At 49.4% G+C, this 57,671-nt stretch carries 43 protein-coding genes and 2 pseudogenes (2 of these 45 cut by a window edge); 16 read left to right on the forward strand and 29 right to left on the reverse strand.

Features of this window, described 5'->3' with window-relative positions; translation table 11 throughout:
- Together AC27IB_RS08465 and AC27IB_RS08470 are read left to right on the forward strand one after the other, a co-directional pair.
- Positions 1–403: the 3' portion of an aldo/keto reductase gene (locus AC27IB_RS08465; RefSeq protein WP_487120261.1), read on the forward strand. 593 nt of this gene lie to the left of the window's left edge; the window shows 403 of its 996 coding nt (coding positions 594–996); its start codon lies off the left edge, out of view; its stop codon occupies positions 401–403.
- A 164-nt stretch (positions 404–567) separates the two neighbouring features.
- Positions 568–3,036 (forward strand): glycoside hydrolase family 9 protein, encoded by a 2,469-nt coding sequence (locus AC27IB_RS08470; protein ID WP_487120263.1) that lies wholly within the window; start codon positions 568–570, stop codon positions 3,034–3,036.
- Positions 3,037–3,083: 47 nt separating this feature from the next.
- Here the strand turns inward: AC27IB_RS08470 and AC27IB_RS08475 are convergent, their stop codons facing one another.
- The 4 genes from AC27IB_RS08475 to AC27IB_RS08490 form a co-directional block, all read right to left on the reverse strand.
- Positions 3,084–4,076 carry an aldo/keto reductase gene (locus tag AC27IB_RS08475; protein WP_487120265.1) on the reverse strand — a complete coding sequence of 331 codons (993 nt, stop codon included), beginning with the start codon at positions 4,074–4,076 and terminating at the stop codon, positions 3,084–3,086.
- A gap of 38 nt (positions 4,077–4,114) precedes the next feature.
- Positions 4,115–5,059, reverse strand: coding sequence for a Gfo/Idh/MocA family oxidoreductase (locus AC27IB_RS08480; protein ID WP_487120267.1), 945 nt, complete (start codon positions 5,057–5,059; stop codon positions 4,115–4,117).
- A 50-nt stretch (positions 5,060–5,109) separates the two neighbouring features.
- The gene (locus AC27IB_RS08485; RefSeq protein ID WP_296049508.1) at positions 5,110–6,003 is read right to left on the reverse strand and encodes an amidohydrolase family protein; all 894 of its coding nucleotides are present in this window, start codon (positions 6,001–6,003) and stop codon (positions 5,110–5,112) included.
- 361 nt (positions 6,004–6,364) lie between these two features.
- Positions 6,365–7,252: a helix-turn-helix domain-containing protein gene (locus AC27IB_RS08490; protein WP_296049506.1), complete on the reverse strand. Its 888-nt coding sequence runs from the start codon at positions 7,250–7,252 to the stop codon at positions 6,365–6,367.
- Between the two features lie 161 nt (positions 7,253–7,413).
- On the opposite strand from AC27IB_RS08490, the gene pobA reads away from it, so the two are divergent.
- Both pobA and AC27IB_RS08500 read left to right on the forward strand, forming a co-directional pair.
- The gene (gene pobA, locus AC27IB_RS08495) at positions 7,414–8,622 is read left to right on the forward strand and encodes a 4-hydroxybenzoate 3-monooxygenase (RefSeq protein ID WP_487120269.1); all 1,209 of its coding nucleotides are present in this window, start codon (positions 7,414–7,416) and stop codon (positions 8,620–8,622) included.
- A gap of 137 nt (positions 8,623–8,759) precedes the next feature.
- A complete protein-coding gene (locus AC27IB_RS08500; protein ID WP_487120271.1) occupies positions 8,760–12,113 on the forward strand; it encodes a glycosyl hydrolase in 3,354 nt (1,117 codons plus the stop codon).
- Positions 12,114–12,164: 51 nt separating this feature from the next.
- Here AC27IB_RS08500 and AC27IB_RS08505 read toward each other — a convergent pair whose 3' ends face one another.
- The 7 genes from AC27IB_RS08505 to AC27IB_RS08535 all read right to left on the reverse strand — a co-directional run bounded on the left by AC27IB_RS08505 (position 12,165) and on the right by AC27IB_RS08535 (position 22,988).
- Complete coding sequence (locus AC27IB_RS08505; RefSeq protein WP_296051034.1) at positions 12,165–12,707, reverse strand: DUF1285 domain-containing protein; 543 nt, start codon at positions 12,705–12,707, stop codon at positions 12,165–12,167.
- A gap of 16 nt (positions 12,708–12,723) precedes the next feature.
- A complete protein-coding gene (locus AC27IB_RS08510; RefSeq protein WP_296051039.1) occupies positions 12,724–13,773 on the reverse strand; it encodes an AraC family transcriptional regulator in 1,050 nt (349 codons plus the stop codon).
- 99 nt (positions 13,774–13,872) lie between these two features.
- Entirely contained in the window at positions 13,873–16,308 is a 2,436-nt protein-coding gene (locus AC27IB_RS08515) for an alpha-L-rhamnosidase-related protein (RefSeq protein ID WP_487120274.1), read from the reverse strand.
- A gap of 20 nt (positions 16,309–16,328) precedes the next feature.
- Positions 16,329–17,972 carry a carboxylesterase/lipase family protein gene (locus AC27IB_RS08520; protein WP_487120276.1) on the reverse strand — a complete coding sequence of 548 codons (1,644 nt, stop codon included), beginning with the start codon at positions 17,970–17,972 and terminating at the stop codon, positions 16,329–16,331.
- A 91-nt stretch (positions 17,973–18,063) separates the two neighbouring features.
- On the reverse strand, positions 18,064–19,635 hold the full coding sequence (locus tag AC27IB_RS08525) for a tannase/feruloyl esterase family alpha/beta hydrolase (RefSeq protein WP_487120278.1): 1,572 nt from the start codon (positions 19,633–19,635) through the stop codon (positions 18,064–18,066).
- Between the two features lie 100 nt (positions 19,636–19,735).
- The gene (locus tag AC27IB_RS08530; RefSeq protein ID WP_487120280.1) at positions 19,736–21,967 is read right to left on the reverse strand and encodes a TonB-dependent receptor; all 2,232 of its coding nucleotides are present in this window, start codon (positions 21,965–21,967) and stop codon (positions 19,736–19,738) included.
- A gap of 871 nt (positions 21,968–22,838) precedes the next feature.
- On the reverse strand, positions 22,839–22,988 hold the full coding sequence (locus tag AC27IB_RS08535) for a hypothetical protein (protein WP_487120282.1): 150 nt from the start codon (positions 22,986–22,988) through the stop codon (positions 22,839–22,841).
- 169 nt (positions 22,989–23,157) lie between these two features.
- Between AC27IB_RS08535 and AC27IB_RS08540 the strand changes: the two genes are divergently transcribed.
- Positions 23,158–25,878 (forward strand): TonB-dependent receptor, encoded by a 2,721-nt coding sequence (locus AC27IB_RS08540; RefSeq protein ID WP_487120284.1) that lies wholly within the window; start codon positions 23,158–23,160, stop codon positions 25,876–25,878.
- Positions 25,879–25,965: 87 nt separating this feature from the next.
- On the opposite strand, the gene AC27IB_RS08545 is transcribed toward AC27IB_RS08540, so the two are convergent.
- On the reverse strand, positions 25,966–26,862 hold the full coding sequence (locus AC27IB_RS08545) for an AraC family transcriptional regulator (RefSeq protein ID WP_487120286.1): 897 nt from the start codon (positions 26,860–26,862) through the stop codon (positions 25,966–25,968).
- Between the two features lie 148 nt (positions 26,863–27,010).
- Here AC27IB_RS08545 and AC27IB_RS08550 point away from each other — a divergent pair, with 148 nt between their 5' ends.
- The 8 genes from AC27IB_RS08550 (at position 27,011) to AC27IB_RS08585 (ending at position 38,936) form a co-directional block, all read left to right on the forward strand.
- A complete protein-coding gene (locus AC27IB_RS08550; RefSeq protein ID WP_487120288.1) occupies positions 27,011–27,790 on the forward strand; it encodes an SDR family oxidoreductase in 780 nt (259 codons plus the stop codon).
- A gap of 27 nt (positions 27,791–27,817) precedes the next feature.
- Positions 27,818–29,227 carry a sugar porter family MFS transporter gene (locus AC27IB_RS08555; protein ID WP_487120290.1) on the forward strand — a complete coding sequence of 470 codons (1,410 nt, stop codon included), beginning with the start codon at positions 27,818–27,820 and terminating at the stop codon, positions 29,225–29,227.
- A gap of 12 nt (positions 29,228–29,239) precedes the next feature.
- Positions 29,240–30,388, forward strand: a complete 1,149-nt coding sequence (gene dgoD / locus AC27IB_RS08560; protein ID WP_487120292.1) for a galactonate dehydratase — start codon at positions 29,240–29,242, stop codon at positions 30,386–30,388.
- A 25-nt stretch (positions 30,389–30,413) separates the two neighbouring features.
- Positions 30,414–31,298 carry an SMP-30/gluconolactonase/LRE family protein gene (locus AC27IB_RS08565; RefSeq protein WP_487120294.1) on the forward strand — a complete coding sequence of 295 codons (885 nt, stop codon included), beginning with the start codon at positions 30,414–30,416 and terminating at the stop codon, positions 31,296–31,298.
- On the forward strand, positions 31,291–32,226 hold the full coding sequence (locus tag AC27IB_RS08570) for a 2-dehydro-3-deoxygalactonokinase (RefSeq protein WP_487120296.1): 936 nt from the start codon (positions 31,291–31,293) through the stop codon (positions 32,224–32,226). Before AC27IB_RS08565 ends, AC27IB_RS08570 begins: the two co-directional genes overlap by 8 nt.
- Positions 32,214–32,834: a 2-dehydro-3-deoxy-6-phosphogalactonate aldolase gene (locus AC27IB_RS08575; RefSeq protein WP_487120298.1), complete on the forward strand. Its 621-nt coding sequence runs from the start codon at positions 32,214–32,216 to the stop codon at positions 32,832–32,834. The genes AC27IB_RS08570 and AC27IB_RS08575 overlap by 13 nt, the downstream gene beginning before the upstream one ends.
- 15 nt (positions 32,835–32,849) lie before the next feature.
- Entirely contained in the window at positions 32,850–35,669 is a 2,820-nt protein-coding gene (locus AC27IB_RS08580) for a sugar-binding domain-containing protein (protein WP_487120300.1), read from the forward strand.
- Between the two features lie 69 nt (positions 35,670–35,738).
- Positions 35,739–38,936 (forward strand): glycoside hydrolase family 2 TIM barrel-domain containing protein, encoded by a 3,198-nt coding sequence (locus tag AC27IB_RS08585; RefSeq protein ID WP_487120302.1) that lies wholly within the window; start codon positions 35,739–35,741, stop codon positions 38,934–38,936.
- Positions 38,937–38,984: 48 nt separating this feature from the next.
- Here AC27IB_RS08585 and AC27IB_RS08590 read toward each other — a convergent pair whose 3' ends face one another.
- The 5 genes from AC27IB_RS08590 to AC27IB_RS08610 form a co-directional block, all read right to left on the reverse strand.
- Complete coding sequence (locus AC27IB_RS08590; RefSeq protein WP_487120304.1) at positions 38,985–39,461, reverse strand: hypothetical protein; 477 nt, start codon at positions 39,459–39,461, stop codon at positions 38,985–38,987.
- A gap of 15 nt (positions 39,462–39,476) precedes the next feature.
- Entirely contained in the window at positions 39,477–39,716 is a 240-nt protein-coding gene (locus AC27IB_RS08595; RefSeq protein WP_487120306.1) for a hypothetical protein, read from the reverse strand.
- 345 nt (positions 39,717–40,061) lie between these two features.
- The gene (locus tag AC27IB_RS08600; protein ID WP_487120308.1) at positions 40,062–40,307 is read right to left on the reverse strand and encodes a hypothetical protein; all 246 of its coding nucleotides are present in this window, start codon (positions 40,305–40,307) and stop codon (positions 40,062–40,064) included.
- 92 nt (positions 40,308–40,399) lie between these two features.
- The gene (locus AC27IB_RS08605) at positions 40,400–41,380 is read right to left on the reverse strand and encodes an LLM class oxidoreductase (RefSeq protein ID WP_487120310.1); all 981 of its coding nucleotides are present in this window, start codon (positions 41,378–41,380) and stop codon (positions 40,400–40,402) included.
- Positions 41,373–41,828: a nuclear transport factor 2 family protein gene (locus AC27IB_RS08610; RefSeq protein ID WP_487120312.1), complete on the reverse strand. Its 456-nt coding sequence runs from the start codon at positions 41,826–41,828 to the stop codon at positions 41,373–41,375. The genes AC27IB_RS08605 and AC27IB_RS08610 overlap by 8 nt, the downstream gene beginning before the upstream one ends.
- Positions 41,829–42,000: 172 nt before the next feature.
- On the opposite strand from AC27IB_RS08610, the gene AC27IB_RS08615 reads away from it, so the two are divergent.
- Positions 42,001–42,924 (forward strand): LysR family transcriptional regulator, encoded by a 924-nt coding sequence (locus tag AC27IB_RS08615; protein WP_487120314.1) that lies wholly within the window; start codon positions 42,001–42,003, stop codon positions 42,922–42,924.
- Between the two features lie 4 nt (positions 42,925–42,928).
- Here AC27IB_RS08615 and AC27IB_RS08620 read toward each other — a convergent pair whose 3' ends face one another.
- The 3 genes from AC27IB_RS08620 to AC27IB_RS08630 form a co-directional block, all read right to left on the reverse strand.
- Complete coding sequence (locus AC27IB_RS08620) at positions 42,929–43,321, reverse strand: hypothetical protein (protein WP_487120316.1); 393 nt, start codon at positions 43,319–43,321, stop codon at positions 42,929–42,931.
- A 52-nt stretch (positions 43,322–43,373) separates the two neighbouring features.
- Positions 43,374–43,553 (reverse strand): hypothetical protein, encoded by a 180-nt coding sequence (locus tag AC27IB_RS08625; protein WP_487120318.1) that lies wholly within the window; start codon positions 43,551–43,553, stop codon positions 43,374–43,376.
- 146 nt (positions 43,554–43,699) lie between these two features.
- Positions 43,700–44,422: a CPBP family intramembrane glutamic endopeptidase gene (locus AC27IB_RS08630; RefSeq protein WP_487120320.1), complete on the reverse strand. Its 723-nt coding sequence runs from the start codon at positions 44,420–44,422 to the stop codon at positions 43,700–43,702.
- Positions 44,423–44,530: 108 nt separating this feature from the next.
- Between AC27IB_RS08630 and AC27IB_RS08635 the strand changes: the two genes are divergently transcribed.
- A complete protein-coding gene (locus tag AC27IB_RS08635) occupies positions 44,531–45,439 on the forward strand; it encodes a LysR family transcriptional regulator (RefSeq protein WP_487120322.1) in 909 nt (302 codons plus the stop codon).
- Between the two features lie 165 nt (positions 45,440–45,604).
- Here AC27IB_RS08635 and AC27IB_RS08640 read toward each other — a convergent pair whose 3' ends face one another.
- From AC27IB_RS08640 to AC27IB_RS08675, 8 genes and pseudogenes are all read right to left on the reverse strand, one after another.
- Positions 45,605–46,033: a DUF3010 family protein gene (locus tag AC27IB_RS08640; protein ID WP_296049289.1), complete on the reverse strand. Its 429-nt coding sequence runs from the start codon at positions 46,031–46,033 to the stop codon at positions 45,605–45,607.
- A 454-nt stretch (positions 46,034–46,487) separates the two neighbouring features.
- The gene (locus tag AC27IB_RS08645) at positions 46,488–46,829 is read right to left on the reverse strand and encodes a hypothetical protein (RefSeq protein ID WP_487120324.1); all 342 of its coding nucleotides are present in this window, start codon (positions 46,827–46,829) and stop codon (positions 46,488–46,490) included.
- A 14-nt stretch (positions 46,830–46,843) separates the two neighbouring features.
- Complete coding sequence (locus tag AC27IB_RS08650; protein ID WP_487120326.1) at positions 46,844–47,422, reverse strand: hypothetical protein; 579 nt, start codon at positions 47,420–47,422, stop codon at positions 46,844–46,846.
- A gap of 498 nt (positions 47,423–47,920) precedes the next feature.
- Positions 47,921–48,496, reverse strand: a complete 576-nt coding sequence (locus tag AC27IB_RS08655) for a hypothetical protein (protein WP_487120328.1) — start codon at positions 48,494–48,496, stop codon at positions 47,921–47,923.
- A 1-nt stretch (position 48,497) separates the two neighbouring features.
- Entirely contained in the window at positions 48,498–49,139 is a 642-nt protein-coding gene (locus tag AC27IB_RS08660) for a hypothetical protein (protein WP_487120330.1), read from the reverse strand.
- 342 nt (positions 49,140–49,481) lie between these two features.
- Positions 49,482–50,069 (reverse strand): annotated as a pseudogene (gene sbcD / locus AC27IB_RS08665) (exonuclease subunit SbcD); the annotation flags it as partial.
- Between the two features lie 47 nt (positions 50,070–50,116).
- Positions 50,117–50,684: pseudogene (locus AC27IB_RS08670) on the reverse strand (IS3 family transposase); the annotation flags it as partial.
- Positions 50,685–50,759: 75 nt separating this feature from the next.
- On the reverse strand, positions 50,760–51,221 hold the full coding sequence (locus AC27IB_RS08675; protein WP_487120332.1) for a very short patch repair endonuclease: 462 nt from the start codon (positions 51,219–51,221) through the stop codon (positions 50,760–50,762).
- A gap of 177 nt (positions 51,222–51,398) precedes the next feature.
- Between AC27IB_RS08675 and AC27IB_RS08680 the strand changes: the two genes are divergently transcribed.
- Positions 51,399–52,970 (forward strand): DNA cytosine methyltransferase, encoded by a 1,572-nt coding sequence (locus AC27IB_RS08680; protein ID WP_487120334.1) that lies wholly within the window; start codon positions 51,399–51,401, stop codon positions 52,968–52,970.
- An 82-nt stretch (positions 52,971–53,052) separates the two neighbouring features.
- Here the strand turns inward: AC27IB_RS08680 and AC27IB_RS08685 are convergent, their stop codons facing one another.
- Positions 53,053–57,671, reverse strand: the 3' portion of a protein-coding gene (locus AC27IB_RS08685; RefSeq protein ID WP_487120336.1) for an FtsK/SpoIIIE domain-containing protein. 499 nt of this gene lie beyond the right edge of the window; only the last 4,619 of its 5,118 coding nucleotides appear in the window; its start codon lies off the right edge, out of view; it ends in the stop codon at positions 53,053–53,055.

The raw sequence follows: 57,671 nt of genomic DNA on the forward strand, positions 1-57,671 counted from the left end.
GGTAGGCATTATCGTACGCTTACCGCTGGCCAGTGGCATGTTAACCGGTAAGTTTGATCAACAAACGCAATTTGCAAAAAGCGATCACCGTAACTTTAATAAAGACGGCGAGGCTTTCAGTGTGGGCGAAACCTTCAGCGGCATAGAGTTTAATAAAGGCCTGGCACTGGTTAAACAGTTGGAAGGCTTTAAACCTTCGCCATTAAACATGGCGCAATTTGCCATGCGCTGGATCCTCGATCACCCAGCCGTATCGACCATTATTCCCGGTGCCAGCTCTGCCAGCCAGGTATCGCAAAATGCCGCTATCGCCGGATTACCGTCGCTCGATAAAGATCTGCATAACGCCCTGTATGAGCTCTATGTAAAAGATATAGAGCCACTCATTCGCTGCGAGGTGTAACCCGCTTTTTTGCAGTCAGTGACATGCTCTCCCATTGCAGTCACTGACTCGCTTTTTCCCGCCCTCTCATATGATGAAATCACAATAGCAATAACCGATACCGTAATTTTAATTGCCCGCCAGATTGATAACCTTTTGTTTACAATTAAAAACGGAGAGACTGCGTGCTAAAACCACTTCTTGCTGTCGCCATTGCCGGTGCCTTTGCCACTGCATCAACAATCACCCTGGCGGCTACCCCTAAGCTTAACGATAAGCAGTATTTCAGCCAGCCGAGTCTGGATGTGGTTGTGTTCAGCAACTGGTACAACGGTTTATTTGGTGATTCAAAAATTAGTGGTGTCGAGCTCATTCATTTTGGTGAGCGCACCGCAACCAATGGGGATGTGCGGCTCAGTGCCACGCCTGAACAATGGGATCCCATTCCCACCTTTGTGGAGCGCAACGTCGATCAGGCATCGGGGACCATTAGCGCCACCCTGGCGTATCCGGAGTATGATTTTACCTACACCATTACCGCCAGGCCCATTGATAACGGCGTTGAAATTACCCTGTCGTCGCCCAATCCGTTACCACCGGCTCTGGAAGGAAAAGCCGGATTTAATATGGAATTCTTGCCGGCCACTTATATGGAAACCAGCTTTCTGGCCGATGGCAAACCCGGCAGCTTCCCGCTCTACCCCACTGGTGTAAAAGAAATTATTGGCGAACATGAGCCAGAGCCGCTGGCCTCAGGGCAACATCTTGTGCTGGCTCCTGAAGACGCTAAAAAGCGGGTAGCTATAGTGTCTGAGTCACTCCCTCTGGCACTTTATGACGGCCGTGCTAAGGCCCAGAACGGTTGGTATGTGGTGCGTGGCCTGCTGCCTGCCGGGAAAAGCGGTACACTGGCCAAATGGGAGCTAACGGCCAGCACCGATAACAACTGGTTACGTGCGCCGGTTATAGGCCATTCGCAGGTGGGTTACCTGCCTCAACAAACCAAGCGCGCTGTTATTGAGCTTGACGCCAGAGCGTCGCTCACCGGCTTCGCCGAGTTGTTGCGGGTTAATCCCGACGGCACCACAACGACGGTTAAAAAGGCCCGGCCTGAAAAGCAGGAGAACTACACCCGCTATCAGTACGCGGCGTTTGATTTCAGCGATATCACCACCAGCGGCGTTTACCAGTTACGCTATGGCGATACCACCACCGCGCCATTTTCTATTGACGCAGACGTGCTGGATAACGCCTGGCACCCGACTCTCGACCACTATTTTCCGGTACAGATGGACCACATGCTGATTAACGAGGCATACCGGGTATGGCATGGCGCTTCCCATCTGGATGACGCATTGCAGGCACCGCTAAATCACACCCACTTTGATTTATATGCTCAGGGCCCCACTACCGATACGCCTTACGAACCGGGGGAGCATATCCCCGGACTTAACGTAGGCGGCTGGTATGATGCCGGTGACTACGATATTCGCACGCAAACGCAGTATCACACCGTTACCGCACTGGTACAGACCTGGGAAGAATTTGGCCTGACCCGCGATACCACGCTGGTGGATTACGAGCGCAACTATGTGGACATTCATGTGCCGGACGGCAAGCCCGATCTGTTACAGCAAATAGAGCATGGCAGTCTGGCATTGCTGGCTCAGTACAAAGCGGTGGGTCACGCTATTCCTGGCATTATCGTGCCGGATTTAAGCCAGTATACGCACCTTGGTGACGGCCTCACCATGACCGACAATCTGATCTACGATGCGGCCATGAGCGATACCGAATCGGATGGCACTCGCAGCGGCGTTTTTGACGACCGCTGGGCGTTTACCAGCAAGTCCACGCCGCTCAACTACGGCTCTATGGCCGCGCTGGCGGCGGCGAGTCGGGCCATGGCCGACTACAATCCGGCGCTGGCAGCCGAGTGTCGGGAAACCGCTATAGCAGCCTGGCAGGAGGAAGCGAGCCATGCACCGGATAGGTTTAAGGTGGGCAATACTACCGGCGGTGGCCTGGAAGAGGAAAAACTCAAAGCCGCGGTAGAGCTGCTTATCACCACCGGCGACAAGCAATACCAACGCGCAGTGAAAGACTTGCTGCCCTATATCGAAGGGGAATTCAGCCGCGCCGCAGTGATTGCTATTCGCGCGCTACCGCATATGGACAAGGCGTATGCACAGCGTATTCGCCGGGCGGCGCAGAAATACAAACCAGCGCTTGAAGCTGCCACCAGCAAAAACCCGTTCGGTGTCACCATTACCGAATACGGCTGGGCGGGTAATGGCACTGTTTTGCAGATGGCAATTACCCAGTACTATCTGCACACCGCGTTTCCCGATCTGTTCGATAGTGAGTTAATTTACCGTTCACTCGATTACCTGTATGGCACCCACCCGGACTCCGATATTTCGTTTATCTCTAATGTCGGTACCGTTTCGAAAAAAGTGGCTTATGGTATGAACCGGGCGGATTATTCGTTTATTAGCGGGGCCATTGTACCGGGTGTGTTAATTCTGAAACCGGACCTGCCGGAAAATAAGGAAAACTGGCCGTTCCTGTGGGGTGAGAACGAGTATGTGATTAACGTAGGCGGGCTTTATCTGTTTACCGTTAATGCTGCCCTTGCGCTGGCACAACGCTAGTTTGTGAAGAAAGCCAGTTCACCCGGGATGGGTGAACTGATTTGTGACTACGCGTCGGCAAAATCCTCGGTATCAATGTCGGCCTGAGCGCCGGCCGGATAACGAGCCCCTTTCACTGTCTGGCGATTGATCAGCTCATCGGCCTTCACCAGCAATTCCGGCGGCAGTTGCAGGCCACTGGCCTGTAAATCTTCCATCAGATGCGCTTCGCTGCTGGTGCCTGGCAGGGCATGAATATGTTCGCCCTGAGCGAGTACCCAGGCCATGGCTAGCTGTGCAGGGGTAATCTCTGCAGAGGCCGCCAGTGATGCAAAGTCGGCATACAACTGCTGATTCGCCGCCCAGTTGTAGCCCTGGAAACGGGGCATCCCTTTACGAATATCGCCGTCTTTCATGGCCGCCGGATCCACGCCACCAGCAAGATAACCGCGCGCCAGCGGGCTGAATGCCACAAAGTCCACGCCGAGTTCCTTACAGGCGTCAAGTACCGCAATCTCGGCATTACGGGTCCACAGAGAATACTCAGTTTGCAGCGCCGCTATCGGGTATTCGCCATGGGCTTTGCGCAGCGTCTCAGCAGAGACTTCCGATAACCCCACCGCGCCTATTTTACCTGCCTTAACCAAATCGCCCAGCGTGCCGACACTTTCCTCAACCGGCACATCCGGATCGATACGGTGCAGATAGTACAAATCGATATGGTCTGTTTGCAGACTCCCTAGTGCGGTATCCAGTGTTGCTTTTAACGTTGCCGGATGACCGTCGATAGTGCGTTTACCATTTACGCCGGTCATACCGCACTTACTGGCCAGAAAGATGTCCTTGCGAAACGGTTTAATGGCTTCACCCACCATCTTTTCGTTACTGCCAAAGCCATACAATGCCGCCGTATCAAAATGGGTCACACCCGCCTCAAAAGCTTTCGTAAGCAGGCTGGTCGCCGTGGCCTGATCGACCTTTTTGGCATAGGCGTGGTTGAGATTCATGCACCCCAAGCCAATTTCTGATACCAGACGGCCAGCCAGTTTGCGTTGTAACATAGCGTTAATCCTTTCCGTTTACGTTGTACAGGTATGCATTACTGAGCGTTTAACTGCTGCTCCAGTTCGTACAGTACACGATAACAGTCAAAGACCTGGGCGACACTGCTGTTAGGCTCACGTCCTTCGTTAATGGCCGCGACAAACTCACGGTCCTGTAACTCGATGCCATTCATCGACACATCCACCTGCGACACATCAATGGCATTTTCCCGGCCGTCTACCAAATCATCGTAACGGGCAATATAGGTACCGTTGTCACAGATATAGCGGAAGAACGTGCCCAGCGGGCCGTCGTTATTAAACGATAAAGACAGCGTGCACATAGCGCCATTTTCGGCCAGCAGTTGGATAGACATATCCATGGCAATACCCAGTTCCGGGTGAATCGGCCCCTGAATAGCATTGGCTTTCACCACTTTGCTGCCCGCCTGGTAAGCAAACAAATCTACCGTGTGGGCGGCATGATGCCAAAGCAGGTGATCGGTCCATGAACGGGGCTCGCCCTTGGCATTAATATTTTTGCGGCGGAAGAAATACGTCTGCACATCCATTTGCTGAATGTTGAGCTCACCGGCAGTGATTTTGTTATGCACATACTGGTGCGACGGATTAAAACGACGGGTATGACCTACCATGCACACCTTACCGGTTTCTTCCTGCACGCTGAGTACTTCCTGGGCATCTTCCCAGCTGTCTGCCAGTGGAATTTCCACCTGCACATGCTTGCCCGCTTTCATACAGGCAATCGCCTGGGCAGCATGCATCTGCGTTGGGGTACACAGGATCACGGCATCGGCGTCGCTTTCCAGCGCCTCTTCCAGCGAGGTATAAACATGGGGGATGGCATATTCGTCGGCCACTGCCTGGGTTTTCGCTGCGTCACGACCCACCAGGCCTACCACTTCAGCGCTCTCTATATTTTTCAGACCATCTAAATGCTTGATGCCAAATGCACCCGGTCCTACCACAACAATCTTCATAAAAACTCCCGTTTCGTTACTACCGGCGGTGATTCCTGCCGGCACGGTGTCTAATCCGCCCAGTACAGGCGCATAGGGTTATCAATCAGTAATTTTTTCTGCAATGCTTCAGTCGGCGCAATTTTGGGGATCATATCTACCAGATGGCCATCGTCAGGCATGTGCGACTTCATGTTCGGATGCGGCCAGTCGGTGCCCCATAAAACGCGGTCAGGAAATCGCTCCACCACGGTTCGGGCAAAGGGCACCACATCGTCATAGCTACCGGCCGGTCCCACTTTTGAGATGCGCTCCGGGCAACTGACCTTACTCCAGAAGTTTTCGTTCTCTTCCAGCAGTTTTAGAAACAGTGCAAACTCAGGGCCATCCACCGGCTTCGTCACATCCGGCCGCCCCATATGATCCACCACCACGGTGGTTGGCAAAGCAGTAAAGAAATCGTACAGCTCAGGCAGCTCCTGGGCCTCAAAATAAATCACGATATGCCAGCCTAAGGGCTTAATTTTATCGGCGATCACTTTCAGCGCGTCGAACGGCAATGCATCCACCAGACGCTTCACGAAGTTAAATCGAACCCCGCGTACGCCTGCTTCATGCAAACTTTTAAGCTCTTCATCAGTAATCGACTCGGTGACCGTGGCAACTCCACGTGCCAGGCCATCAGAATGGTTCAGAGCGTCCACCAGCGCGCGATTGTCGGCACCATGACAGGTCGCCTGAACAATCACGTTACGACTGAAGCCAAGATAGTCACGGAGTGCCCACAACTGATCCTTTGAGGCATCACATGGGGTGTATTTACGTTGTGGGGCAAAGGGAAACTGGTCACCCGGACCAAATACATGGCAATGCGCATCCACGGCCCCTGCCGGCACTTTGAAAGCTGGCACCGATGGTGACTGGTGCCAGTGCAACCAGTCAGCATCCATAACAAATTGGCTCATGGCCCACTCCTGAAAATTGGTTGCCCACAAATGCTTGTTGGGTAGCAACCTGTTGATTTGGCAGACTTTGAGTCGTCCCCGCAAACAGCCCTGACTAAAAAGTACAATTGAAAGATGAAAATCTACAATTATCCTGTCGGCGGTAACACACTGAGCCCGTATAGTATTTACGCCACAGTATGCGCCACCTGTTATGACCTTGCAGTTTAGAAAACTGCAAAACGCCATTAGTTTTTCCTATATCGAAAATATAACAACGCTTTAATAAAGCACTTACGAATAGTAAAAAAACCATATATTACATAACTTTAAATATAAATGCGGCTTACATTACAATAATGGAATGCAATTAATCTTGTCATTATTGACGTTTCTGCTGACGAAATTCGCCGGCAGTGGTGCCTTCCATCTGTTTGAAGAAGCGACAAAAATAGCCCGTGTCTTTAAAGCCCAGGGTCAGCGCAATTTCATCCAGGGTCTGCTGGGTGTAAATCAACCGTCGCCGGGCCTCGCTAATGAGTCGCTGATGCACCAGCCTTTTAGGGGTTTGCGACAGCTGCTGACGGCAGATACGGCTAAGGGTAGACACCGAAACAAATAATTTTTCGGCATAGTCGTCCACCGTCATATGATCCTGATAATGCTTGTCGATAAGTTCACGAAAGCCCAGCAGAATGCGGTTTTCCCTACCAGAAGGCCCGCTCTGAACCGAGTCGAGCTGGCGTTGCCGGGCAATAGTGATAAACAACAGCTTTAGCAACAATCGGATAGTGGTAGAGGCTCCGGGGTCGCTGATGTTCATTTCATCGGCCAGCATCATCAGGTAACTAAAATACCGCTCAGCCTGCCGGGCGCTGCGAAATTCAATCGTCTGCGGTAACCATACCAGCTGGTTAAATGCACTAATGTCCTCGCCCATTTCCATATTGGCAATCACGTCGGCATTAATCGACAACACAAAGCCTTTGGTATTGGGCGCAAAGTTAAAGCCGTGCACCACACCCGGCGGTAACGTTACCACCCAGTTGCCCGACAGCTGACGAACATCATCATCCAGCTGCACCTGCCACTGACTGTCGAAAACACAAATAATTTGCGCCAGATTAGCGTGGCGGTGAGGTTTAATTTCCCAACCCAGGTTAGCGCTGCGCGACTGAATATCTTCCAGATGCACGAAGTCTGGCTGCATGCGCATAAAAGACTCGCCGTAGAGATCGTAAAACGGGATCTGCTTTTGCGTTGTCGTCAAAGCGGTTCTCCTGACACGCTCACAGCTGCAAGCAGCCATGACAAAAATTTAACATGTGATTAAAAAGTACAACACTTTAAAGCATAAGTGAATAACAATTATGGTCTCTGTCTTCCATTATTAACCGGTCAGAATTGATTTGTTCACCGGGAGTCATCGCTATGAACACCAAAACACAGGTTGCCATTATCGGCTCAGGGCCGTCCGGGTTATTACTCGGCCAACTGCTGCATAAAGCCGGCATCGACAATATTATTATTGAGCGGGTCAGCCCGGATTATGTGCTGGGCCGTATTCGCGCCGGCATCCTTGAGCAAGGGTTTGTCGACCTGGTTCGTGAAGCCGGCGTTAACCAGCGCATGGATAAAGAAGGCCACGTACACGACGGCTTTGATATTGCCTATTACGGTAAGCGCTATCGTATTGACCTTAACAAACTTACCGAAGGCAGTACGGTGATGTGTTACGGCCAAACCGAAATCACCCGCGACCTAATGGCCGCCCGGGAAGCTTCGGGACTGACCAGCTTTTATGAAAGCCAGGATGTGCAGTTGCAAAATGTTGATAGCGACGCGCCCCAGGTCACACTGTTTAAAGACGGTGAAACCATTACCATTGATTGCGACTATATTGCTGGCTGTGACGGCTTTCACGGTATCTCCCGCCAGACCATCCCGCAGGAAAAACGCACTGAGCACGAGCGGGTGTACCCCTTTGGCTGGCTCGGCGTGCTGGCGGATGTGCCGCCGGTGAGTGACGAACTGATTTACTGCAAAACCGAGCGCGGCTTCGCCCTGGCCAGCATGCGCTCATCTACCCGCTCCCGTTATTACCTGCAGGTTCCACTCACCGACAAAGTGGAGAACTGGTCAGACGAAGCCTTCTGGGATGAACTGAAAAAACGCCTGCCCCAGGACAGCGCCAACAACCTGATCACCGGGCCGAGTATTGAAAAGTCGATTGCGCCGCTGCGCAGTTTTGTGTGTGAACCCATGCAATGGGGCAATCTTTTCCTGGTTGGGGATGCCGCACACATCGTACCGCCTACGGGCGCAAAAGGGTTAAACCTGGCCGCCTCGGACGTTTCTACCTTGTATAAGCTGCTGCAAAAACGCTATGCACAGGATGACAGAGAGGCGCCAAAACGTTATTCAGAAATCGCCCTGCGTCGGGTATGGCACGGCGAGCGCTTCTCCTGGTGGATGAGTAATATGTTGCACGACTTTGATCAGGGCGAAGTGAACGGGATGGACAAAGTCACCTTCGATCGCTTTATGCAGTCTGAGCTGGATTTTTACCTGACTCACGAAGAGGGCCAGAAGGTGATTGCCCGCCAGTATGTGGGCATGCCCTACGAAGCCGTTGAATAACACCGGTAATTGCGCGGTCTGAAGGCCGCGCCCATTTTGTATTAATACAGTCTATACTTCTGCCAAGATTATCTATTTTACTTTAGTGAAACACTCCCAATACAATTCATTTACTTACATTGTATTGGGAAGTTTCTATGTCTGCTCGTCGTTCGCTGCAAATGTCCTCTGTGTTTTTGATACTTGGCTGCATGAGCCTGCCAGGCCTTGCCAACGAACTGGAACAGCAGTTTCAATCGCCGCCACAGTCGGCTAAACCTTTGGTTTGGTGGCACTGGATGAACGGCAATGTGACTGCCGAAGGCATTAAGAAAGATCTCGCGTGGATGCATGAAGTGGGTATCGGTGGGGTGCAGAACTTTGATGCTCACCTGATGACGCCCCAGGTCGTCGACCAACGAGCGGTTTATATGTCAGACGACTGGGCCGAGAAATTTCGCCTCGCCCTGAGTATCAGCGACCAGCAGGATTTTGAATTTGGCATTGCCGCCTCACCTGGCTGGAGTGAGACCGGCGGCCCCTGGGTTGCGCCCGGGGATGGCATGAAGAAACTGGTGTGGAGCGAAACCCTGGTCAATGCCGGCCAGTCGCCGATTACCATTCCCGCCCCCAATGGCGTTACCGGCTTGTTTCAAAACTATGCCTCCGGCGATACCATGCTTGGCGAAGGCGAAGCCAGTATGGCCAGCGCACCGGCCTACTATGCCGATATCGCCGTTATCGCTTACCCACAGCCTGTCAATGACAAGCTCGCCATTGCCAGTATCAGCACCAATAGTCCGGACAACCCGGATACCCGCGCCATGACAGACGGCGACTACAACACCGCCACCACCGGTCAGACAATGCCGGGCAAACCCTTTACGGTTACTTTCGACCTTGGCAGTGCCCAAACTGTTGCCGCCGCTTCACTGGCGACTCCCATGCCGGGGATGTTTTTACCGCCGCAGTTAAAGCCGGTATTACAGGCCAGCGAAGACGGCCGGCAATTTACCGATATCGCCAGTATAGACGCTGGCATTACACTGCAAACCACGGTCAGCTTCGCCCCTGTTACGGCGCGATACCTACGCTTTGTGATGCAAGGTAATCCGGACGGTAAGTTTAAGATGCCGTCTTCACAGGCGCCTGGCTCGAAGCCGCCAGGCGGATTTAGTCTGCCAACCGGCGAACCCGGCACAGTGGCGGCGCCCGTGCTAGAAGCGGCCTTTTACAGCCAGCCCAAAGTCCATCGCTTTGAAGTGAAAGCCGGTTTTGGCACGGTTCACGATTACTACCCGTTGTCTTATCAGCATGAAGCTCAGGGCATTGATGTCAGTCAGGTCATTGATCTGACCGATAAGCTTAATGCCGATGGCACCCTTAACTGGCAACCAACGTCAGGCCAATGGAAGGTGGTTCGCTTAGGCTATTCACTGACCGGCAAAGAAAATCACCCGGCCACGCCGGAAGCCACTGGTCTTGAAGTGGATAAGTACGATCCGGTGGCCGTAAAAGCCTATATCAACCACTACCTCGACAACTATAAAGGGGCCGCAGGTGAGGAAAATATGGGTGGCAACAGCGGTTTGCAGGCGTTGCTTAACGACAGCATTGAAGTCGGCCCTTCAAACTGGACCCCGGCAATGTTCAGCGAATTCGCAGAGCGCCGCGGCTACTCATTGCTGCCCTGGCTGCCGGCGCTGGCTGGAAACATTGTTAACACCGCCACGCAAACCGACCAGTTTCTTTATGATTTTCGCCTGACGCTGGCAGAGATGCTGGCCGACAATCATTACGCGGTGATCACCGAAGAGGTCAATAAGCGCGGTATGCGCCATTATTCAGAAGCGCTGGAAAACGAGCGCCCGGCGATTGGTGACGGCATGCGGATGCGCCGCAGCGCCGATATTCCCATGGCAGCCATGTGGGCCTTTGATACCGCTAAGCAAATCGGCCCGGCTCCCCAGTATTGGTCAGACATTCGTGAAGCCGCTTCGGTAGCCCATGTTTATGGGCAGAACCTGGTGGCCGCAGAGTCATTAACGGCGGCCTCTTCCCCCTGGGCATTTTCACCGGCCGACCTGCGCCCGATGATTGACATGGAGTTTGCTCTGGGGGTTAATCGCCCCATCATCCATACTTCGGTGCATCAACCGCTCGATAAAGCCCCTGGCCTGAGCTTATTTGTGTTTGGCCAGTACTTTAATCGCCTGGATACCTGGGCTGACTATGCCAAGCCCTGGGTGACCTATATCAGCCGCAATGCCTATATGCTTCAGCAAGGCCGCTTTGCCGCTGATGTGGCATACTTTTATGGCGAGGAAGCACCACTAACAGCGCTCTACAGCCATGCACCGGCCGAGGATGTCCCCGCCCATAACGCTTTTGACTACGTTAACCGAGACGTTATTAACGATCTGCTAAGTGTGGATAACGACCAACTGATCACGCCGAGTGGTCAGCGCTATAAGCTGCTTTATCTTGGCGGATCCAGCCGCTATATGACCCTGAAAGTGCTGAGCAAACTCAAGGCCCTGGTTGAGGCTGGCGCCACTATTGCCGGGCCGAAGCCGATAGCCTCACCCTCACTGAACGACAATCCGCAAGAATTTGCGCGGATAGCGGATGAATTGTGGTCGGGCAAAACCGGTAAAGGCCGTGTACTACCTGCCGGCAGCGTGAACCAGGCAGTAGAAAAAGCCGGTCTGCGATATGACTTTGCAGTGAAAACCGATAATAGCCAGAGCACGATAATGTTTGTGCACCGCAAAACTGACCAGCAGGATATTTATTTTTACACGAACCGCAAACCGCAACACGAAGCGGCCAGGTTTACGTTCAACGTGACCGCCAGGTCAGCCTGGCATTACAACGCCGTCAGCGGCGACATTACCCCACTTAAAACCACCACAGAGAACGGTTACAGCATAATTGAAAAAGAACTGATGCCCTATGAGTCTGGCTACATTGTGTTTGACAGTGCACCATCGCAACAGCCTCAACCCATTAACCAGGCCTCTGTAGTAGCAACATTAAATCAGGGCTGGCAAGTCCAGTTCCAGGCCGGTCGGGGAGCTCCGGAACAGGCGATGCCCTATGCGCCGGGTAACTGGGCAGATTCTGCCGTGGAGGGGATAAGGTACTTTTCAGGCACAGCCACTTACCGCAATTCGCTCACGCTGGCGGCAGCGCCCGAAGCCAATGAGCAAATGATTCTGGACCTTGGTGAAGTGAAAGAGCTGGCCCAGGTATTCGTTAATGGCCAGGATGCCGGTATTCTGTGGACCCCGCCCTATGCCACGGATATCGCGCCACTGCTCAGGGCCGGAGAAAATAACATCGAGATAAAGGTAACAAACCTGTGGGTGAATCGATTAATTGGTGACAACCAGCCAGAGGCTGATAAAACCTATACGTTTACCACTATTAATACGTATTACCCGGATGCGCCGCTACGCAAATCGGGGTTAATGGGACCGGTGTTACTATTATCGCAAACCACCGAATAGCATGATTCAGTGGTACTGGCTGGCAGGAGGATTGCCAGCCAGTTGCCGGGGTTACAAACAGCCCAGACTGAACCGGCTGCTGCCACTTTGAATCATCAGATGTTGTTTGCCGTCGATGTCGGCAGCGGTGGCAATATCGACCCACTGATAAAACACATTACGGTGCACCAGCGCTTTTAACCCGCGGTGCAACATAACGTAAGGGCGAGGTTGCTCCGGATGACGGTTATCCACTTCTAACGGATGCGCTTTTGAAAGCACGGCTGACTGCCCGAGGTTAGAGATAACTTCAATAGCAGGGCCCTCTTCGGTGTCGTGAGTCTGCCATTGGGTAATAACAAAGGGCGCATCCTCTACCTGTATACGCACCTTCTCAGCCGGGGTCTTCAGAAAATATTCATCGCCTTCCTTAAGCAACACACTGGCAAAGAGTTTCACCAGTTTCTCCCGGCCGATGGGACTGCCCATATACCACCAGCTACCGTCAGATTTGATGGTCATGTCGATATCGCCGCAAAATGGCGGATGCCACTTATCAAAAGGCGGAGCCGCTTCGAGGTTTTCAACCTGTGCGGTAAGGGTTTGCAGATCCATAAACGATTTCCCGACGCTAATTATTGATAGTGGGTGTTGCCCGGTGCTTCTCGCGGTATTCCCGGGGCGAGATACCCGACCAGCCTCTGAACGCCCGGGTAAAAACGGCCGGATCGGAATAGCCAATCGACTCGGCAATCTTATTGATTGGCGTGGCCTGATTAGCCAGCAGGTAAACGGCTTTGTCGCGCCTGACAATATCCTTAATCTTCTGAAACGAGGTTCCTTCGTCTTTAAGTTTGCGCATTAACGTGCGCCGGTTCATATGCAGTTGCTCGGCAAAGGTATCTATTGATGCGTCGCAGGTGGCTAAGTCTCTGGCCAGCATTCTTTTGAGCTCAGTAGACAGACTGTAGTCTGCTTCAAACTGGCGGAACAGTTCCAGCGGACAGCGGCCCATGAACGACTTTAACGAAGCTTCCGTTTGCTTTACCGGATTGGCCAGGTAACGGGCCGGAAATACAATAGCCAGCTCATTACACTGAAATTTATGAACGCCCGGGTAAAGGTAGGCATACTCGCTGACATGACGGGGCGCGGGATAGAAAAAACGGGTTTCAGTTAGCGGAATAGCATCGGCGATAAGCCAGGAGGCAAAGCGATGCCAGGCCAGCAGGCAGATTTCTGAAAACAGGTATTCAGGATCGCGCTCCGGCTCTAAGAGGGTCACGGCCAGCACGGCGCTGTCGCCCTCCCGCCTGAGGGTTATAAAATCATCGTGCACCACGAGATTGTAGAATCTGGCCCCCAAACGCAAGGCTTTTTCCAGCGTCGGCTGATGTACGGTTAGCTTACCCATTAAGTTGAAAGTCCCGGACTTAATAGGATGGCGACACTGCCCCATGGACTCATCGCCCAGATAGTCCCACATCGCCTTTTGAAATTGCGCCACCAGCTCGCTGGGCACCCGCACATCCGGCTTGTCGATAATATTCTGCGGAATATTTAATTGCTGCAGGATGGCGTCAGGGTCAACCCCTATGCGCTTTGACTGACGATATAACGCAGTGAGAAAGTGATTCGCTGCGGTCCCATTTTCACCTTGTTGAGGCATTATTGCGCCCATCTGAATTCCTTACTACTGAGTATAGAGACTGAGCGGAACGATGTCATCCGTGCTGCCGGCTCACTGAGTTATACCGGCAACACGAAATGGCGCAGGTGCTCAGTTGAGCGTCAGTGTGTTTTCGCCACCGTTAAGCACTACCGACTGCCCTTGCCAGGTAAAGGTACCGGAGAGTCCCTCGGGCAACGTGACGACGGCCTTAATGCCGGATTCCCCCTGACGTTGAAGCGCCACATCGATGGCACCGAGCGGGTGCGGCATGGTGCCACTCGCGTCCTTAAGCTCACCGAGTTGCGGGGCAATCGTCACCGCACTAAAACCGGGGGCCGCCGAGCGGATCCCCAGCACAATGCTTAGCAAGCCATAGTTGGGGTGAGCCGCCCAGGCATGGGAGTCTGAACGGGTTGGGTCCGGGTTTTCAGGGGTCGACGTCAGCCCCAGAGCGAGAATTTCCTGCCAGGGCGCGAGATGCTCAATATACTGGTCACCCATGCCGGCTTTATGTAAGGCTTCAAACAGATAAAACTGGTAATAGTAAGTGGCCTGAGCCAGGCCCGGCTCATTGAGCACTTTCGCCATCAACGCCTGTTGTTGATCGTCACCGACCGCGCCGGTAAGAATAGCCATAATATTGGTCTGCTGGCTGAAGACTGCTTCGCCGGGCTTGTCTGCATACATCGCAGCCTGCTGATCCCAGCTATGCTGATTAACCGCCGCCAGCAACTGCCTGGCCTGTTCACGGTATTGTTGTGCCTGACCGGCCACCCCAAACGCGGCTTCCAGATTCGCGGCCTGTTGCAGTGCGTAAGCATATTGCAGAGTGATAAGCGTAGAGCCGCCTTCCAGACCACCCGGCGGGATCCCTCTTTCCCATTCAGGCACCCAGTCCATAAATGGCCACCACTCGATGGGCCCCAGTAAACCGTCTTCCCGCAAGCGCGGTTCAAACCAGCTGAAAATGTTGCGCACTTCCGGCAGAAATTGCGCCAGCCATTGTTCATCGCCGCGCTGCATCCAGTAGTCATGCACCATCATTACCCATACCAGCGAAAACGGCGGAATAAACTGATCCATGGCCGACGGATAGCGGCTCGCGGTTAACCCTTCGGCACTCACGGAGTTGGCATATTGCATCAGCGCCTGGCGGAACAGGCGGTCATCGCCGTCCATGTACAAAGTTAACAACGACTGAATTCGGGTATCGCCGGTGTACTGCAGTTGCTCGTAGTAGGGCGTATCAAAATACGAGTCAAAGGCGCACAAGCGCATGGTACGCCAGTTAATGTCCCACATCTCATCGAGCCACTCGGTATCGGCATTAAAGGCCGCTTTCAGCTCCAGCGGATAACCGGTAAATACGCCGTGGAGGTCCTCGATAGTCAGAGCCTCATTCTGAGTCGTCACCACCAGTTCCGCATAGCGATAAGTTCTGAACCATAAGGTCTGAAACGACTCATTGGTCTGGCCTGCCGGATAAATTTTATCCACCAGCCCGTGAATAGTTTTGCCTTCGATGGTGTTGCGGTTGCCTTTGGTACCATCGGGATATTTCAGCGACTCAGCATAAGTCAGGGTAATTTCGCTGTTAGCCCCACCGGAAGTGATAAGGGTTGTATAGGCATTGGTCAGGTGAGACTGATCGAGCAAAATGGTGGCCCGGGTATTGGCCGGAATGGTCAGGCTGCTTTCACCTCGTACAAATTGCTCCGGTACGCTCACTCCTGTGGCTTCGCGCACGGTAGCAAACCGCTCGGGCTTTTCTTCCATTTGCGGCAGCAGGTGCTCAGTGAGCTGCCAGCCAAACGCTACACCAAAAGGCGAAACGCCTTTATCGGCGACAGGCAAGCGTAGTGCGGCGGCGGGTTCCCATGAACTGGCATCGAACGCCGGTTGTTGCCAGCCTTGTGGGATGGCATCACCATAAATAGCTTCGCCCGGTGACGCGGCATAATAGCCCCCCACCTCTTCGCCGGACACGGCGATAAATTCATAGCGACGGTTCTGATAAACCTGCCAGCTATCGTTGCTATTCACGCCGGCGGAGACGTCGCTTAAGCCTTCCACCAGTAAACCGGTTCGTAGCGAAAACTGCGCAACCGGGCGCAGCTCACCCCAGTTCCAAACCTGCACGGCCAGGGTGTTTTCACCCACCTTTAAATACGGAGCGAGATCCAGCGTATCGAACCGCCAGTTGTTGATATCGGAGCGTTCAGGCCCCGCCCCGGCAACCTGACCGTTCACAAATAAGCGGTAGCGATTATCAGCAGAAATACGCACCGGAAATTCTTCCGGGAGCTGCTCAAGGGTGAGGGTGCGACGAAAATACAATACCGCGGCGCTCGCGTCGTTAACGCCCGGCGCAGTAATCCAGGCCGCCGGTTTAGTAGCGACATCCTCAATAACGGGATCCCCGGCAACTTTTTCCTGGGTCTTTGCTGGCTGTTGAGCCGTAGCGCTACAGCCCGTCAGTATAATCAAAGCGCACCCCATTAACAGGTACCAAAGCTTTTGAGTTGTGGTCTTTACATCTGGCATATCAGACAGCTCCCGGTTGGTTAACTGATTGGCTCTTCGGTATCGGCATGGGGTTCCTTCGACCAGAACTGACGCTCCAGACTTTCCGGATCGTTTTGCATGCGACACTCAGCATCGATGATCATGGTTTCCCGGTTAGCCAGTGTAAACGGCTGCCAGGCTGGCTGACTCGGCGCAGAAGGCTGACTATGCCGGGCAAAATTAGCCCACATGGTGCTCATGTTTGCTGCGGTTTGCAGGCGCGCTTCGGCTTTGGGACCAAACTGCGCGGCGGTATTAAATTTCATGGCAATGTCTGAGGCATGAGGTGACCCCTGAGGGAAATCGGTGCCTCTCACCACTTCCGGCGAGTCATAATCAAGAATATAAGAGAACACACTGGCCTCCCCCTGCCGGGCTTTACCTTCGGCAATGCGGTTATGGTGCGCCCGCCAGGGTTTTGCTGTGGTAATAGCAATAAAAATCTCTGAAGGGCTGGCCTGGGGCCGGGATTGTTTAAACGTATTCACCCACGCCGTGGTGCGACTGCCAAGAGTAGGTTTTAAGCGCTGGTGCAAACCTTCCTCGCTGAGGTTAAACACCGATTTATCGCCCTGATAAAAGAATACCGATTCATCTTTACAGGTACCCACCATCAGGGGTTTGCCTGCCGATACCTGCGGGGCATCGGGGCTAAATGGTTCTTCGGGTAACACCTTACCGTCAACCAAAGGCCAGAACATCAATTCGGTTTCACCGGTTTTCGACGCATCCGCCGGGCCATGATTGCCGGGCTGGAAAGGAATAGTGCCCACCTGTGCTTTTACCAATACCTCTGCCGGTAGCGTTAACAGTTCACGGGGATCGGTAACATTGACCCGCCGCATGACCTCGCGGGTCATTTCGGTGGCCTGCTGCCGGGTTTGGTGACCCGGTCCAATAGGGCTTTCAATGGAGGCTTTGGCAAAATAAGGCTGAGCCGATGGCATGGCATACAGCGCAGAGGTTTTACCACCGCCGCCACTTTCACCAAATATCATCACGTTATCCGGATCGCCGCCAAACTGCGCAATATTCTGATTGACCCATTTAAGCGCAGCAACAAGATCCTGCAGGCCCTGATTGCCTTCGTATTCTTCGCCAAGCAATTCACCCAGATACAGATAACCCATCAGCCCCAGACGATGATTCGACTGCACCACCACTACATCGTGCTCGCGGGCCAGTGCCGCGCCATCCTGCCAGGGTGCAGCGCCGGAGCCAATCACAAAACCACCGCCATGCTGATACACCATAACCGGGCGCTTTTTACCATCCAGTGCCGGAGTCCAGACATTCAGGAATAAACAGTCTTCATCCATATCAGGCTGATCCATCCCGAACGGTTGAGACTTTTGCAAGGCCGGTGCGCTAAAGCGAGTGGCATCGCGAACGCCACTCCAGGCAGGCGGTGGTGTTGGCGCTTTAAATCGATTATCTGGCCCCGACACACTGCCGCCGTAAGGCACGCCTTTAAAGGTAAGAATGCCCTGCTCGGCCTGACCGCGTAATTTGCCCTGGGCAGTGGTGGCGACTGGCGCTGAGGAGTTACCGGCCATTGCACCAAAGGGTAACGCCATGGCAGGTACCGACAGTCCGGCGGCAATTAACAGTTTCCTGCGGTTTTGATCAATTGTTTTTTTCATAATGACGACATCTCTAATCCATAGCGTTAAGGCAGAAGGAAAACACACTGCGCCAAAGGGTTTTGGCGGCAGTGTTCAACATTGCACAGGTTTACTGGCACTGGTAGGCACCGGCCTGTGTGGCATCACCCTGGGTATAGGTTGCCACTTTCGGGAAAGGACAAAGCGGCCGGCTATCGCCTGGCATGCTGGCACCGGTAGCCACTACATTAACAGGCGCTTTGCTGTGCTCTACCCAGTCGACCACGGCGCTCAACATATCGAACTGGTCCAGCGTGCGTTCACCGCCGCCACAATGTCCCATTCCTGGCACCATGTATAATTGCGACCATTGCGCTACCGCTTCAGCGCCACCATTAGCCTGTTCCATTTGGTTAAAGTACTTGAGCGTATCTTTAGCCGAGAACCACGGATCGCTCACGCCGTGGAAGAACATCAGTTTGCTGCCCTTATCACTAAAGGTCGACATATTAGTGAGCACCGCATTGCCCGGAGCCAGTGGAAAATGCTCGGCAATGGTGACTTCACGGATAATATCAAAGGGCATGTCCAGCCGTGACTGGCCCAACGGTCCGGGCACCGCCTGCAGTAACCCCGGTACACCACGGCCAGCGGCATTAATGCCGGTATCAAAGTAAAATCCGGGGTAAACCTGGCGACCGTCGGGTAGCTTAGGGCCGGCAAAGGCTTCATCGAGGGCAGTTACCTCATCAACCGACAAGCACTGAGCATGATCGTTGGTAGCGCAGCTTAATTGCTGCGGCGTAAAATCGCAGGCCTCAACGTCGAAGATTAACCCGTCTTCGCTGCCATCAAGGGCGTCACACCGGGCAATCAGCTCATCCACAATAAACGCCTGCTGCGCAGTAGAGAAAGGGGTTTCGCTACCGGTTTCGGAGGCCATACGCAAACGTTTGGCTGACCACAAATCGGCAATTTCAGAGAGGTTAGTACGCCGCGCCGGGGCACCGGCAACAATGCCATCGAACAGTTCCGGGAAACGTTGCGACATAGTCATGGCCTCTCGCCCACCGGTTGAGCACCCGACAAAATAGCTGTTGTCCGGCGCCTGCTGATAAACGTCACTAACCAGTTGTTTCGCCAGCCGGGTGGTTTTTTCCACCGCTCCGGAGTAGAAGTTCAGCAGCGCCACCTGATCGGCAAAAAACGAGGGATCGAATACCGTGTCACTTTGATGGCCGCTGTCAGTACTGGCGACCGCAAAGCCCCGAAACAGGGCTGGTACTTCGCCCGCAGCCAACGCGCCTAATGGCTCTCTGATCACCCCATTAAGGCCACCACCGCCCTGAAAAAGGAACCGCCCATTCCAGTTATCCGGCAAGGATAAGCCAAACCCAATAGCGTAAGACTGACCGTTTGCGCCGGTGCGCTGTTCAAAATAACCGGTAACTTTACAGAACGGTGCAAAGTGGCCCTGCTGTGCCGAACTCAACCTGTCGAGGGTTTGTAACTGTTGTGCTGAGCTGACATAGACAGCCGATTCAATGGCTAAATCTATCCCATCAGCGGTCAGGGTTGTCAGCGCGTCACAGCGCTGTTGCGGGGATAAGTTACCTGATGCAGCAGGAGGGGTCTGGGCAGAGCAACCGCCTAAAGCCCCTATTAATAAGCCAGCAATGATTGCCTTGGTGTTAGAATACATAATTGCTCATTTACCTTGTCGAAAACGCTTTTCACAGAAAAAACAAAAAGCTGGCGGGCAATTTTACCTGCGCGCCAACTTTATTACCCGTTCGCTAACCTTAAAACTGGTAGCTTACATCCACACCGATAGTACGAGGCGCGCCGTAGAATTCGGTATTCGCATCCAGGTTCTGACCAGTGATGTATTCTTTATCCGTCAGGTTGCGAACATAGCCCTGCACCTTCCAGTCGTCCTGCTCATAAGTCACCAGCGCCGACCACAACCCTCGCGAATCAAGCAAGTCGGTGGTGGAGTTATACAGCAGGCTGGTCCACTGCTCATCTACCCACGCGTAGTTGATCCGCGGAGTCAGGAAAGCGCCATTGGGTAATTCAAATAAATACTCGGCACCGGCTGTAAAGCTGAATTCCGGCGCATAGAGATTATTCCCGCCATCCGAGGTGGCCAGATAAGGGGCGTAATCAAAACAGGCACCGCTGGATGGATCCAAATCACCACTACATTGTGGCAGCGGTGAGTCCGGTAGCCCTGGCAAACGGGTATTCACAATCGGTTGAGTAGGCTCAAGATCGGAGTTCACGTAAGATGCCGAAAAGTCCAGGCGTAAATAATCAAAGTGGGCGTTCAGCGCCAGCTCCACGCCGCTGATACTGGCTTGTGCCACGTTATACACTTCATTACGACCGGTAGTGATATCCAGGTTGGTATTCTGGAAATTATCATAATCACTGTAGAATACCGCTATGGTTGGCTGTAATTGACCATCCATGATGGACCCTTTCCAACCGGCTTCATAGGCAATCACTTTTTCAGGCTCGAACGAGGAGGTTTCGGAGTTGATACCACCTGGTTTATATCCCTTGGCGACGTACGCGTAAAAGTTGCTGTTTTTACTGGCCGCGTAATTGATTGATACTTTGCCCATTAGCTCGTCATCTTCGTAATCACCGGAAATTTGCGCTACCGGGATCCCGCCTTCCGGGAAACCAGGAATGCCGTTACCAATAACCACACCAGCGCCCGGCAGAATACCGGCTTCAAACCAGGCTTTTCGCACGCCCACTTCCAGCGTTAAATCGTCACTGAGATCATAACCAATCTGACCGAATACTCCCTTGGTGATTTTTTCATTTTGCAGGTCAATCTCTACCGGGAACGGGCCGTTATCGATATCTACCAGGATTTCATTTTTCTGATAATAAGCACCAACTACCCAGGTTAAGGTGCCTTCGTCGGGTGAGATAAGGTTAAACTCATGGCTGACCTGATCTTCTCGAACCACCTGTTTCTGTGTAGAAACACCAATGTTCGAGCCATCATAGTCGTACATATTATCAATTTCTTTCACCTGGTCGCCGGACACCCATTTAGCCGTGAGACCATTGGCAAATTCATAAGTCATATCCAACAACAGCGTATCAGCAGATTCATTATTGTAAGAATCGGTGTTGTAGCTGAGTTCCCGAATGTCACCGGTGCGTCCTTCAGCAAACTCAGTATTGGCCAGCGGACGCCAGGCAAAGCCGCCGTTGGATTTTTCCGTGGTTTCATACTTCACATAGATTTCTGCGCTATCGACAGGCGCCCACAATAATCCCACCCGGGCACTCTTTTCGTCGAGACTGCCAGCGGTGGTCGGCTCGTCTCCGATACTGTCATAAAAGCTGTCGCGATTTTCATAGTTCACCGCAACCCGGGCGGCAAAGGTTTCCGCCACCGGCAGATTGAGCGCCGCTTGGGCTCTTTTTGTATTGTAGTTGCCGACGCCCAGCAGGACGTTTCCTTCAAAGCCACCATCCACATCCGGCCGGCGCGAATTGACCATAATGGCGCCCCCGGTTGAGTTCGACCCGGCAAAAGTCCCCTGCGGTCCACGCAGTACCTGAATGTATTCCACATCATAAAAATTAAGCGTGCTCACAATCGGCGGCTGAAACAGGCCATCAATATAGGTGCCTACGCCGTTAGTTACATCCGGATCGCCCGATGCCAGACCAATACCGCGAATATTCACCGACTGAGTAATACCCGCATCGGTAACAGTGAGGCCTGGCGATGCGAACTGCAGATCGTCGAGTCGTTCAACGGCTTTACGTTCGAGGTCTTCGCTGGACAGCGCCGTCAGCGACGCAGAAATATCCTGCACCCGCTTAACCCGGCGTTCGGAAGCAACGGTAATCACCTCAATATCCTCGTCAGCTTTGCTCTCTGCGTTGTCGTTGTTCGATTGCGCCATCGCACTTTGCATGGTTGTCGCCAGCAGTACAGTGGAAATGGCCATTGCTACACGAGTCGGTTTTAATAGTGATGTCGCAGTCGATAAATACATAGGGCAATCCTGTTAATTAATATCATTGTAATTTTCACGGCCGGTGCGAACCCTTTTGTTACGCACTTGTAAAATCAAAATCCGTCTTTTTATGGCCTGATGACCAGTGTCTTACCTGACAATTTTGTTCTGTATGCAGAAGTTAAAGGGTTATTAACAGCTCGTAAATTGCAAAAAATGACTGTTTAATTGACTATTTGCGCCATAAAAAATCATTATGCAAAGTAAAGACCACCTCAATGATAGATATTGATTGCTTTTGAATGAAATTTAGCATTTCTGTTGGAAAGGTCAAATTTAAATATTTTTTAACAAATAGAGCGTGTAAATATCGCATTTGTTAAAAGCTGTCACATCATGCTTGGCTACGCTCTATACAGACCCGCCAACAATGACCACGGCTTAAAGAAAGGGAGTCGGTTAGCAGCAGGACCGGGCTTAGGTGGCAGTAGCCAAAATCCGTCACTGGCGTTTCGCCGTTAAATGACGTCCGGCTATCACTCAGAAGAACGCCCTCCGAACGCTATTCGGTTTTAACGCTATACTGCTGCATTAGCCGGCGCCGGCATCTGGCTGACCTGACGGCAGTCGCCACCCGCGCCTGATTATTGCTAATGAAAGTGAGAATACTGGCTGGCATTAACAATCTGCATAACTTCCCCCCAACGGAGAATGGGGAACGCGCCTTATAAATGAGCAGCCGGCACATTCTGTTAACACTTTTAGCGCCGGGTCTAACTGGATTATCTTTCAATAAACAAAGAGATAATCCGGGTAGCTGAGCGCAGACGAAGAATAATTAGGGGTTTGTATATTATCCTTTGGTCGTAGTTTCAGACATAATTTTTCAGCCCGGCAAACCCGACCAGAATCAGGGCTGGCCAGACCTTTGATGATCCATGGCGAATTGATGTTTTGCTGGCAGATATTTTGCCGTACCCTCTGCCCGCAGTTGGCAGAAGCAATTTATACTGAAGTTAGCTAAATGGGCATTTATCATAATATTATCCAGTTTTTCCATTTCTTCCTCCATGTTAAGTAAGTGTTAATCTCACTAGCATGCGCTACAACATTTGCTATACATTTGAAAAGATAAACTTCTTTAGATGAATTTAAATTTTGCCTAACGCTTAAATTCATTGGCCTGTGCCTTACTTTAAGAAGTTTTCGTTGGCTGGGAGAACTACTGAGTGAAAACGATTCATCACAAAAAAACCATGTTAGCGATGCTGATTGGCGCATCACTAAGCATGACTGCGAATGCACAAGAAAATACATCTGACGCAGAAGACGCTGCCGAAGTTGAAGTGATTCAGGTTAATGGTCTGCGCGGCAGTAACCTGCGCACGCTGAACAACAAACGTTACTCGGCAACCATTGTTGACGGTATCTCCAGCGAAGAACTGGGTAAGTTCCCGGATCAGAACGTGGCGGAATCCCTGCAACGTATTACCGGTATCTCTATCGACCGTAGTGGCGGTGAAGGTCGCTTCATTACTGTTCGAGGTCTGGGCCCGGAATTCAACTCAGTACTGTACAATGGTCGCGTACTGGCCACCGAAAACTCAGGCCGCGAATTCAGCTTTGATATTCTGGCAGCTGAAGCCATTAGCGGTGCCAATGCCTATAAATCATCCACCTCAGATTTAATCTCTGGTGGCATCGGTGCAACGGTTAACCTGACTACGGCTAAGCCAATGGATACCGAAGGTACCCAGGCAGCATTTAGTGCCAAAAGCACTTACGACACCCTGGCCGAAAAATATTCGCCACAGGTTTCAGGTGTATACAGCTACTCAAACGATAAGTTTGGTGCACTGGTTTCGTTAAACTACGTAAACCGTAACTACCGCGTACAGGAAGCCATTACCGATGGCTGGATCCAGCGCGATTTCAGCTACATCCCAAATCAGGCAGGCCCGGGTGATTACACTCAGGTTATGGCGCCTCGTAACGTAGATTTCCGCGACGACAGCGGCGAGCGCGAGCGCATCGGCGGTACAGTAGTGATTCAGGCACGTCCAACCGACGATATCCTGGTAACCGCTGATATCCTGTACTCTAAGTTTACCGTTGACTCATCGGTTATGACTGCCGCCAGCTGGACCCACGACTGGGTAGCCGGCTTCGACTCCGCTTACGTTGACGAAAACAACACCATGCTTGCCTACGGGTATGCCGATGATGTTGCCGGTCTGTCTTCTGACTTCGTACAGCAGGCTTTCAACCGTCCAACTGAAACCCGCCAGGTGGGTTTAAACATGGAATGGTTCGTTAATAACGAACTGGAACTGAACTTTGACGTTTCTTATTCAGATGCTGTTAACGATGCAGGCGGCACCGGGCAGTTCGTAATTGCCGGTATGCCAAATGCTAACCCGCGTTACGATTACACCAACGGCGGTGACTACGGTTCACTTTCATACGACAACGCCATGAGCGCCGGTGCGCTGCGCAGCCACTCACTGTACTTCAGTGGTCGTGACGTGAACGACAAAATGTCACAGTTCAAAGTAGACGGTAAATACACCTTAGGTCATGACTTCGCCGATATCATTCACTTTGGTGTGTACGGTTCAAGCCGCACCAAAGGCCGTCAGGACTATGACAACGGCACCAATGGTAACGTGTTCAGTGGTTACAACAACGACGTACCGGATGAGATCTTCCACCCGGTTAATCAGGGCGGTTTCTTAAACGGCGGCGTACCTTCTACCTGGTACACCTTCGACGCTTACGAATATGCCGACTTCCTGTGGTCAGAGTCTAACATTCAGCAAAACATCATCGATGCAGGCAGTGGTTATGCCGACTCTATCGAGTTACGTCGTCAGTTAGGCGGCCCCTACGCTCGTCCTAACCGCAACAGCATCGCCAGTGTGTCTGAAGATGTGGTAGAAGCGTACTTCCGGGTTGACATCAACACCGAAGTCTCGGATATGCCGCTGTCTGGTAACTTTGGTTTACGTTATTCCTACACCGACATTGAAGCGGTTGGCTACAGTGCCCTGGTAACGGATATTGAGCCGGTAACCGGTGATGACACGCTGCTGAACCTGACGCTTAGCGACACCATGCGTCTGGCCGAAACCAATGACTACGATTACTGGTTACCGTCACTGAACTTAAAATTAGACGTTACCGGTGAGCACGTGGTGCGCTTCTCGGCTTCACAGTCGATTGCCCGTCCTACGCTAACCCGTATGACGCCGGGACTGAGTGGTTACAATGGTCGCCTGAATGCATCTACCGCTTACGGTGGTAACCCGCAACTGCTGCCTTACGAGTCGACTAACCTCGACCTGGCGTGGAACTGGTATTACGACGAAGCCAGCTACTTAGGTGTGTCGGCATTCCGCAAGCGGGTAGATAACTTTATCTCCAGCATCACGCTGCCGGAAGACATTCTGCCGGGTAACCCTTACGGCGAATTTAACGTCACCCGTGAGCGTAACGCGGAAGCGGCAAACATCACCGGTTTAGAACTGGCGGTACTGCACACTTTCGAAAGCGGCTTCGGTTTACAGGCTAACTACACCTTTGTTGACTCGGACGATGATTTCGACCCGACCAATAACGTGGAAACCTTTGCGCTGGAAGGTCTGTCAGACTCTTACAACCTGATTGCCTTCTACGAGAAAGACGACATCCAGGTACGTATTGCCTACAACTGGCGTGATGAGTACCTGTCACAAGCGGTTGGTGCTTACAGCCAGCCGGTGATGGTAGAAGCGTACGGTCAGCTGGACTTTACCGCGACTTACGACGTTAGCGAGAACCTGTCGGTCTTCGTAGACGGCACCAACGTACTGGACAACGAAAGCAGAAGCTTCTCTATTTACAAAGAGCGCCTGCTGAACTTCCAGGCCACAGGCGCACGATTCTCTCTGGGCGCCCGTTACACTTTCTAAGTGAACAGGCACTGCCCTACGTAAAAGCCCCGGTCATCTGACCGGGGCTTTTTTTATGCCTGAATAACGCGGTTTACCTGAATATTGCTAGGAAGGTTCGTTGATTAAACTAAACGCCTTACGGTAGTTCTTAGGTGACAACTCATTGTGCCGTTTAAACAAACGTGAAAAATAAAATGCGTCGTTATAACCCAGCGAGGAAGCAATATTCTGAATCGGCTCATTGGTGAGTTTGAGCTTATCGCAGGCCGATTGCATCTTCAGCCGGGTAAAAAACTCCAGCGGCGGCACGTTCATCTTATTTTTAAACAGCGCCGCATAGTGGGTTGGCGACCAACCGGCGATTTCAGCAAGCTGGTCGAGGGTTAGCAGCCGGTGCAGACTCTTTTTCATCACCTCCACCGTTTTTTCTATTCTTTTCTCTACCCCTTGCTGGCTGGCTTTAATTGAACGCTGATAAAGCTTACAGATACCAAAAAAATGGCCCAGGCTGGTCGATAAACACAGCAGTGATGTGTTGGTATAGCCGCTTTCGGTATGCTGGTATACATCCTCGAAGGCATCCATTAAACCACTGATGTTCGGAATGTTAATAATTGGATCCTGAACCGTGATTTGTAGCTCCTCAAGGTAATACGGGAACATATTTCCACGAATATGAAACCAGAAAATAGTCCAAGGATTTTCATGATCCGCTTCATAGGAATGAGGACAATGCGCCGGAATAACAATCAGGTGGCCAGGCTTTAAATGCCACTCACCACCATTAAAACGGCACACCCCTTCACCGGCCAGGCAAACGATCACAATGGACTCGGGCGCTCCCTCTCCACGCTTTACGTAATGCCCCTTCACGGATTCAAAGGTACCGATATGGGTAGGAAATAACCCGGCACAAATCGGATTTTTTAAAGCGGTTTCCACCATAGCCGGCGGGACCACAATAAGGCGCTGACCGGGAAACCCTTCTGACATTCTTAACATTCGTTACTCACTAATCACGAAAATCATAAGATAGTTAATGTTATACGAATTTTTATCCATTTTAAAAATTAATTAACAACCCTATAGTCCATGTCCAATAGAGAAAGTATGCAGGGTTAACTGCACAACGCAAAACAGGTTGTAATTTATGAGTCAAAGACTGCTTGGAAAAGTCGCTATTGTCACTGGTGCTGCTATGGGTATTGGCGCCGAAGTGGCACGTACTTATGCGCAGGAAGGCGCAAAACTGGCGCTGTTCGATATGCGTCACGACGATTTGGAAACACTCAAAGCAGAACTCATCAGTGAATACGGTTGCCAGATTAACCTTTACCAACTCGACGTGGGCGATGCCGAAGCCGTCACCGCTGCAGTGAATGACGTAGCCAACACCTTTGGTCAGATTGATATTCTGGTTAACAATGCCGGTACCAACGTGTTTAACGATATTCTTAATCTTACCGAGGCCGACTGGGAACGCTGTCTTTCAGTGAACCTGATGGGTGCGCTGAATTGTTGCCGCGCTGCCCTCCGTCATATGCTGGAAAGCAACTACGGCAATATCGTCAACATTGCCTCAGTACACGGCCATAAAATCGTTAAGGGCGCTTTCCCCTATACTATATCCAAGCACGCCATTATTGGCTTGTCGCGCTCACTGGCCATTGAATATGCCGATCAGGGTATTCGGGTGAACTCCATATCACCAGGCCTGATCGATACACCGCTGGCCAAAAGCTACTTTGCCAGCTGCGCAGACGCCGAAGCAGAGCGTGAAAAACAGCGCCAGATCATTCCGGTGAAACGCTTTGGTCAGCCTGAAGAAGTGGCGCAAACCGCGCTGTTTTTAGGATCCGATGAAGCGCGCTTTATTAACGCAACCGACATCCTTATCGATGGCGGTCGCAGCCAGGTCTATTGCGACTAAACGGCACGAAGAGGTTTAAGTAGTACTATGACAAATCAGCATGAAAACAGCCCGCAAATTAACACCGCGTTTATCTGGTTAATTAGTTTAACCGCGGCCTGTGGTGGCCTGTTATTCGGATACGACTGGGTGGTTATTGGCGGCGCCAAGCCCTTTTACGAAGTGTACTTTGGCATTAGCTCACCGGCGTTATCCGGCTGGCTGATGTCTTCAGCACTGGTGGGTTGTATTGGTGGCGCACTGGTAGCGGGCGTACTGGCCGATAAAGTAGGCCGCAAGTACGCGCTGATTGTCTCGGCCCTGCTGTTTGTTATTTCGGCGGCCGGAACCGCACTGGCTGATGGCATTACCCCGTTTGTGTTGTACCGTATTTTGGGCGGCATCGGCATTGGTATTGCCTCTACCGTTTCGCCAATGTACATCTCGGAAGTAAGCCCGGCGGATCGCCGCGGTAAACTGATTGCGGTAAACCAGCTGACCATCGTAATTGGTGTACTGGCCGCGCAAATCGTTAACCTGATGATTGCCGAGCCGGTCGACGGTGATATCGCCATGACATCGTGGAATGTGACCGACGGCTGGCGCTACATGTTTGCCGCCGAGCTCATTCCAGCAGCGCTGTTCTTTGTGCTGATGTTTGTAGTGCCTGAATCGCCGCGCTGGCTGGTAAAAATGCGCCGCAAACAAGATGCCGAACAGGTACTGGCCAAAGTGGGCAGCGGTAACTACGCCGCCACTAACCTGGCCGAGATTGAGGCTAGCTTTGGTGCCGACGAGAAAAAATTCTCACTGGCGGATCTTAAATCAGTAAAACCCTTACTGATCATCGGTATTGTGCTGGCGTCATTCCAGCAGTGGTGCGGCATTAACGTAATCTTTAACTACGCTCAGGAAATTTTCGCCTCCGCCGGGTTCGACGTTAACGACACCTTAAAGTCTATTGTGGCCACCGGCATTATTAACTTGGCGTTTACCATTTTAGCGCTGCCCATGGTAGAAAAGATGGGCCGCAGAACCCTGATGATCATTGGCTCTAGCGGCTTAGGTGTACTGTACTTAATTATCTCGGGCATGTATTACGCCGGTATCGACGGCCTGCCACTGCTGGTAATGGTGCTGTGCGGCATTGCTACCTACGCCTTAACCCTGGCGCCGGTAACCTGGGTATTACTGGCCGAAATCTTTCCCAATAAAGTGCGCAGTAGCGCCATGTCGGCTTGTACGCTGGCGTTATGGCTGGCCTCTTTTGGCCTGACCTTTACCTTCCCGTTCCTGATTGAAGCCTTTGCCGCTTCCGGCAGCTTCCTGTTTTACGCGTTAATTTGTTTTGTGTCTTTCCGCTTTATCTGGCTGTACGTGCCGGAAACCAAAAAGCTGACTCTGGAGCAAATCGAAAAGAACCTGGCCGGCGACAAGCTGGTTCGTCAGAACGGATAACGGGAGCCGCTAATGAAAATAAAACAACTACGCCTTTATCCGGTAGCACCGCGCTGGTGCTTCCTGGCCATCGACACCGACGAAGGCGTTACGGGCTGGGGTGAGCCCATTATCGAAGGCAAGGTCGAAACCGTGATGGCGGCGGTGAAAGAGCTGGAGTTTTACCTGCTCGATAAAGACCCTTCGCAAATTAACGACCTGTGGCAACTGCTGTATCGCGGCGGATTTTACCGCGGTGGCCCTATTTTAATGTCGGCGATTGCCGGTATTGAACAAGCCCTGTGGGACATCAAAGGCAAGGTAATGGGGCAACCCGTGCACCAGCTGTTAGGTGGCCGCGTACGCGACAAAATGAAAGTGTATTCCTGGGTAGGCGGTGACGATCCGGCCGATGAGATTGCCCAAATCCAACAGCAGCAAGCCCTGGGCCGCAACACCTTTAAGCTAAACGGCTGCGGCAAAATGGCGCTCATCGATTCGCATAAAGCGGTGGATGAAGTAATTGAGCGGATTGGTTTAATTCGCGAGACCTTTGGTAATACCGTGGATTTTGGCCTCGATTTCCATGGCCGCGTGTCGGTCCCCATGGCCAAAGTACTGCTAAAAGAACTGGAATTTGCCCGCCCGCTGTTTGTTGAAGAGCCGGTACTAGCCGAGCAGTATGAGCAGTACTCGGTGCTGAGCAACAGCACCTCAATTGTGCTGGCAGCCGGTGAGCGCATGTACTCCCGCGCCGAGTTTAAACGCGTGCTGTCGCGCGGTGGCCTGGGCATTTTGCAACCCGATGTATCCCACGCTGGCGGCATTCTGGAAACAATTAAAATTGCCGCCATGGCCGAAGCCTACGATGTGACCCTGGCACCGCACTGCCCGCTTGGCCCCATTGCGTTTGCAGCGTGCCTGACCGTGGACTTTGTGTCTTACAACGCGGTACTGCAGGAAACCTCGCTGGGCATGCACTACAACACCGGCGCCGATCTGCTCGACTATGTGCTCAACAAAGACGACTTTGCCATTACCGATGGCTACATCGCACCGCTGACCAAACCAGGGCTTGGCGTAGAGCTCAATGAAGACGCAATTTATCAGGCCGCCGAGCAACATACCGGCTGGCGTAACCCGGTTTGGCGACACCAGGATGGCTCGGTCGCTGAATGGTAACCCTTTAAAAAATACAGCTAAGACAATGTTTGAATTAATAGACACAATCGACGTAGAAAACACCCTCGGTGAAGGGGTGACCTGGGACACCGAAACCCAAACCGTGTGGTGGACCGATATTGAACAGAAGAAACTGTTTGCCTACCACGTCACCGAGCGCGAACTGGTAACCTTTGATACCCCGCATCGGCTGTGCGCTTTCGCCTTAACTAAAGACACCGGCGTGTTGCTGGCTGCCTTTGATTGCGGTATCGGGCTACATAACCTGACCACCGGCGACACCGACTGGCTGTTTAAATTTCCTGGCGATGCCACCGTGCGTTTCAATGACGGTCGTACCGATGCCAAAGGCCGCTTCTGGGTAGGTACCCTGAACGAAGATGGCGACAAAACCGCGAGCTCCGGCCTGTACCGGGTAGACACCAATATGCAGGTCACCAGGGTCGAATCGAACGTGGGTATTTGTAACGGCCTGGCCTGGAATACCGACGCCACCCGGTTTTACATGGCCGACTCTTCCCGACAAATCATTTATCAGTATGTGTTTGATAAAGACAGCGGCGAGATTTCTGACAAATCGCCGTTTAAACAAATGGAAGCCACCGCGGCGCCTGATGGCGCGATTATGGGCAGTGACAATCACCTTTACAGCGCCCTGTGGGGCGGTAACTGCGTGGCTCGCATTGCCCCGGGCGGCCAAGAAGAACGCTTTGAAGTACCGGTAGAACAGCCTACCTGCGTTGCCTTTGGCGGCGAAGACAACGACCTGCTGTTTGTTACGTCGGCCCGCTACGCGCTGTCTGACGAGGCCATCGCCAACGCGCCGCAATCCGGCAGCCTGTTTATTTACCGCACCGGCTTTAAAGGCAGCCAGAGCCCGCGCTTTGCAGGGGAAACCGCTTATGACTAACGCAACACCGGCCAGTATTCTGGTTGACTGGGGCACCACCAACTTTCGTGCGTACCTGCTGGATGAGCAGGGCAATTGTATTGCTGAAAAAAGCGCGCCGAGTGGTATTTCCCAAATCAACGGTAAGTTTGAGTTTACCCTGAACGTCAATATTGGCGACTGGCTAAAGCAGTACGGTGAACTCACCGTGGTACTCGCCGGCATGATTGGCAGCCAGATCGGCTGGAAAAACACGCCCTACGTTGACTGCCCGGCGCCGGTTGAAGGTTACGGCCAGTACGGCGTTCAGGTGCCGGAATTTAATAACGGCAACTGCTGGATAATCCCCGGCATGAAGCAAGACACCGCCGATGGCAAAGTAGATGTCATGCGCGGCGAAGAGCTGCAGGTAATTGGTGCCAGCTTACTGGCCGGTAACCATGACGCCACTTACTGCTGCCCGGGCACGCATAATAAATGGGTACAGGTGCAAAACGGTGAAATACGGACCATCACCACCGCCATGACCGGTGAAATGTTTGCCCTGCTGTCGAACCACTCCATTCTGGCCAACTCGCTGGATAAAAGCAGCGAACCAGACGAAGCGGCATTTAAAAAAGGCCTGGAATACAGCCAGCAACCCGGTGGTCTGCTTAACCATATTTTTAGTGTACGCACCCAGTTTGTTACCGGTAAGCAAGACACTGACGCCGGCGCCGGTTATCTGTCCGGCATTTTAATCGGTCATGAAATTCGCGCCTTACTTGAAGCGGGTAATAACCAGCTTGGTACCTGCCACATTATTGGCAGCTCGGGCCTGAGCAAGCTGTACCAGACTGCCCTGAACCACTTTGGCATCAGCAATACGCTGGTTGCTGATAAAGACGCCAGCATTGCCGGCGCCAACTCTCTTATTCAGATGTTAAAGGATAAATTATGTCACTCCTGACTCCCTACATGACCATGCCCCTCATCGCCATCTTACGCGGTGTGACAGAAGATGAAGTGGTCGAAGTGACCGGCGCGCTGATCGAAGAAGGCTTCACCATGATTGAAGTGCCGCTTAATTCGCCCAATGCCGTAGAAAGCATTCGCCGTATTGTTGAGGCCTTTGGCGATAAAGCCCTGATTGGTGCCGGTACGGTATTAACCGTAGAAGAAGTTGAGGCCGTTGCTGCGGTAGGCGGCAAGCTGATTGTGTCGCCCAATATTAACGTGGATGTGGTGAAACGCACCAAAGAGCTGGGCATGATTTCAGCACCTGGTGTATCGACCCCTACGGAATTATTTGCCGCCATTCAGGCCGGTGCCGATGCCGCTAAAGCCTTCCCGGCCGACGCGATTCCACCGTCTACCATTAAAGCCTGGAGCTCAGTAACCCCGAAAGGTTACCCCATTCTTGCCGTTGGCGGCGTTAACGCCGACAACATGGCCGACTATCTGGCCGCGGGCGCAGTAGGATTTGGTATTGGCAGCAACCTGTATAAGCACGGCAAAACCGTTGACGAAGTTCGCTCTGTCGCAAAGCAATTAGTTCAGGCTATCTCGGCCCAATAAGCAATGAGAAGTACAATGAAAAAATCATATAACACTTTATTTAGCGCGCTGCTGGCCCTTGGCCTGACAGCGTGTGGCACAACTAACGACGCCCCTTCACAACAAAGCCTGTCTTTAGCGGGCGAATGGCAGGTAAAACTCGACCCGAATAACGTTGGCAACAGCGAAAACTGGGCACAAACCGCCATTAGCGGCCAGGCAATGAGCCTGCCATCCACCCTGGACGACGCGCAAATTGGTACGAAGAATACCCGCGAGCCGGCCATTAATAACTACGTACTGTCGCACCTGACCCGCGAATATGAATACATTGGCGTGGCCTGGTACCAAAAAGAAGTCACTATTCCGGACAACTGGCAGGGCAATACCATTGAGCTGGAACTGGAACGGGTGATCTGGGCATCAGAAGTGTTTGTAGACGGCAAATCCGTTGGTAAACAGGATAGCCTGATTGCTTCGCACAACTTCGATTTAACGCCCTTCTTAACGCCGGGCAAGCACGTGATCACCGTACGCATCGACAACGGCGATCAGCACCCTGAAATTAACATTACCAGCGACAAATACCCGCTGGAATCAAGCCAGCAAATGGCGCACGCCTACACCAACCACACGCAAATTAAGTGGAACGGTATGTTAGGTGATATTGAACTCACCGCGCACACAGCCAATACTCCGGACGATCTGCAGGTGTATCCTAACCTGCAGGACAACAGCATTACCGTGAGCTTTACTCAGGCGACGCCGGCAGCTGGCGATGTGGCGTACACCATCAGCACTACCGACGGCAAAGTGGTTGCCGAAGGCACAGCCAGCAATGCCAAAGTGGCCGAAGGCAAAGTCAGCTTTACCATTGCCAAGCCTGAAGGCGTAGAACTGTGGGACGAATTTAACCCGAATGTGTATGAGCTGGCGATTAACCCTGACAACAGTGGTTCTGAAGCACCGGTTGCAGCCACCTTTGGCTTCCGCGAAGTCAGCCAGGCCAATGGTGATTTACTGCTTAACGGCCAGCGTATCTTCCTGCGTGGTAACCTGGATGCGGCAATTTTCCCGCTAACCGGCCACCCGCCAATGGATAAAGAAGGTTGGTTAGACATCCTTAAGCAAGCCAAAGCCTATGGTCTTAACCACTTCCGTTTCCACTCCTGGGCACCACCAGCGGCCGCCTTTGAAGCCGCCGATGAAATTGGCTTTTACTATCAGGTAGAGCTGCCGCACTGGAGCCTGATTGTAGGTGAAGATGCCGACGCTACCGACTTCCTGCGCCGTGAAGGTCAGCGCATTATTGAAGAATATGGCAATCATCCGTCGTTTATTATGATGGCCATGGGTAACGAGCTGGAAGGCGACCTGGAAACCCTGAGTAACCTGGTTAAAGAATATAAAGCGCAAGATGGCCGCCACCTGTATGCCTCTACCGCGTTCTCTTTCCAGAAGCCGCAGGAACAGTGGCCACTGGCAGTTGATGAGTACTACATTACCCAATGGACCGAGAAAGGCTGGGTGCGTGGTCAGGGGATCTTTAACACCAACTCACCGAGTTTTGATAAAGACTACACCGAAAACGCCGAATACATCAGCGTACCACTGGTTTCCCACGAAATAGGTCAGTACTCGGTGTACCCGGACATGAGCGAAATTCCTAAGTACACCGGCGTATTAAAGCCGCTTAACTTTATGGCCATTAAACAGCAGCTCGAAGAGAAAAATCTCATCGACCTGGCCGATGAGTTTACTTACTCATCAGGCAAACTGGCCGCCATTCTGTACAAAGAAGAAATCGAACGCGCACTGAAAACGCCAAGCTTTGATGGCTTCCAGTTACTGCAATTACAGGACTTCCCTGGCCAGGGCACCGCGCTGGTTGGCTTACTGAATGCGTTCTGGGGCTCTAAAGGCGTAATCAGCGCCGAAGAATTCCGTGAGTTTAACAGCGAGCTGGTACCGTTAATTCGCTACAGCAAAGCGGTATACGAAAACGGCGAAAGCTTTGACGCGTCGATTGAAGTGGCTAACTTCTTTAAAGACCTGGCAGGCCAGAAAATTCACTGGTCGATCACCGATACCGCCGGTACGGTAGTAGCGCAGGATGACATCAACGGTGTGGATTTAACCATTGGTAATAACGTTGAACTGGGCACTATCAGCTACAAGCTGGACGTTGACCAGGCCGAGAAAATGACCGTAAAAGTGTCTCTTGATGGGACTGACTATAAGAACACCTGGTCGTTCTGGGTGTACCCGCAAGATGTGGCGACCGAGTCTGACGCCATTGTTTCTACCACGTCTTACGACGAAGCAGAAGCTGCGCTTAAGCAAGGCAAAACGGTATTCCTGAACCCGGACTTCAATAGTCTGACCGGCGTTGACGGCCGCTTTGTGCCAGTATTCTGGAGCCCGGTACACTTCCCGAACCAGCCGAGCACCATGGGCTTACTGATGGATCCTGAGCACGCGGCACTGGCCAAATTCCCTACCGCTTCGCACACCGACTGGCAGTGGTGGGACTTAGCCATTAAGTCAAAATCGGTAGAGGTAAACGAAGAACAGGTAACGCCGATTATTCGGGTTATCGATAACTTTGTTACCAACCGCCATCTGGCTAACGTGGTAGAAGCCAACGTGGGCAACGGCAAACTGGTGTTCTCATCGATTGATCTGACCAACGACTTAGACAACCGCCCGGCAGCGCGCCAGCTTAAGCACAGTATTCTTGAGTACATGCAAAGCGATGCGTTTGCACCGAGCAAAACCGTTGAGCTGGACGCCTTAAAAGCGCTGCAGACCGAAGAGTCAAAAGCGCAATTCGAAACCAACGATATTTATAACTAACATTCGTTTTTCGATAAAAAGCCGGGGCCACAGTCTCCGGCTTTTTTACGATCAGGATAAAGGTTTACTATGGACAAGAAACTCCACACATTTTCCCTGTCGCTGGCCCTTTTCAGTGCAGCGCTAACCAGCTCGGCACTGGCGGTTGAAGACTGGCGTAACCCCGAAGTGTTCCGCATTAATAAAGAACCGGCACGCAGCTTTTTTTACAGTTTTAGTCACAAAGCCGACATCAATACCGAAACGCCCTGGGCAGCCGATAACTATCAGTTGCTGAATGGCGATTGGAAGTTTAACTGGGTTGATACCCCGGCAAAAAAACCAGCCGGCTTTTATGCCACCGATTATGACGACAGCAGCTGGGGCACCATTGCCGTGCCTGCCAACTGGGAGTTAAACGGCTATGGCGAGCCGTATTATCACAGCCATGCCTGCTTTAATAATGACTTAAGCTTTTTGGAAGGCGACGAGCTTAACTACTCGATGTCGTTCATGGACGGCAAGGTAGATTACAACCCGGTAGGTTCGTATCGCCAGACCTTTACCATTGATGAAAGCTGGCACGGCAAAGAAGTGTTTTTGCATTTCGGCGCGGTGAAATCGGCGTTTTATGTTTGGATAAACGGCGAGAAAGTAGGTTACTCCCAGGACTCCAAAACCGACGCCGCCTTTGACATAACGCCCTATATTCAGCCCGGCGAAAATACCCTGGCCATGGAAGTCTACCGGTTTTCGGATGGCAGCTATTTAGAATGCCAGGACATGTGGCGCATGAGCGGCATTGAGCGTGATGTGTATATTTATGCCACGCCCAAAGTGGCGGTAAGGGATTTTCATGCCTACACCACGCTGGATGCCAGCTATACCGACGGCATTCTGCGCTTTGAAGCCGAGGTGGACAACCGCAGTAGTCAGCAGACTAAGGCGGTATCGTTAACTGCCGAACTTACCGACGACCAGGGCAATCAGGTGTATCGCAACACCCTGAACATTGATGCGCTTCCCGCTAATACACAAAAACAGGTTGGCTTTGAAACCAACCTGGAACAGCCCAAACTGTGGAGCGCAGAGCAGCCTAATTTGTATTCACTGCTTATCACCCTTAACAGCCCGGGTAATGCCCCCCAGTACATTCGTCGCCACATTGGTTTTCGCTCCACCGAATACAAAGACGGCAATATTCTGGTTAACGGCAAGCCGGTGTTATTTAAAGGGGTGAATCGCCACGAGCACGATCCCCACAGCGGCCATGTGATTTCGCGCGAGTCGATGCTGGCAGATATTAAACTCATGAAAGCATTTAATATTAACGCGGTAAGGATGTCCCACTACCCTAACGACCCGTATTTTTATGACTTAGCTGATAAGTACGGCCTGTACGTGATGGACGAAGCCAACACCGAATCCCACGGCTTAGGCGCGGCCAATCAGGCGGGCTACGATGCTGAAAAGCATATTGTAAACAAGCCAAAGTGGCAGGCCGCTTATCTGGATCGCATTGCCAACATGTACGAGCGCAGTAAAAATAACCCCTCGGTGGTTATGCGCTCGTTAGGCAATGAGTCGGGCGACGGCCCCAACATTGAAGTCACCTACGACTGGCTGAAAGCCCAGGAGCCGTCACCGGTTATCTCTGAGCAGGCCCAGCTGCGCCGCCATACCGATACCTACAGCCAGATGTATGCGCCACTGCGCGACATAGTACGTTATGCTGAAACCGAGCACGACGAACGCCCGGTACTGCTTATTGAATATGAGCACGCCATGGGGAACTCGCTGGGTAATTTTCAGGAATACTGGGATGCGTTTGAAAAGTACCCGTCGCTGCAAGGCGGCTTTATCTGGGACTGGGTAGACCAGACCTTTGCCCGCACTAATGCCAACGGCGACTTTTATTGGGCCTACGGCGGCGATATAGAGCCTGCTGGCACGCCCAACGCCGACAGCTTCTGCGCCAACGGCCTGGTATATGGCGATCGCACACCTTACCCGTACTTATGGGAAGTTAAAAAGGTGCAGCAAAACATTGGCTTTGCCTATGCCAATGGCAGCCGCCGCGACATTGTGATCACCAACAAACATGACTTTCGCGACCTCAGCGCCTATAGCCTGAGCTGGCAGATTATTGAAGACGGTGTAGTGGTAAACAGCAAAACCGGTATTGCGCTTAATGCACCCGCTGGTGAGCAGCAACAAATTACGCTGCCCGAAGCCCGTTACCTGCCCGGCAAAGAGTACTTCGTTAACCTGCAGGTAACCCTGAAACAAGAGGAAGCCCTGCTTGCTAAAGGCCATGTAGTCGCCGAAGAGCAATTAGCGCTGCCATTTACCCCAGTGCCAGATACTCAAGCGCCAGACACTCGCACCACCAGCGCCGACATCGCGATGGAAGAAACCCAGCAGGCGATTATTCTTTCCGGTGACAATTTCACACTGAGCATAAACCGCGATAGCGGCCTGGTTTCATCGCTGGAGTACCACGGCAACGAGCTACTTAAAGCCGAAGCGCATCCCTCGTTCTGGCGTGTACCGGTGTATAACGATCTGGAAGTGGGCAGCTATGAAAAAGCATTCTCGATATACCAGGATTTAGGTGAGAACACTCAACTTACCGCACTCACCGCAGAGCGGCTTTCTGATCATCAGGTAAAAGTAAACATTGAGCATGCTCTACCCGCTATTGAAAGTAAGTACTTCACAACCCTTACCGTAGATGGCAACGGCGCTATTGATGTGGACATCTGGTTTTATGCCGCACCGCATAAGAAATTTGGCGAGTTACCCCGTATTGGTACGCTGTTTGAGCTGGCCACTGATTACAGTAACGTGACCTACTATGGCCGTGGACCGCATGAGAACTATCAGGACCGCAAGTCGTCGGCGTTTGTGGGCTTGTACCACACCACGGTGGATGATTTGTATGTGCCTTATGTTACCCCGTCGGAAAACGGCCACCGCACCGATGTGCGCTACGTAGACTTTACCGATAACCATGGCAATGGCCTACGCTTCTCGTCTGCCAGAACGCTGGAATTCAACGCCGAGTACTACGATAGCAACGACTACGATGCCTCTAAAGCCGATCATTTTGCGCGTAATCTGCACCCGGCCGACCTGCAAAAGCAGGACCGCATTTTTGTGCATATCGATTACAAGCACAGAGGCGTTGGCGGCACCAACTCCTGGGGCGGAGCACCGCTTAGCAAGTACATTCTGCCCTGGCTGGATTATCGCTACAGCTACCGCATTGCGCCGCTAAGCGAATAATCATCCGCACCACCAGCAAACGCCGCATCCCATTGCGGCGTTTTCAAACTACAAATGGCAATCCTGGCAATCCCATTCCAGTTTGCATTTACAAATCTCTTTACTTAAGTCCTCTTTTATTATCCATAATAAACCCAACATTAAACCCGGGACATATCCAACATTAGCAGTGAGAATAGAAACGATAGCAGCCAAAGCCCAAAATATTAGTTCTTTTAACTTTTTTCGACTATTCGTCGAGTAGCTTAAATGTTTAAGTTTACATAATATTTTACATATTTTTTGTTGAACATTTTTTGGTGTACAACCAAAATATTTGTCTTTCGACATATTCCTAATTATATCGACTTTACCCTGTATAATTTTTCTAGCCTGTGGGCTTTTCTTTTTTCTAATTAAACTTTGAGAAGATACAATTAATTCACCATTGTTGAATAGCAATTTTAAATAGCGCTCAATCTTTAATTTAAAATTCTCTGAAGCATAACAATCACCGAAGTACGGGTTTTCAAATAACACAGCCAAATTAACTACTCCTTGTTAACATACTAGTAAACCGAATAATGCTCCTGCAAGTAACGTAGCGGTCAACTCCCTAAATAACTTTTTATATTTTGACAATCGATCGAATAAAATTGCAGTAAGATTAATTAAGAAAGCAAAAGTTATTATTATTTGTGCGGCAAAAGTTTCGTTACTTATGCTAGATATTAAAATAATGCCGCCTCCTCCAACAACTAAGAACACTAGCAGTGTTAAAAGCCTATATTTACCAATCATTTAATTTTCACCTTCCCGTGGATTGTTGAAATAATAACCAAAAATATGATTATTTACGAAGCTTTCAGCATCAAAAGGCTATTTGTTATTCGATTATTTTGGAATTAAAAAGTATTTATTATACCATTTAGAAATAAAAAATAGCAGTTTAAGCGGCAAATTAATACAAAAACCAATTAATAACAAAAACTTGGAGGAAAAGTTGATTTTCAGCATTCTATTAATGGCTTATTTTTGAATGCCTATTTACGGCTTCTTCATAGTCAAATAATGGGCCCATTATTTTTTCCGTGTTCAGATAAGATTTTAAGCAGAAGGACATAAATCGTAGACTGAAAGTACTGATTAATTTTTCAAACCATCGCACGACAAACCGATGTTCCGGTCAGTATGCTTCTTACTTAGCCCTTTGTTGGCAGAAGTAACATAGCCGGATTCCAGCCCGGTAACATAAAAGAAACTCAGGCCAGAGCCCAGAAAAATATCCAGGCCGCCATGCATCCCGAATAGGTCCTGCCGCTGGAGTTTTATCCATAACCCCAGAATGAAGGAAATAATAAAAATAATCAGGTAGATCAAACGCCTGCTCATACAATGCACCCTATTGCACACCACAATCGTAGCAGAGGTATAACCCAACCTATGCAATAGGTAAACTGTACCAGTGACAAGCGTGGCTGGCATTAATCGCCATTTAATGCGGGCAGCACATATTCGCCAAGCTCATCAATAACCGCCTGCGCCGGGCGCTGTGAGGGTTTAAGGTTTAACGCTACGTGCTGAACACCCAGCTCACGATGATGCAGCAAACGCTCCAGCAAAGCGTTACGGCCAATCCGCACCACGTTGTAAAACCGCTGATAAGGCGCATCGGGATTAGCATCCAAATCGAAAAAGGTGGAATACCCATAGCCGGGCACCGGGTTATCACCCGCCGCTTCTTGCAGCCTGGCAAGAATATCCACAATAGCCACCTCGCTATCCACCGACCAAATCCAGCCATCCACGTTATTGGCCAGCCACTCCATGGGCTGTCTGGAGCGCCCGATTGCCACAATCGGCACTCGCCCGTTGACCGGCTTGGGATGCATATCCAGATTCCCCTGCAGCGTACCAAAGTACTCGGTATTCATTTTGGGAAACCTGCCCTGATGCACCGCATTAATCAGCGCTACCGCCTCTCGATAGCGCTCGCCCCGGGTAGCATAATCGATACCGAATGCCGGGTATTCCACCGGCCGATCGCCGGTAGACAGCCCCAAAGCAAAGCGCCCGTTGGTGAGATAATCGGCCGTTACCGCCTGCTTGGCAATATGCAGCGGCTCACGAAGTGGTGTAACAATACCAGCGGTGCCCAGAGTGATTTTTTGGGTGACCGCGGCCAGATACCCCGCGTACACAAACGGATCGAGCATTTGCGCCGCATCACCAAAGTTAGGGTCGTAAAAGGGCACATCCCGCAGCCAGATACTGGCAAAGCCCGCCTCTTCGGTTTGCTTAGCCAGTTGCTGATGAGCTTGCAGGGTGGGAAACGGCGAATCCGGATAGGCTTCAAGCGGGGTAAGCAAACCAATGGTCAGCTTGCCGGGTGAGAATACCCGTCGCCAGCTTTCAGTTTGGGACGCGGCTCTGGCCGTTGCAGCCTGGTTTGTGGCGTTAAACATTATCGGGCCACACCACATCAAGCTCGGTATGTTCAATGCGCCACTCGCCATTCATTTTTACGTAGCGGTCGATATAGCGCCCCAGCAATAGTACGGGATGTTCATTGGCCGGGCGGTCAGTCACAAAATCGAGTAGATAACAGCTGCCGGCAGCCGTGCTCTCACTGCTTAGGGTTACCTGGTGATTGGTGACCGCATGCATAAACGGGTAATGCTCACGGTTTTTGCTATCAAAATCGTGGTAAGCCGCTTTAAGGCTTTGTTTAATAGCTGGCAGCCCTTGCATACTGCCGACAGTGACTTTTACTTCCGCATCGGCAGTAAACACCTCATCCAACTGTTCAACGTTACCGCCGTCGAGCAGTTCGCTGTACCGTAACCGCAGGGCACGGATATCTTCTTTATCGAGCAACGCCAACAGGCGTGCAGATTGTGTCTCGTTAATCATAAATCAGGCTCTTTTTTACTGTGGAACTCAGCGCGTCAATCGCGCGGGCAAATCTAGTGGCGGGTATTGTGTTTGATTATTTATGCGCAATAAACAGGCTGCATGTACACATTATGTAGACAAATATTCTACAATAGAGCTTTGTTCACGCTCGATTGAAAACAGGTTAACCATGGCAGAATCCACAGGCCACACAGACAGTTTTGCCGGCATCAATGCCTTTGTTACCACGGCTCAGGCAGGCAGTTTTACTGCGGCTGCCGAACGCCTCGGCGTAACTAAGTCTGCAGTGGGCAAAGCGGTGAGCCGGTTAGAACAACGGCTGGGGCTTACGTTATTTAACCGCACCACACGCAGCCTTAGCCTGACCGTAGATGGTGAGCATTATTTGCAGAGCTGCCAGAATGCGCTGGAGATCCTCAACAGCGCCGAATCAGAATTAACCTCTCATATTGCTCGCCCGTCTGGCCGCTTGCGGGTAGATTTACCCGCCGCCTTCGGCCGCACACGGATTCTGCCGGTGTTGCTTGGCATTACCGAGCAATTCCCGGAACTACACCTGACAATCTCTTTCAGCGAACGCTTTGTGGATTTAATAGAAGAAGGGATTGATCTGGTGATCCGCATTGGCGCGCTACAAGACAGCAGCACTTTAGTCGCCCGGCAACTCACCACGCAAAAGCTGGTAGTGTGTGCCTCACCGGGTTACCTGGCAAAGCATGGCACACCCAAGAGCCCAGAAGAGTTAAATAACCATCGGACTATCGTTGGTTTTCGGCGTAACCAGCCGGTTTACTGGCTGTTTAAAAACGAAGAAAGCAAAACAACCCGCATTACGCCACCAGCAACCCACGAACTTGCCGATGGCGATGCCATGTTATCTGCAACTCTCAACGGCGCCGGACTTTCTCAGCTGCCGCGATGGCTGGTAAACGCGCACCTCGAAAGCAAACAACTGGTTACCGTGCTGGACGACTACGCAGGTGCCGAAATGCCCATTAACGCGCTCTGGCCCAAAGGCCGGCAGATACAGCCCAAACTGCGCTACGTTGTGGACGAATTAGTAAAGGTTGCAGCATCAGGCGGATTTGACTAACACGTTAGCCATTGCTAATCACTGCCTGGCGGTTCGCAGATTTACCAACCGGTTTATAGTGCTGAATCAGCATTAATGCAGTAAAAGCCATTAGCGTTGCAACAATATCATTCCAGTCGAAATACATTTCTGGAATGAAAGCCTGATGAACCTCCCACAACAACGCCCCGCAGGTAATACTTATAATGCAGTTGCGGAGCTTTCTGTTAGTTACAGAATGAGCAAAGGTAACGTATCCAGACACTAGAATTACAACATAAAGATAGCTCATCACCGAACCCAGCAGTACATCCAGCCCGCCATTAATACCGATGTAGACTTCACGATTTAATTTAATTGCCAGTGACAATATCACCGACAGGGTGAACATGATTAAATGAATTGCTCTGTTATCCATTTCAGTCTCCTTAAGAAACCTGCAAAAGCATTAATACAGGTTTTCTCTTAATTTAAGCGGCCGTCATCATACCTTCGTAATCGTCTGTTGGTCCTAACATCCCCTCAACAGCTTTATCCAGCTCATCGCCGATATAGTATTCGACGATCTCTCCAACGATTATGCCTAATATAATTCCACCCACTAAACCGCCTGAAACATTAGCGCATTCAGTTGAATTTAATTCTTTCATAGTCCTTTCCTCAAATTAAAGTTAACAGTGTTTACCTCTACTGCAGTGTTAACCATAAATGATAAGCGGCACCTGGAAAGCTGTACTCAGGTTTAGAAAATACAAAATCAGTAGTGGTCAGTGCGAAGATTAGCTTTCCTATGGGGTTAAACTGTGGCCGCCTCAGATACGCACTTACCGTGTTTATGCACCACATACCCTAACACCCCACCGAAGACATCCATTAGCGCATGCAAGGCAATCACCACCCACAGCGACTCGGTAAGCACGTAGATAATGCCTAACACCACACCAATAACGCCGGTTCGCAGCACATTGGCCCAGCCCTGATAGAGATGACACAAACCAAACAAAAAGCTGCCCAGCAACAAGCTCACCCACGCACCCAGAGGCTCAGCAAACACCGCCAGAAAGAAGCCCCGGAATAACAGCTCCTCACAAATACCCGCCGACATCGACACCCCACCCGTAAACCAATACAACTCACGCCTATTCGCTGGCATTAACCAGCTGTGAGTTTGCATGGCATCAAAGAGCTGTTGATATTGCGAAGTACCGGGCCGAATACTGCGGATATGCCAGAACACATAAACCAGCCCTACCACTACCAGCAATGCGCCTGCCCAGTTAGCCCAACTGTTTTGCCAGGTAAGCCCCAGACTCTCTGCCGACACAATGTTGAACGGCAGTAATAGGAGTAACACACTGGTTGGCAGCCACAAAAAACCGATGGTTTCTTTATACATGGCGAGTTTGGTTTTACGCTCGGCGATAACTGCCAGCTTATTTTTATCCGCTTCCCACAAGCTGTACAACACCATGCTGCCCATCATCGCCAATACCAGCCACTCGCCTGAATGTAATGTCATCTTACTTGCCCTCTCTGCACTAAAACTTGACTGAATCCAGCTTAAAGAGTGGCAATTGATAAATAAATATATTAAAAATTGCAGTTACCTATACTTTTAGTTTACAAAATGATTAATCCTAAAGATCTCGCCATATTCTGTAAGGTTGCCGAAACGGGCAATATGTCTCGCGTGGCCGAGTCAGAAGCCAAAACCGTAATGGCCATCAGCAAGCAAATTGCCAGGTTGGAAGCGCAGCTTGGCCAGGCATTGTTTATTCGTTCCCGGCGACAGTTGCTTTTAACCGAATTTGGCAAAGCGTTTAAACACAAAAGCGAGACTTTACTGGAACAACACCAGGCGCTCATGCAGTGGAGCCACACCAAAGCCACAGTTGTCAGCGGCGAGCTAAGAGTGCTGTGCCAGAGCAATGAGGTGGTCACTGAAACTCTGGTGCCCTGGATGGCCGGATTTACTGCGCAATATCCTGAACTTACCCTGTCGCTGGATGTGAAAGAATCACTCATCAATATTCGCGATGACGACTATGATGTGTTCTGGTCGGTAGGTGATTACCTGGGCAACAGATACCCGGGGTTAAAACGCCGCTCCATCTGGAAAACCCGATACGGGGTATTTGCCTCACCGGCTTACCTTAAAACTCATGGTACGCCCGACCACCCGGACCAATTGGCAGAGCATAAGGTCATCGGCTATCTGTATAACCAACCGAGCAACGTGCTGGTGCTGCAAGACAGTAACGGCGAGCAAATTTACGCTACCCCCCACTGCCAGATAAAAACCGTTGCAGGCATTGTAGAACTGGCCGAAGCAGGATTAGGGCTTATTAACGCGCCAGTGGAATCCGGCCACATTCAGCGCCTGTTACAACAGGACAAACTCGCCCCAGTACTGCAGGACTATTGGTGGCAGGATGCCGAGGTGTACGCCTATTATCACCCATCAACGCCTACACAGGCAAAGGTGCGGGTATTCCTGGATTTCTTTTTGGCTAAGCGGGAAGAGTGGCAGTTGTGAATACATCAAACTTAAGCGGCTTGGCCCGGCGGCCTTGCTCCTCTCTAAGCCTGGCTGGGCAAAAAGCAGAGAGAACAAGAGAGCCTGTGCATACTTGTTTATTTGAGCGCATAAACTAGGAATAAACTGGCGATAATGCCCTCAAACTGGCCTCGCGGAGAAGCGTTAAAGGTGTTGATTCATGTAGGCCAGTGCGGTTTCAAACGCGGATTTTTGGAAGCCTTTTAAACCAGTGTCGCTAAATTCTATGAACATGCGGCTATCTTTTAACGCAGCTTTGATCTCGGTAGCCGGCATCACGATAACTTTCACCTCGTTCAGCAATTCCAGCGCCGCCTCTAATTTAAAACCAATGGCACCACCGGCAAACTTGCCCTTCATGGGGCGCTGGCGAATTACGATAGTTTCGATTTTGTAATCCTGTACCAGCTGGGCGAAGGATTTCTGAAAATACTTAAGCTCATGAGCGGTAGCGGCTTTTTGCAAGCTCACTTTACGGGTGCGGCAATCAGGAAGACGAAACATGTCGTTATCCAGCTCCAAAAGAGCAAGGTTAGCATCACTTCCCGCCAGTTCTACACCACATACACGCATTACAAAACTCCACTTAAAATATCAGCCTTGAGTATATCGGATTTAGCGAGGTTGCGGGCGGGTTTTTCTGTTTACAAGCACTTCTCTTTTGGTGATTTTTTCTAACTGGGAGGAGTTCAGAAAGTCAATGGCGCCTAACATTATGCAAGATTTAATAGTCTCACCATTCACTCTTTTCAGTGATAAGGGGTCTGTTGGATTTAGAAGAAATATAAAGTGATCTTTTTCTGCCCGACGTACATCAAATGATCCAAGTATAATTACGTCAGATATCTCTATATAGATTTTAGAATCACACCCACTCAAAGGCGTCACAAAAACTATAAGAAGTTGTTCGCAAATATAATCCCATCTTTCAAAGATTCCGTGCGTTAGATGTTTTGTCTACTTGTTAAGCGGGATAGCAGCCATATCAGTTCTGAGCTGCTATGTTCATTGCCATTTCATTCTTCGGTCAAAAAATATCCCAGCCTATTGCTTTATTGGCTGCACTTTGGAAAACTTCCGCGATTGCATTAAGAATTCTCTCGGCAGATTTTAATGTTATGATAGCAATAGATCTTAACCGTACTCGAGCCACCATTTTTTGATCTTCTAAAAAGATTTTAGCATCAAATTTATCAAACTCCCCAGATAGCTGTTTCTTTGCGATGTACTTTAAGTCCGCTAACATATTATCTGCGATATGTTTGGCTATATCTTTAATCTCCGACCAATCACTAGCCCCTACTTTCTTTGCCGCATTCAACGCATCATTTACTACGTTTCCTACATCGACACCATTAATTTTAGCCATTACTAAATTCCTTATTAGTCAACTATTGCATTTACTTTAAAAGATTCTGCTTTTTGAATACTAACAATCATTCCCATCAACGTTACTTGGCGGCTTTCCCAGTTAGTCTTTTTTAGAATACTATGCGGAGCTTGCGTATGTTGAACTTCCCAATGAGTAACTAGACATTTCAAATCAAGGTAATTTTGTAAGGTGAGAGTTATATCTCCAGTGATTTGTGCTCTATCGTTGATGCAGTTACTGGGTAATGACTCAGATATCAATGTTTCTATCTGCGAATGAATATCCACTGCAATCTTGTCGACCTTTTCAGTATTAACCATTGCTCTGATAATCAGCGAATTAGCGCTGACTTTCGCATTTGAATAAAAATTCTTGTATTTAGATATGTGTCCCGGATTATCACTAGGAACAGTGCCGTCAGGCAGTGCTCTATTCAAAGGAGCTTTCTCTCGAGCGCTCTCTATTGCCAAAGCAGTATCTTTATAGAAAGACTCCGTAGCTTCTACTAGTTTTTCATCGTACGGCTGAACAAGTGTAACGGTACAGGACTGCACCATAAGTAAAAGAGATATCAACAAAATTTTCTTCATTAAACTTCTCCTCCTTGAGTAATTCATGTGGATTTCTTTATCAGATTAAGCTTGTTCAAATATCGAACAGTACAATTAATACACAAGGAAGCGAAAAAATCAATTTCGAGTTGACATACATCGTATGCTTGCATATCGGATAGCTAAACTGTCTGACTGATAATTAAACTGACAGCTATAGATTTTGAGTAAACCGAATCGGCTAATTTGCAGCCAGCGATTAATGAACATCAGACAGTCCGATTGCGTTGCTCAACTAAAGACGATGTAAAGTTGCGACAATAAATAAGAAGCAAAAAACTACTTTTAGTCAAGCGACTCAATAGTCTACTTAGAAAAACAGACATCAAATGAAGCAATTTAATCGTAATTCAAGTTTATCACTTGGCGTTTGAACTAAAACTTGTACAGCGGTCAGTAATGTTGATTTCAAAATGCACAGAATGAGTGCCTACCGTTGAGATGTATAACATTGAAGAGGATGAAAAATTCTTGTCTCTAATGCTTTAAAACAACAGATGGAGATTTATTATTACGGATAAATTGTGCCATTTCGTTGAGGCTCAAGTCTTTCAACTTTTCAGGGGAGTATGGCAGCGGCACTCTAAGCTGAGAAGGTTGACTTATGGCTTGTTTAAAATATTCCAAAGTCGTCATTTTTCGGAGGGGATACTTTAGAGTCTGACTATAATTAGTATTAATCCTATAATTAAGGCTGTTCAGATCATTATTCATAAGATTAATCATTTGTTCCTGTAACATTAGCTCCAGCAGGCGATTTGTACTTGGATTGCCGGGAACGCACTTGTATGTAGATGGGCAACCTCCATTGCCTAACTGATAGTCATGTTCCGCTAAATATTCTTTCAACAATCGACGACATTTTTGTTCTAGCTCTTTGATTTCATCGAACCTACCTCTGTGTAACAGACAAAACTCTTGCCGTTTGGAAAATTCAAATACCGTAAAGTATTTTATTTTTTCCTCAAACGTGAAATCCGGTTCAGCTCGGACTGCAGAGATGGTGAACGCGGCTAGCGCCAGTAATAATGGGGAAATAAACTGTGCCTTCAAATTAGCTACTCACACTCACAAACAGGCTGTTAAACCGCTCAGTCACACAGCGCTCAAATACTGGTTGGCTATCACATTGCTTCTTTAATTCTGCTACATCGAGCCCTAGGCGAAGAAGGTGCCTGGTTTCTTTGCTATGTTGTTCTGCTCTGTCATAAACCGGTAGGCCTGAACCATTGTATTGATTGGGCAACGCCCCCCCGAGCGTGGCCATTAACGCTCCAATCACAAACACATAGGCTCCTGTAGAACTGGTTTTCATATCGAAGCTTGCGCCGATGTATTTCATCGACACCTCTCCCCCCCCATTTTCTTCTTTTATCCCCAAAAGAATGAAGGCTAGGCCGAGGCTGATAGTCGCAAACCCGATATGAACAACCGTGTTTTTCATGTGTTGTTTATTGATAATCGATTTGAGATTGTTGGATTCCACCAGCATTAAGCTATACAACGTATAGTCATTGAAAGAATAAAGGTTTCTATTTGCGGCTTTAAAACTTCCATTTATTTCAGATATACTAGTATCTGCGTCAATCAGTTCAGTACTTTGATTGAGTTGAAGATAAGCCGCAATGAGTATCGCAATTGGTGCTAATAAGCCGAAGATCAAGATTCCGGTTGCTTTGAGTTGCTTCATATTCATGACTAAACCGCTCATTCCTTGACGTTTTTACGAATGTAGGAGTTACAACTCTACGCTACTCCCAAATACAGTTTAAGTGTAGTAGCCAAGTTCATTGATCTACCAAATATTTATAATGTTGAGCCCTTTGTCAATCCAAATTTAAACATTTGACGTTTTGACGGAGAGTACCTACCTGGGCTTTACACCCGTTCATTATTGTATACTTTTTCGACAAAACCAATAATTTGTATGAATTCTCTTGACCAAATGAAGACCTTCAGCGTTTATCTGATAATGATTTTGCTAAGTTCAGCGTAACAATCACATCATCGAAAGGAGTAACGAATATGTCTTGTTCACGACGTTACCGGAAGTGGTTGTCATAGGTTGAAAGACCGGAATATCGACTGATGAAATGGATTTACGCTCAACTCCTTCAAACTCAACCATCACTACCTGCTTGCGGGAATTCAGTTCATCAAAGCTCAGATAAATGGGCGAGCCGCTATAACGAATATGCTCAGCCTTAGCCACTATCTGCGGGCGGTGAATATGCCACAGCGCAATATAGTCAGCCGGGGGAAAGCCATCTGCAGCAAAAACTTTAAGCGTTCCAATATAAATATCACTGGTACTCTCTGATTTAGTCACGTCCAGAGCGGTTAAATGACCGGTAGCCATAATAGGTAAATCACCACCTAGCGTTTGGCTACCGCCAGTGTATACAACAAGGCATAGTGCGCCTTAAGTGCTTCCCCAAGCGCTTGACGCTTATCGGTTCCGGATTCACCGGCTTGGCTTTGCAATACATCACGAGGACGAATATAAGGCACAGCACATTGAATAACCATAATCGCGCGCGGGTAGTTCAACCACTTGCTCATCCAATGCTAATCTAGTACTGGCAATCGCATAGGTATTTAACCGCGCAAGTAATGGCTTTGACTTGACCATTCCCCTGAATTAGCGCCAATCTCTCGATGAGATTTTTCATATTATGCTGCCCGTTTTGCATACTCAACAGGCGGCAGGTAATTTAGTGAACTATGTGGTCGAACGTTATTGTAATGTTCGCGCCATAGATCAACTTCATATCTTGCTGCATCCAGGGTTCTGAACCAGTGTTAGTTCAGGCATTCATTTCTAAATTTGCCGTTTAAGCTTTCGAAAAATTCATTCTGCGTAGGCTTGCCTAGTTGGATAAATCCAAGCTCAACACCAGTTTCTTTACTCCAGAAAAACATCGCCTTGCTGGTGAATTCTGTACCGTTGTCGCATATCACCTTTTTAGGCTTTTCCCGTAGCTCTATTAGTTGGCTTAGAAAACGAGCTACCTGTCGTCCGCTAATCGAAATTGATACAAGTTGGCCAACCATTTCTCTAGAGAAATCATCAACCACGTTCTGAACGCGGAAGCGCCTACCGCTGCTTATTTGGTCTGAAACAAAATCCATAGACCAGCGTTGATTCGGCGCTGAAGGTACTTCAATAGGCTGTCTTGGCCGTGTTAGCTTTTTACGCTTCTTTAGTGCGTACTTGCAGCGCTTCCTCGGTATAGAGACGCTGATATATTGATCAGCGAGTTTTTCTGCGTGAGTTGAAGTACCAGCTTATACCAATTACCTGCTCTATTCAGCCTCAATAGAGCTTACTTTCTGGTATCTCCAGAAAACTCGTAGGCCCGGATAACCAGTAATTGAATTTATCCAGAACGTCACACGGCTCCAGCTTCGCCTGCCCTTTGAGGCTGCACTCCCAGATAACGACAACCCGCCAGCCCAGTTCCCGAAGAAAATCCTCCGCAGCTTCACCACGAAGCCTGTTTTCTGACAATTTTTTTCGCCACCATTCGGTTCTGGTAGAAGGTAGCCTGAAGAGTTCGCAATCATGCATATGCCAAAAGCACCCGTGCACGAATATTACGACCTTGTATTTTGGAAGCACAATGTCAGGAGTCCCTGGCAAGTTCTTTACATGAAGGCGATACCTGTATCCGGCACTATGAAGGAGCTTCCTGACCAATAATTCAGGCTTTGTATTTTTTGCCCGAACAGCCTTCATGTTTTTTCTTCGTACAAGTTTTGAATGAACGTCCGTCATATTAAAATCTCTCCCCAAGAACAGCCTGGATCAATCTGCTTTTCCTGGTACTATACTGCCAGGCTCGAGTTTGCCCTATTGCTTGTCTGAGAAAAGTCGCTGAATCACAGGTAGAATTGCAGGCAAATACGTATATCACAAGAACTTAACTTCAGATTCAAACACACTGGTAAAAATATGACTAAATCTATAAACATTATTGACCTTTTCGCTGGCCCCGGCGGGTTAGGCGAAGGGTTCAGTTCTGTTAAATCTGAAGATTTAAGTTTCAGGATTCGCATGTCGGTCGAAAGGGAGGCGAGTGCACATACCACTCTGACTCTCAGAGCCTTTTATCGCCTGTTAAAAGAAGCCGGTCAGGAAAGAGACTATTTTCGTTACGTAGAAGGCGACCTGACTAAAGATGAGCTAACTAGTTTACATCCGGTTAAATGGAAGGAGGCATGTGAAGAAACGTTAAACGGGCCCACTGCGCTCGGCGAAGATAACGCTAAAATCGAAGAACGCCTTCTTGAGCTCAAGCAAGAATATGAAGGGCAGCCGTGGGTCGTGATAGGCGGTCCCCCTTGCCAGGCTTATTCTCTGGTGGGCCGAGCAAGAAATAAGGGAATAAAAGGTTACACAGCCGAAACCGACAACCGCCATTTTCTTTATCAGGAGTACCTGAAAGTTCTCTCAATTATGGAGCCTGATGTTTTTGTTATGGAAAACGTTAAGGGCATTCTCTCATCGAAAGTGAACGGAGAACTGATCTTCCCCACAATCCTGAATGATCTTCAGAACCCTGGCGCGGCAGCTAAAAAAATACTAGGGGCTCGTAAATATCGGATCTATTCATTTGTAAAAGAACCGGATTGTCACGGCCTTTTTGAAACATCCTACTCAGATTTCAAAGATTTTATTATTAAGGCGGAAGATTTCGGTGTACCACAGACAAGGCACAGAGTTATCTTATTGGGTATTGCCGAAGATATTGATAACAAGCCGGAACCCCTTACAAAGCAAAGCCAGGTCTCAATCGAGGATGCCCTTCACGATTTACCTCCACTAAGAAGTAAACTATCCAAACAAAAAGATTCACCTGAATTGTGGAAGGAAACGATTGCGAAGCAGGTAGGCATGCTCCAACTTACAGAAAATGATAATGAGCAGCTAGCTCCTGTTCTAGCCAAAATGGCGTCAGCGTTAAACAAACTTCGATATAGTTCGCCTATTGAGAGCACTGAATATTTATCGATAAATTCAGATGCACACTTTGCGGCAACAGCTGAAGAACTGCGAACATGGTTACTTCAGAACCGACCATCAAAAGTTTTGAACCACAGAGCCAGAAGTCACATGGATAGCGATTTAGGCCGCTACCTGTTTAGTTCGTGCTGGGCCTCTCAGGATGTATACGGTAATTCTGATAAACCATTTCCAAAAGCAGCCGATTATCCGGAACTGCTGGCGCCAGAACATGCAAACTGGAAGTCAGGAAAGTTCGCTGACCGATTTCGAGTACAACGCACCGGTCGCCCTGCAACTACGATTACCAGCCATATCTCTAAAGACGGACATTACTTCATTCACTATGACCCTACACAGTGCCGAAGCTTGAGTGTTCGTGAAGCAGCCAGGATCCAAACCTTCCCGGATAACTATTTCTTCGAGGGAAACCGCACACAACAATATGTTCAGGTTGGAAATGCAGTGCCACCTTACCTAGCGATGCAGCTGGCAAAGACGGTCCTGAAGTTACTCAACTAAATTGAGTGGACTATTAGTAATGATTGGCCGGCTAAAATGCCGGCCTGTGATTTCACATAACTAGTTCATACTCAAACGAAATCTAAGATTCTAAAGCACTTAAAATGTCTTTAACCCTTCCACATTGTACTCTTCGGGTTCCGCTTTGCGATTTGAAAATAGAATCGCCTTTACCTATAAGCGCCTCAGCACCGGCCTGTTCGATTATTACCTTGCTCTCATTATATCCCTTTACCCTAAGAGCAATTTGGGCAGGTAAGTTCGACCGGAGTGATGTACTAATAACCTCTGCAGACGGTTTTTGTGTTGCAACGATTAAGTGTATGCCTGCAGAGCGCCCTTTTTGCGCAATTCTCTTTACCAAGTTTTCAAAATCCTTTTTAAAAGTTTTTTCAGAGGTGATATCTGCATATTCATCGATAATTACAACTAACCAAGGTAATTTTTCATCTGCATGGCGGTTAAACGCGGCCAGATCAGGGACGCGAATTCTCTTTTCTTTATACAAATCACGAAACGCGCTAAATCGGCGCTGCATCTCGTCCACTGCTTTTTGAATTAAATACAATGCATCTTCTTCATACATTGCAATGTCTTCCTTTACAAAACTAGTTCCGTGATACATCTCCATTTCGTTACCCTTAGGGTCAACGAGCAATAACTCTATTTGGTCTGGCTCATAAAACTTATACATTCCACATAACAGAGTGTGCAAAGCTTCAGATTTACCGCTACCAGTTGTTCCTCCAACCAGCAAATGTGGTGAATCACTATCCGAGAAATTCACATCAACTCTTTCTCCAAAGCGATCGACTCCAAGTGGAACCACTAACTTGTCTGGAGTCGCCTGAAAATCATCCCATAGATCTTCCGCACTTATAAAGTATCGCTCATCCTCGTTTTTAGGAACGTCAATGTTAATAACTCCACCACCAATCGAATAGTGAATTGATTGATCTTCAAGTAACTTGAGTTTTAATTTTAATGCATCGTGCTTAGCTTCGACTTCTCGAGGGTTGGAACCTTCGTACCCAACTCGATATAAAAATGAAGAAGGGCCTTCGACTATAGCTCGATCTTCCCAACCCACGGGAGTAATAGGAAGCCCGAGGTCAGAGGAGAGTATTTCAATAATAGTCTGATAACGAACTTTCAAATCAGGAGAAGCTTCATCAGTATGCTGCGCAACTCCAGATTTCTTTGGAATATGAGTATTCTCTGAATTAGCTTCTTCGGGCATTGAAGGGCGCTCTTCATCGGGCTCTTCTGGCTTTTTATTTAATGTAGATGGTTCTGGTTGTGAAACGGAGTCGTTCTGATCTGCGTAAACCTCACATTTTATTTTTTCTAGCTCTTTATCGCTTAAAGGACCTTTATTATCGAAAGAGGAAAGAATCCCTTGAAGACCTATTTTTATTCGCCAGATTCTTGAGTCGCCATTATCCCGGCTTATATCATTCCTTATATTGGCCGATGTAACTGACTGAATCGTGACACCAGTCATCAATACCAATTCATACTCGCCATCTCGAAATGCATCTCCTATCGCGAGATCAAATCTCTGCTTTTTAGCCTCGTCGCCAAAGCTCATCATCGCTCTATCGCCTGAATTACGAATGGCATTTAATAACTGATTTCGCCACAATTTTGCATCGTGCTTATCGTTTTTATATTCAGGACTTAGAAAGTTTTCTAGCAGATCAAGTGTTGATTTAACCTGCACAACACCATGCTCAACAAACTGTCCGTCTTTGCGTAATTTGCTCTCCAATACGACCAACCCAACTTTCAACCTGGGTGAAGAGGTATCAAAGACTATTTTTAACATATCAGCTCTGGTGGAAGACTCTCCCCCCGTAAACCAATGTTTGTAAGAATCGAGAGACACCCATGATGTGTAACCGTGCTCTGGTACCCCAAAGGTAAGCTGTTCGATTGCCCGTCTTGCAACAGATAACCCTATGATCTCTTCAGATACACGAGCTACACCAAGTGCATCCAAGGCTAGTTCAGGCGTAATTTCTCGAGCGCTGTCGTAGACACTTTCAGCAATTTTATCAATCGCTTGATTAGAGTTAGTGTCAGCTTTATCAAAAATAGAGGCTAACTTTTTCTCAAGCCTGCTCAGTACGAACTTTTTGCCTGAACTTGATGAGACGATTATTGAGTAATTACCCCCAGGACCTAATCCATCCTTGAACGAAATGATTTCAGGTCTGATTTGTAGGAACTCAAGCTGTTCTCTTTTCAAATAACGCTCAGCAGTGATTACCCAATGCGATGTTTCATGTAAAAAACTGAAAAGGTCCGCGTGGACAGCAAAGTTAATTTTCTTTTCATAATAGTCACAGCCGACTTCATCGGAAGAAACCGGTGACAAGTCCTTTTGCCGGGTAACCAGGGTTGACCAACTATCAATAAGGTCATTACTTTTTTCTGGCTTGAGCTGAACGGTTATTTTCGCGCTACCACTATCTCTTACGTAAACAGGAGCATCAAAGAGTGGCCTGAACTGAATGCTACTCCTCAGTTGTTCATCCATATTATCCACAGCCCGATGATATTCATCTCCCCCCTCGAGCAGCTGAGGAATAATGGCAATATCGGTCTCCATATTATCGAGCCTTGCCCTGAGCTCAGATAAATCTTGTTTGAAATCAAATAGCCGTAGTTCTAAATCCGGAAATAATGCACCATTCTTAGTAAACCTGTTCTCTGTGTCAGTCTCATCAAAATGCTCCATAGCACTGGCAAAATTTACCGGTAAAGTAATAAGGTTGACGGTTACTTTAATAGCGGCAAACTCACCTTTTTTTAGATGTTTTATAAGCCTTGAACAAAATGAGGAGTCCCTTTTGGACACAACCGTTAGTGTGAGTCCGTCCAACTTGTGCGGATGATGGTGAATATATTGTCGAATTTTTCCGCAGACTTCTCCCATTATTGCATCAGGTATTGTTGTCGAAATTCCGGCACCTTGAGCGGAGTTAACAGGAATCATGTATTCACCCCAACCTCTTTCAGAATGGGATTCATACAAATTACTTTTGCTATCAACAACCGTAGCTGGCTGTTGAGAACCACTGAGATTTTCAATCCATGAAAAATAAAAATCGCCATTTTCACTATTCAACGGAATTTGCATTTCCATAGATTTGCAAGCTAACTCAAAACTTTCCGCCAGATACTTCTCCATCCATTGGAGTTTGATCATGTTTGAAGGTAATACAAAAGACTTGCTCTTATCTGTTGAAAATACCGTATCAGATGCAATCAACTGATACGGTTCATTAATCCAAGAGTCTTTAGGAACGCATTCCTGACGGATTTGCTTAGCTACATCAGTTGCTTTATCAATAAACTCTCGGATGTGTTCAAAATGAACACCACTACTTACGATTGCTTCTAGAAAGTCCCTTCTTGATTCCGTAAACTCCTCCAACAATCCAGCACACATTTCGCCTGACTGAATAGGCGTCCCGACAATATCTTCAGGGATTCTAACACCTGATGAAATAGCCTCTAAAAATTGAGAAAAATTTATGTCTGATGGAAACTGCAGATGACAGAGTTTTTCGCGGAAGTCCGTATTTTTTACTAATCCCCACCAAAGCACAAAGAAGTCTAAGTCCTCCTCTGGCATCCATGAATAGAATTCTGAGCGAGAGATTATAAAAGTACCCTCTCCTTGCTCTTCTGAAATATCGAAACGTAACTGCAAAGGCTCCCATTTCAAATTCTCGCCGGCGCCATCTTCATCTTCTTTGATTTTGGGAAACTCTTGCTGAATCATTAATATATCATCAATAGCGAGCTCTATTTCTGAGTTAGTTTCTTGTGTGAGCAATGACAGTTCTCTAAGCAAGCTACCAAATAGAAAACTAAACAGTCCCAAGGTAGGAGAGTCCGCCGCGTAACGTTCATGCACTCTTATATTCATTCTGATATTGAGTGTACCTTCGCCTTGACCTTCAACATAGTGTGTTAACACTCTTGCGATCTGAATTAATGGATTAAAGAAAGAGTTAGCCTTGGGCATTACCAGACGTTCTATGCGTTTTCTGGTTTTACCCGTTAGCAGATCTTTTAATGGCAGAAGCTCTGAGTCGTCGGGCTCAGCATCGAGAAAATTTTCTGCCGCAGTTATCTCATTATTATTTAAACTTTCAATTACATTCAGATTAATAACTTCTTGGCGCCTTTGTGGAAACTTGTTGGAAATCTCCTCCAAAACAAGATCTCCCAACAAAGAGACATTAGTTTCCTTCTTAAATATTTGATTAAAAATGAAATATGGTATCCGTTCTCTTAGTGCATACGTGGGAAGCCCTACGTATTCAGAGCAAAGTTTCTTCCATTCTTGCTGTTCTGTTGCTGAGTAAACACTATCTGCCTCATCCTTGAATTCTGTCTTAGCAATGTCTTCTTTTACTTTGTCGGTATCTAACTCTTGAGTTTCAGATTTAGCTAAATCAGCTAACAGATAATTAGATTTCAACCTGTTGCCTTTGCTACTTTCTCGCTCACTCCACAAGTGATCGTTAAACATATCGACTTGAGCAAAGTGAGTGCCAACTAGCTTTCTGACTTGCTGCATATTCATCGGTGCATCATCGCGTCCCAAGTCTGCTGTGCACGCATAAACAAAAGCCACGAATTTCGGCGTCGAGATATCAATGCTCTCTTTTGAAAATATCTGCA

This window comes from Alteromonas sp. 4NH20-0104 (assembly GCF_057547795.1).

What these genes read in the sequence shown, in the direction of transcription:
- AC27IB_RS08600 (WP_487120308.1), bottom strand. Translation starts at nt 40,307, where the DNA reads ATGAGCAGGCGTTTGATCTACCTGATTATTTTTATTATTTCCTTCATT.
- AC27IB_RS08585 (WP_487120302.1), top strand. Translation starts at nt 35,739, where the DNA reads ATGGACAAGAAACTCCACACATTTTCCCTGTCGCTGGCCCTTTTCAGT.
- AC27IB_RS08485 (WP_296049508.1), bottom strand. Translation starts at nt 6,003, where the DNA reads ATGAGCCAATTTGTTATGGATGCTGACTGGTTGCACTGGCACCAGTCA.
- AC27IB_RS08545 (WP_487120286.1), bottom strand. Translation starts at nt 26,862, where the DNA reads ATGTTAAGAATGTCAGAAGGGTTTCCCGGTCAGCGCCTTATTGTGGTC.
- AC27IB_RS08675 (WP_487120332.1), bottom strand. Translation starts at nt 51,221, where the DNA reads ATGACGGACGTTCATTCAAAACTTGTACGAAGAAAAAACATGAAGGCT.
- AC27IB_RS08510 (WP_296051039.1), bottom strand. Translation starts at nt 13,773, where the DNA reads ATGGGCGCAATAATGCCTCAACAAGGTGAAAATGGGACCGCAGCGAAT.
- AC27IB_RS08475 (WP_487120265.1), bottom strand. Translation starts at nt 4,076, where the DNA reads ATGTTACAACGCAAACTGGCTGGCCGTCTGGTATCAGAAATTGGCTTG.
- AC27IB_RS08615 (WP_487120314.1), top strand. Translation starts at nt 42,001, where the DNA reads ATGGCAGAATCCACAGGCCACACAGACAGTTTTGCCGGCATCAATGCC.
- AC27IB_RS08630 (WP_487120320.1), bottom strand. Translation starts at nt 44,422, where the DNA reads ATGACATTACATTCAGGCGAGTGGCTGGTATTGGCGATGATGGGCAGC.
- pobA (WP_487120269.1), top strand. Translation starts at nt 7,414, where the DNA reads ATGAACACCAAAACACAGGTTGCCATTATCGGCTCAGGGCCGTCCGGG.
- AC27IB_RS08565 (WP_487120294.1), top strand. Translation starts at nt 30,414, where the DNA reads ATGTTTGAATTAATAGACACAATCGACGTAGAAAACACCCTCGGTGAA.
- AC27IB_RS08640 (WP_296049289.1), bottom strand. Translation starts at nt 46,033, where the DNA reads ATGCGTGTATGTGGTGTAGAACTGGCGGGAAGTGATGCTAACCTTGCT.
- AC27IB_RS08515 (WP_487120274.1), bottom strand. Translation starts at nt 16,308, where the DNA reads ATGCCAGATGTAAAGACCACAACTCAAAAGCTTTGGTACCTGTTAATG.
- AC27IB_RS08555 (WP_487120290.1), top strand. Translation starts at nt 27,818, where the DNA reads ATGACAAATCAGCATGAAAACAGCCCGCAAATTAACACCGCGTTTATC.
- AC27IB_RS08625 (WP_487120318.1), bottom strand. Translation starts at nt 43,553, where the DNA reads ATGAAAGAATTAAATTCAACTGAATGCGCTAATGTTTCAGGCGGTTTA.
- dgoD (WP_487120292.1), top strand. Translation starts at nt 29,240, where the DNA reads ATGAAAATAAAACAACTACGCCTTTATCCGGTAGCACCGCGCTGGTGC.
- AC27IB_RS08575 (WP_487120298.1), top strand. Translation starts at nt 32,214, where the DNA reads ATGTCACTCCTGACTCCCTACATGACCATGCCCCTCATCGCCATCTTA.
- AC27IB_RS08505 (WP_296051034.1), bottom strand. Translation starts at nt 12,707, where the DNA reads ATGGATCTGCAAACCCTTACCGCACAGGTTGAAAACCTCGAAGCGGCT.
- AC27IB_RS08525 (WP_487120278.1), bottom strand. Translation starts at nt 19,635, where the DNA reads ATGTATTCTAACACCAAGGCAATCATTGCTGGCTTATTAATAGGGGCT.
- AC27IB_RS08595 (WP_487120306.1), bottom strand. Translation starts at nt 39,716, where the DNA reads ATGATTGGTAAATATAGGCTTTTAACACTGCTAGTGTTCTTAGTTGTT.
- AC27IB_RS08610 (WP_487120312.1), bottom strand. Translation starts at nt 41,828, where the DNA reads ATGATTAACGAGACACAATCTGCACGCCTGTTGGCGTTGCTCGATAAA.
- AC27IB_RS08500 (WP_487120271.1), top strand. Translation starts at nt 8,760, where the DNA reads ATGTCTGCTCGTCGTTCGCTGCAAATGTCCTCTGTGTTTTTGATACTT.
- AC27IB_RS08645 (WP_487120324.1), bottom strand. Translation starts at nt 46,829, where the DNA reads ATGGCTAAAATTAATGGTGTCGATGTAGGAAACGTAGTAAATGATGCG.
- AC27IB_RS08680 (WP_487120334.1), top strand. Translation starts at nt 51,399, where the DNA reads ATGACTAAATCTATAAACATTATTGACCTTTTCGCTGGCCCCGGCGGG.
- AC27IB_RS08635 (WP_487120322.1), top strand. Translation starts at nt 44,531, where the DNA reads ATGATTAATCCTAAAGATCTCGCCATATTCTGTAAGGTTGCCGAAACG.
- AC27IB_RS08535 (WP_487120282.1), bottom strand. Translation starts at nt 22,988, where the DNA reads ATGGAAAAACTGGATAATATTATGATAAATGCCCATTTAGCTAACTTC.
- AC27IB_RS08570 (WP_487120296.1), top strand. Translation starts at nt 31,291, where the DNA reads ATGACTAACGCAACACCGGCCAGTATTCTGGTTGACTGGGGCACCACC.
- AC27IB_RS08620 (WP_487120316.1), bottom strand. Translation starts at nt 43,321, where the DNA reads ATGGATAACAGAGCAATTCATTTAATCATGTTCACCCTGTCGGTGATA.
- AC27IB_RS08550 (WP_487120288.1), top strand. Translation starts at nt 27,011, where the DNA reads ATGAGTCAAAGACTGCTTGGAAAAGTCGCTATTGTCACTGGTGCTGCT.
- AC27IB_RS08520 (WP_487120276.1), bottom strand. Translation starts at nt 17,972, where the DNA reads ATGAAAAAAACAATTGATCAAAACCGCAGGAAACTGTTAATTGCCGCC.
- AC27IB_RS08660 (WP_487120330.1), bottom strand. Translation starts at nt 49,139, where the DNA reads ATGAATATGAAGCAACTCAAAGCAACCGGAATCTTGATCTTCGGCTTA.
- AC27IB_RS08650 (WP_487120326.1), bottom strand. Translation starts at nt 47,422, where the DNA reads ATGAAGAAAATTTTGTTGATATCTCTTTTACTTATGGTGCAGTCCTGT.
- AC27IB_RS08605 (WP_487120310.1), bottom strand. Translation starts at nt 41,380, where the DNA reads ATGTTTAACGCCACAAACCAGGCTGCAACGGCCAGAGCCGCGTCCCAA.
- AC27IB_RS08530 (WP_487120280.1), bottom strand. Translation starts at nt 21,967, where the DNA reads ATGTATTTATCGACTGCGACATCACTATTAAAACCGACTCGTGTAGCA.
- AC27IB_RS08480 (WP_487120267.1), bottom strand. Translation starts at nt 5,059, where the DNA reads ATGAAGATTGTTGTGGTAGGACCGGGTGCATTTGGCATCAAGCATTTA.
- AC27IB_RS08580 (WP_487120300.1), top strand. Translation starts at nt 32,850, where the DNA reads ATGAAAAAATCATATAACACTTTATTTAGCGCGCTGCTGGCCCTTGGC.